Here is a 57,671-nt window from a genome sequence, read left to right on the forward strand (position 1 = left end):
CCCGGAGGACCCGGGTCTGGGTGAGGTACCCGCCGCGCGGGTCCGGGTGGGGATCGCAGGCGTGGCCAGTCATGCTGTCTCCTGATCATTTGCTGGGGCGATGCGCCACCGGCTACCGCGGCCCGTCCCGGACGACTCGATACGAGGGTTGTCGACCCGCTGCTGGGCGGCCTTCAACGTGGAGTGCTTGTACCCGATGGCGGTGCCCGCGGCGATCACGACACTCGGGGTGACCCACTGTCCCGGCTCGGCGTTGTGCCGCATCCAGCAAACCAAGAACTCGTGCGCTCCGATGGTTGCCACGGTGCAGGCGTCGCACTTGCCGGTCTCAGGTCGGGCGGGGTACCGGTGACATTCAGGGCAGTCCGGCCTGCGGGAATCCAGCTCGGTTACCGTCGCGCTGGGTTCACCCTGAACTTTCGGTTCGGGGTATCCGACCTGCACAGATGGACCCTGAACCGGTGGTTCACCCTGAACTCTGGTCAAGCGGTATCGGGCGCCGCGGTCAACCGCGATTGATGACACCCTCCCCTCACTCTCCAGCAACGCAACTGCTTGGTCGAACAGGTCGCGCCGTTCGCGCTTACCCATGCGGCTTCGGAGCACATTCCCGGCTTGCTCGCCGTCCCTGGCAAGGGTGCGGATGATGCTGTTCTTCACCCCGTCGAGGAGGCGGCTATCGACCATGTCATTGAACTCGGCTTGCCGGATGGCGCGGGCTCGGTTCTTTGCTCGCTCGGCTTGCTGGGCGTGGTTGAGGAGCCATTGCCGGGTCTGGTCGGACACCTCCATCACCGTGCCGGACAGCTCCCAATCCAGTTCGTCGACGACGCTGCGGTGGTGCATGATCGCCAGGAGCGCGGCGACCTTGCATCGGGTGAGCAGGGCGTGGCCGTCGAGGGCTTCGGCTTCCCCGCGTTGCCGGGCGAGGTGGGCGGTGATGACGGTCTGCCGGATGGTGTCGGGGCCGTAGCCGATGATCTGCGGCACCCGGTCGGCGATCGGTGCGGGGCGCGCCCATCCGGGCAGCCGTGAGTCCAGGGGTTCGGGCTCGGGCCCGGGGTCGGCCGGCATGTTCGGATCGGTGGTGGGGAACCACAGGAACCGTTGCGGGGTGCCGCCGGTGGTGTCGCCGAAGATGATGCCGCAGTGGCCGGGTTGGGCGCCGACGGATAGGCACGCACGGTAACTGTGGGCTTCGATGACGCGGCTGGTGGCTTTCTGGGCGTTGTGCTGCCCGATCTGCTCGCCCATCGCCATGGACTTGAGCTGTGCCAGCAGGATTGAGCCCTGGCGGGATGCGAGGCCGGTGAGAGTGTCGATCTCGGGTGCCGCGAAGACCGCGGCCAGCAGCGTTTCGTGATCGGCGTCGGGCTTGTCGGGTTGCTTGAATGCCGCGGCGATACCCTCACCCGAGCCGATGGGCAGTTCGGTGACCGGCGTCGGCCACGCTTCCCGTGCGACCTTGTCCGAGATGCCTTTGCCGCCCCCGGATGGGGATGCGAACGCGCACAGCAGATTTAGTGATGCGGGGCCGCCGATGAGGCCGGGCAACTGCACATGCGGCCCGACGCTGGCCGCGATGCGCAGGAGGACAGCGCCGAGCACAGCCCACGGTGCGGCGTACCGGGCACGCGCCCACTGGTATATCCGCCGCAGCGGCTCGGAGCCGGATTCCAGGAAGAACGCGCGGGTGATTTCGTCGTCGATGTTGGTCACGAGACCTTCTCTCGGGGGATGTATGCGGTTCCGCGTCCGCGGTGTTTCTCGGTGGCCCAGCGGGCCCACGGTGCGGCGCAGGCGATTTCGCGGGATGCTTCGGCGCGGGCAAGTTGGAGCAGGTCGAGGTGCAGGCCCCAGTGCAGGCCGGCGAGTAGGACGGCCTGGGCCTTGGCGGGGTCGGCGTCGTCGAGGGCGCACCATGCCGCGGTTCCCGCCGCCGGGACGGGAACCGTCGGGTTGACGCCGAGGACACCGGTCACGAACGCGACCAGCTCGGCGAAGCACACCTGTGGGCTATCGGGCACGGTGGGCCTCGCGGCAGTGTTTCCCGGCGCCAGCCGCGACGCTGATGGGGTCGACGATCCAGTGACGGCAGTGCTTGCAGCGCACCGCGGTCCGCACCTCGTCGCCGGCGGGTGGGCCGCCCCCTGTCTGGGGGCGGCCGTCCGGGGTCGCGGTGATCACTTGCTGGCCGCCCTGTACGCGGTGTGGCGGCGGATTGCGCTACCGAGCAGATGGACGATTTCTTCGGCCTCCGCGACCGTCATCCATGCCTCGGTGCCGTGCTCACCGCTCCTGTCGTTGTAGAGGCCGAGCAGGATCTCATTGGGCCGGCGGTCTCGATCGTCGATGTCCAGCCAGATACTCAGGTAGCGGGACTGGCCTGGGATTCCGGTGGTCCCGTAGATGGCCAGCTCGCTCGTCCAGCTATGAGCGCCGGGACTCGCGCACTGTCTCGATGTGCAGCCATCGAGCCCGCAGCGGATCGCGTTGTCGCTCACCGGATCACCTCGTCAGCGGCGATACGGTCGGCAGCCCGGTCAACCAGGCGTGCCGCGGCCCGCAGATGCGCAGCGGCGGCGGTAACGTCGACGACCGACCACAACGGGGTCACGTCCGGGTCGAGGTCCTGGGCCTGGTCGTGCAGCTGGCGGGCCAACAGTTCGGCTGCGCGGGCGGTCTCCAGCATCCCGACGGTCGGGCTCACGGGGGCGTCAGTGTGTGTCATCATGGGTCAGAACTCCTTGCTGTGATGGGTAGTGGTGTTCGGGACGGTCCCCGCCGGGTGTTGGCGCACTCGGGGTTCGGGGGCCGTTTCTTCATCGCCGGCCGGATACCGGTCGACCAGGTCGTGGTCGTCGAGGTGATCGCGATCGAGTTGCGCGGTATGCGGGCCACTCACGCGGCACCCGACTCGAGTCGGGTGATGTAGTCATCGAGCTGGCGAGTGGTGGACATCCGTTTGGCGCCGACCTTCACGCTGGGCAGCTCACCGCCCGCCCACAACGCGAACACCTTGGAGCGGCCGACGCCGAGCCTGCGCCCGACCTCCTGCCACCCGTGCAACTCGTTGTTTGCCCTCTGGGCGATACCTTCCATAGCCATCCTTCCCGAATGTTCTCTATGGCGACATATCCATATGTGTATGTCGGCAGTCAGAACCGTACGGTTCGTTCCTCCGGGAGTCAACAGCGTGCGAGAATGTCGTTATGGCGAACATCGGTGATGCTTGGCACGCGGCGACGTCGAAGCGGGTCGGGACCGCAGTAGCGGGCCATCGGAAACGCCTCGGGATGACGGCACAGCAGCTCGCGCAACGGTGCGCAGAACTCGGGGCGCCCATCCACCGCACGACAATCACGAAGATCGAGAATGGTCGACCTCGGTTCGACCTCGGGGAGCTGATCGTGCTGGCGGCAGCACTGAGCACAACGCCGGTCACGCTGCTCTACCCCGGCCCGTACGAAAACGAGGTCGAGGTCCTACCTGGCCGTGAGGCACCAGAGTTCCAAGCGGCACAGTGGTTCTCAGGTATTGAGTGGCACAGCTTCGCCAGCATCGGGGACAGCCGAGAGGGCTCGGCCGGGTGGCTGGCCGCCACTGAACGACTCGGGCTTTGGCGGCAGCTAGCGGAACAGAAGATGCTCCGCAACAAGGCCGTGGTTCGGATGATCAGCGACGAACGCACTGACGACGTTGCAAGCCGCGAGCTGATCGCCATGCACGACCGCGTGATCGACGATCTAGAGGCGCAGCTCGGGATAGGCAATCCTACGAGTTCAGATGTCTACGAGTACCGCGACGGGCAGCTTCGGAGATTGGACGACGACGATCCGCGCCGTCAGCCAGCAGGTGATCCTGATGCCTAGGCAGCGACTCGCGCCCGGTGAGCACGGCAAGATCACCGACACTCGCCGGGGTGACATCTACTGTGCGACAACGTATCTCCGGTTGTATTCCGGGAAGCTGCGCGAGCGGGTGGCAACGTCGCGCAAGTCGCCCGAAGATGCACGCCGGGAGCTGAAACGCCGCATTGCCGCCGAGCTGGCCGCCGGCGAGCCCACCGGCGTCGTCAACCACAAGACGACGCTCGGCGGGCTGTTCGAGGCGTGGATCTCGGGCAAGGTCACCGAGGCCGGACTGAAGCCGCAGACCGAGCAGCACTACCGGGATGCGTGGCGAGTCCACAGCGCCGACCAGATCGGCGAACTGCGAATTACCGAACTGACCACCGCCCGCGCAGATACGCACCTCAAGAACATGCCGGCGTCAGCCGGCCGGACGACACGCGTCGTGCTCGTCGGCATGTACGGCCTCGCAGCCCGCCACGATGCGGTCAAGGTGTCACCGATCCGGGAAACGCGCCTACCGAAGCACGAGCGGAAACCGGCGAGGGCGATCACCGGGATGGAGCTGGAGCAGGTACGCCAGGCCGTGAAGGTGTACGCGACGCCGACCGGCCGGGGCGGCCCGCGCCGCGGAGTGATGCTCGGCGCCTATGTCGAGTTGCTGGCCGCGACCGGCGTCCGGCCCGGCGAGGTCCTGGCAACCAGGTGGGCCGATGTCGACTTGCTCGGGGATCCGCCGACCGTCACCGTCACCGGGACGTTGATCGACCACGGCGTCATTGCGGGGATGCCGCTGCACCGACAGGATGCGCGCAAGGGTGACGCACCGGCGCACACGGTGGTGCTGCCCGCGTTCGGGGCGCGGGTGCTCGCCGAGCTGTTCGCCGTCACCGGCCCCGACGGCCCGGTGCTCGCCAACCGTGACGGAGGTTGGCTGTCGGCGTCGAACATCGCCAGCTCGTTGCGGGAAGCGCTCGCACCGCACCCGGAACTGAAGTGGGTCACGCCGCACTCGTTCCGGCGGTCGGTGGCGACGGTGGTCCGGGATGGCCTGGGCGTCGAGGCTGCGCAGCACCAGCTCGGGCACGCGCAGCTCGCCACGACCGAAGGGCACTACGTGCAGCGCCGGACGGAGGGGCCCGATACCCGGGCTGTGCTGGACCGATGGGCCAGCAACGGGAACGGCTGACCCAATTTACGGGGAAAGTACGGGATTCCGTGCGATCAAGTTTGCTAGCAAACTCGGTTAGGTCTCTGACCTGCTGTGTTGGTGCGCCCGAAGGGATTCGAACCCCTAACCTTCTGATCCGTAGTCAGATGCTCTATCCGTTGAGCTACGGGCGCTTGGTGTATTCAGTTATGTGGCGGAGGCGAGAGGATTTGAACCTCCGGTCCCCTTTAAGAGGGACAACTCATTAGCAGTGAGTCCCATTCGGCCGCTCTGGCACGCCTCCTCGACCTTGCAGAGGTTACCGGACCTCCATCACGTCACCAACAGGGGTACCAGAACCGCCGAGGCATGAGCGTACATGGCCGCGCACACGTCGACCAAACCCGATCCCGAGCGCCCGAACCCGCCGCCGGACTCCCCTATGCTGACCGAATGCCCGCGCGCCTCCGCCCGCTGATGGACGACCTGCCGGCCTATACGCCCGGCCGGACGGTGCCCGGGGCCATCAAGCTGGCCAGCAACGAGACCGTGCACGGCCCGCTGCCCAGTGTCCGCGTCGCCATCGACAAGGCCACCGACACCCTCAACCGTTACCCCGACAACGGCTACGCGGCGCTGCGGGCCCGGTTGGCCGAGCACGTCGCCGGCTGGGGATTCGGGCCCGAGCACATCGCCGCCGGCTGCGGCTCGGTCAGCCTGTGCCAGCAGCTGATCCAGATCACCGCCGGGGTCGGTGACGAGGTGGTGTTCGGCTGGCGCGCCTTCGAGGTGTATCCGCTGCAGATCCGGGTCGCCGGTGCCACACCCGTGCCGGTGCCACTACGCGACCACACCCACGACCTGGAGGCCATGGCCGCCGCGGTCACCGACCGCACCCGGCTGATCTTCGTCTGCAACCCGAACAACCCGACGTCGACGGTCGTCGACCCGGCGGCGCTCGCCGCGTTTGTCGCCGGGGTGCGCGACGACGTCGTCATCGCCATCGACGAGGCCTACGTCGAGTACATCCGCGAAGGTCTGGACCCGGGCAGCCTGGCCCTGGTCGCCCGCCATCCCAACGTGGTGGTGCTGCGCACCTTCTCCAAGGCCTACGGACTGGCCGGGGCGCGGGTGGGCTACGCCGTCGGGCATCCGGACCTGATCACCGCGCTGGGCAAGGTGTACGTGCCGTTCACCGTCAGCACGCTGGCCCAGGCCGCCGCGATCGCCTCACTGGACGCCGCCGGCGAGCTGCTGGCCCGCACCGACGCGGTGGTCGCCGAACGCACCCGGGTGACCGCCGCCCTGCGCGGCGCCGGCTATGCCGTGCCGGATTCCCAGGCCAACTTCGTGTGGTTGCCGCTGGGCCCGGAACACACCGCCGGCTTCGTGGAGCAGGCCGCCGACCGGGCCCGGGTGCTCGTGCGCCCCTACGGCACCGATGGCGTGCGCGTCTCGATCGGGGCACCCTCGGAGAACGACGCCTTCCTCGGTTTCGCCGGCGAGTGGATCGCGGGACGACGGCTGTAGGGCTCGCCCGGGCCTGACCGGCCTCGGGCCTGGGCCGGGGACTACTGTCGCCCCATGGCGCACGAGCACACCTACGAATCGTTGACCATCGATGTTCGCGATCGCGTTGCCCTGGTCACCCTGATCGGGCCGGGCAAGGGCAACGCGATGGGACCGGCGTTCTGGCGGGAGATGCCCGACGCATTCGCCGCGCTGGACGCCGACCCAGAGGTCCGGGCCATCGTGGTGACCGGATCCGGGCGCAACTTCAGCTACGGCCTCGACGTCGCCGCCATGGGCGGCACGCTGGCCGGGGTGCTCGCCGAGGGGGCCCAGGCGGGTCCCCGGATGGAGTTCCACCGGCACATCCTGGACATGCAGCGCGCGATGAACGCCGTCGCCGACTGCCGAACGCCCACCATCGCCGCGGTATCCGGCTGGTGCATCGGCGGCGGCGTCGACCTGATCGCGGCCGTTGACATCCGCTACGCCAGCGCCGACGCCAAGTTCTCCGTCCGCGAGGTGAAACTGGCGATCGTCGCCGACATGGGCAGCCTGGCCCGGCTGCCCCGGATCCTGTCCGACGGCGTCGTGCGCGAACTGGCGCTGACCGGCAAGGACATCGACGCCGTCCGCGCCGAGAAGATCGGGCTGGTCAACGACGTCTACCCGGACCAGCAGGCCTGCCTGGACGCGGCGTTCGCGACGGCACTGGAGATCGCGGCGAACCCGCCGCTGACCGTGTGCGGCGTCAAAGACGTGCTAGACCAGCAGCGCACGGCGGAGGTGGCGGCCAGCCTGCGCTACGTGGCCACCTGGAACGCGGCATTCCTGGCGTCGAAGGACCTCGGCGAGGGCATCTCCGCCATGCTGACCAAGCGCCCCCCGAACTTCACCGGGGAGTAGGGCGGTTCGGCGAGGCTCGGCGGAGGTGGCGCGAGCGCAGCGAGTGCCGGTGGAGCCGAGGGGAAGCCGGGACCGCCCCATCAACCGGGCGGTTCGGCGAGGCTCGGCGGAGGTGGCGCGAGCGCAGCGAGTGCCGGTGGAGCCGAGGGGAAGCCGGGACCGCCCCATCAACCGGGCGGCGCTCGGTATCAGCCGCCGTATTCGGGCTTGAGCACCCCGGCCAGCGCCGACAGCGGCACGTGCACCTGGACGGTGCCACCGTCCATCGACCACTGATAGGTGTTCCCGTCGTAGTTGACCGGGGAGTCGCGGGCCACCGGGTAGTCCGGCAGGTACAAAATCAGCTCGTCGGGCGTCAGGGCCCAGGCCCGGTATGCGCCGGAGTACACCTTGTCCGGGGTCCAGCGCTCCGGGATGAACGGGTACGCCGTCGGCGACGGGCCCTTCGGCGCGGCATCCAGCGCCGGAATGAGGAACGGCTCCACCAGCGGCGGCAGGGTGACCAGCGGGTCCGCCCCGTTGGCCATGATGTCGGCCAGCATCAGCCGGCGGCCCTGGGACATGTCGAAGGTGAAGGTCCGGTAGGCGTTGGCGGGGAACGGCCCGTCGGCGTGGTAGTCCTCATGGAACACCACCGAGGTGGCCGGGCCGTGGTTGAAGACCTCGAAGTTCTCCTCGCCGAAGCTGTCGGCGGCCATCTTCCCGGCGTGGTCGCGCCAGTTGTTCATCAGCGTGCGCAGGTAGTCCTTGAGCACCGGGCCCGAGGTCGGGTTGTCCAGTAGGTCAGACGGCATCGCCATCTTGATGTCACGCAGCGCCTTGCGCTCCGACGGGACCGTGGTGTGGCAGTAGGAGCCGTCCCACTGACCACCGATCTCACCGCAGAACGAGGCCGCGGACGCCGACGAGACCGGCGCCGTGGCCAGTGCGACGCCTGCCGTGACGACGGCGACGCCGAGTTTCTTGCCGATATGCACGCTGTTCAACCCCCTTCGGGCCGGTTACAAGATGCTGATGTCGCTGGCCCGCCAGCGGCCGTCCACATACTCCATGGTCATCTTCATCCGGCTGCGGTCCAGCCGGGGGTCTGGCACCTTCGCGTTGGCCACCGCCTGGTCGACGAACAGCAGCACCACGACCTTGTTCTTCTCGGCGGACTGCACCGCCGACTCCAGAACCCGGCCCTTGGCGCTGGCCTTGTTGTCCACCAGCAGCTGCTTCAGCTCGGAGCTGCCGGCGGAGTACTGGTCCTTCCACTTGCCGGTGGCACCGTCGAGCACCTTGGCGAAGTTGGCATCGAGATCACCGGAGTCGACGCTGGTCAGGATCAGGGCGTAGTCGTCGGCGGCCTTCTGCGCGGCGTCGCGCGCGGAGTTGAGCCGGTGGTTGTCGTACACCTTCCAGCCCAGCACGCCCAACCCGGCGGCCATCGCCAGGAATACCAGCGCCACGGCTGCGATGGTGACGGGTTTCTGCCACTTGCCGGAGCGACGGTCCTCGCCGCCGGTGATCCAGTCCAGCGCCTCGTCGTCGGGCACCACACCGTCGTAGATGTCGCCGTCGTCCACCGATTCCTCGGTCATCGAGATCTCGGCGACGGACACCGGCGGCTCCTCGGCGGACACCGCGTCGAGTTCGATCGCCGTCGTCTGCTCGTCGGCGTTCCCGGAATCGGACTTCTTGTTGGTCGTCACGACCATTAATCATGCTCCTGCACACTGAACACCCGCTGTCGGGCGTCGCGGCAATGGGACACCGGCGGGCGCCGGTGCCTCCATCGCCGCCATCTCATCGAGGCGGTTCCATCGGAAGGGTCGGACCACCGTACTCGGTCGGGATCGTGTAGCGCCCCTTGGGCGTCGGATCCGTCTGCGCCCCCAGGTCGGCGCCCTGCGGGGGGCCTGCGGTGTCGTCGCCGGCCGGCCGCGGTGCGTTCTTGGCGCCACGGATGAGCACGGCCGGATCGTCGTCACGGCAGTAGGTGTACATGAACGGCTCCGGGTAGTCCGCCGATGACGGAGGACGACGCGGGGTGCCGTAGTCGCAGGTGTACCGCGGGTAGATGTCGAGGTTCACCCACACGCCGTAGTCGTGCATGGTGCTACCGAGCGCGTCCAGCATCGAGCCCCGGTAGTTCGGCCACAGCGAGCTCAGTGCCGGCACCCGCAGGTACAGCAGCTGCGAGGTCGATGCCAGGCTGCCCAGCAACTCCACCATGGTGTCGGAGTTGTCGTCGAACAGGTTGTCGGCCTGGTTCAGCGTGGCCGGGGTGATCTCGGTGAGCTTGCGGTATCCGTCACGCATCTTGTTCACGCCGGTCAGTACGCCACTGATGTTGTTGGCGGCCTGGTGCATACCGGCGTTCTTGTCGGCGATCAGGTTCAGCGCCACCCGGCTGGTGCGCAGCGTCTTGGTGGTCTCCGGCAGCACCCCGTCCAGCGTGGACAGCAGGAAGGCACCACCGTCGACGATGTCGGCGAGCTTCTGCGGACCCTCGGTGCTCATCGAGAGCTCCTTGCGGATCACCTTCAGCTTCTCGGTGTCGAGCTGCTTGAAGAACCCGTCGCCGTGGGCCAACAGGTCTGCCAGGCTGACCGGCAGCTTGGCGTCGGTGCCGTTGATGACGCCGCCGTCGCGCAGCGGGGCGCCGTCGCCGTTACCGTCGAGGTTGACGTACTGCTCACCGGCGGCCGACAGGCCCGACACCCGGATACCGGTGGTGTCGGGAATGTGGACGCCGTTGTTCAATCGCAGGGTGGCGTGCACCCCGGACGGTGTGAGGGTGAGGTCGTCGACCTTGCCGACGGCCACGCCGCGCAGCGTGACGTCCTGGTCGGCCAGCAGCCCACCGGACTCGGCCAGGTCGACGCTCACCAGGTAGGTACCCACGAACGGGTTGAACCGCAACGCGTTGACCATGATCCACAGAGTGGCCAGGACCAGCACCAGGAGCAGGGCGATGGCCGACAGCCACGCCTTCTTGCCGTGCGCGTACTTGACCGTGCCGACGAGCCCGTCGGCCACCTTCCCCATCACGGTGCCGGCTCCGCGGCCGGCGCCGGGCCGGGCAGGCCGGGCGCGGGGGCATGGGCGGCGGCCGGGGCGGCCTGGGCCGGTGCCTGGGCGGCCGGGGCCGCCGGGGCTTCGACCCCGGGTCCGGGTGCCGGTCCCTGCGGCACCGGGATCATCACGCCCGGCTCCGTCGGGCTGGGTATGACGGGTACCTGCGGCACGTCCGGCCCCTTCCCCACGATCCGCTCCTGCAGACGCCACAGCGTGTATTTGAACGCCCCGACGAGTTGCTGGAAGTTGTTCCACTTGGGCCCGTGGTACCCGAGGTCGCCCGGGAACCCGGCATCCGGGATGTGGCCCAGGATCAGACGGTCCATGCTGATCCGCACCGACAGCGAGTTGCTCGGCGTCGCCTTGACCACCGGCGGCATGACCCGGTTCAGACCGTATAGATCGGTACCCGGGGCCACCGCGACGTCGTTCCAGGAGGCCGCGATGGTGTTCAGATCCGCGACCACGCTGCGGCCGCTGTTATCCGTACCGGCGATCGACGGGAACTTCTCCAGTTCCTTGGTGGTGGCACCGGCCAGCACCACCAGGTTCGCGATCTGCTGGGTCTGTCCGGAGAGCACATCGGTGGCCGGGTTCGCCTCGGCCAGGATTTCGTTGATCTCCTTGTTCTTGCCCTCGATCGACTTGGCCAGCTCGGAGGTCTTGGTCATCGCGGTCTTGATCTGCGCCGACCGTGCGTTGAGCTTTCCCAGGGTGTGATTGGTCTGGGAGATCAGGTGCCCGAACGCCTCGCCCTGGTCACCCGTCGCCTTGCCCAGACCGTTGACGATATTGGTCATGTTCTGGATCGCGCCGCCGTTGACCATCAGTGCCGCGCCACTGAGCACGGACTCAACCGTCGCCGCCGACGCGGTGCGATCGAGTTCGATGCGGTCGCCGTCCTTGAGCAGCGGGGCGCCGGCGGGCGAATTGGCGGGCGGGGTCACCGCCACGAACACGTCACCCAACGGGGTGGCCGAGCGCAGTTCGACGGTGGTGCCCACCGGCAGTTCCACGCCGTCCTGGATCCGCAGGGTGGTGACCGCTGTGTAGTTCTCCGCCTTCATCGACTCCAGGCTGCCCACGTCGGCACCGCCGAGGCGGACCTTCGCGTACGCGGGCAGGTTCAGGGCGTCCTTGAACACCGCTGTCAACAGGTAGCCGCCGCCGGCGATCCCCGGCCGCGGCAGCGGGAGGCTGTTGATGCCGTCGGAGCCGCACCCGGACAGCGCCAGGGTCAGGCCGGTGGCCAGTGCTCCGACCACCACCGCCTTACGCCGGGCGATCATTTCTGCCCCATCGCGGCCAGGCCGTCGAGCATGTAGGTCAGCCCGAAGTCGGGCCCGAAATCCTGGATGGTGCCGGTACTGCACCCCAGCTGCCGGAGTCGCAAGATGTTGCACATCTCCTTGCTCGTCTGGGTCTCGAACAGAACGCGGTCGGTCATCAACCGGATCCTCAGCGAGCCGTTCTCCCGGTCGACCGCGTTGTAGACGTTCTCCAGCACCAAGGGCGTGACGTCGAGGAACTCGGCCAGGTCGCGCTTCTTGTCGACGGTGGTCGTCAGCACGGTGTTGGTGTTCGAGACGATCGTCTTGATGTGACCGCGATTGGCCGCCAGGATGTCGCCGGCCTGCTTGAGCACGTCGTTGATCTTGCGCCCGGTGGTGCCCGTCCCCAGGTTTTCGTCGGCCAGGACCTGGGTCAGCGCGTTGACGGTGGTGCCGAACTGCCGGAGCGTGGCGTCATTGTCGGCAGCGGCACCGAACAGCGAGTTCACGTTCTGCACGATGGTGGTCATCTGCTCCTTGGTGGTGTCACCGCGGTTCACGCTCAGCCGGAAGGCGTCGGACAGCTCCGACAGCGCCGACTTGATCTTCTCGCCGTTCCCGTCGACGACGGCGGCCGAATTCGCCACCACGTCGGCCACCGGTCCGGTGCCGTCCTTGTTGCCCGACAGCGCGGTCGCCAGCTTGTCCAGCGTGCCGAGCACCTCGTCGAACTCCACCGGGACGCGGGTTTGGTCCCGGCCGATGGTGGTTCCACTCGGCAACTCTTCATCACCGTCTTTGAAAACCGGGGTCAGCTCGATCTGCCGGTCGGTGAGGATCGCGGTCTGCAGGGCGACGGCTTCGACCTTCTTCGGCACCTTCACCTCACCGTCGACGGTGAATTCGACCTCGACGTAGCCCTGCTTGGGAGTCACCTTGCTGACCCGGCCGACCGGCATGCCCAGCACGGTGATCAGGTTGTCCTCGAAAATGCCGGCGGCACTTTCGAACTGCGCGGTGTAGTGCTTGGTGGTCAGGTGACTGCGCACCTCCGAGAAGATGAACCCGCCGATCACCAGGGCCGCCACCACGATGATGCCCGCGATCACCAGCAGCCGCTTGCGTGCGCTACTCATTTGCAGTCCTTGAAGTACTGAATCATCCCGAACTGTTTCGCCCGTCCGCTGATCGCGCACATCCAGGAATCGATGAGCAGACCGTTGGACACGTTCATGTCGATCGTGTTGCCGGTACCGGTGGCATTGGCCAGGCCGCGGAGAGCCACCGGGGCGACCTGCAGAATGTTGCGCACCAGGTCGTCGTGCTGGGACAGCATGCCGGTCAGCGTGTCCAGGTCGGCCAGCAGCTTCTCCACCTGCGGCCGGTTGCCGATGACAGTGTCGTCCAGCGTCGTCATCAACTTGGTCAGGGACTGCATCATGGCGTGGAACGCCGCGCGCCGGGTGACAAACTCACCGACGAGCTGCTGGCCCTGGTTGACCATCGCGCCGATATTGGCCTGCTGGCTGCGCAGCGTGTTGGTGACGGTCTGGGTGGTGGCCAGCAGCGAACCGAGCTGATCGCGGCGGTCGGCGATGATCGACGACAGCGTGTGCACGTTCTCCATCGCCTGCGGCACCACCGGCGGCAGGGTCTTGAGCTGGGTACCCAGGATCCCCAGCGACTTGGCCAACTGCTTGGCGTCGAAATCTTGGTAGTTGTGCGTGACGTCCGCCAGCGCGGCCTGCAGGTCGTACGGCGGCTCGGTGCGGCTGATGTCGATGTTGTCGTTTTCCAGTGAACCGTCTCCGGCGGGCTCCAGCTGCAGGTAGCGGGCACCCAGGATGCTGGTGACCTTGATGACGGCCCGGGTCTCCTTGCCCAGGCGCACGTCGTCCTTGATCTTCATCCCGACATCGACGTGGTCGCCGACCAGCTTCATGCTGGTCACCCGGCCCACCTGGATACCGGCGACGGTGATCTGGTTACCAGGGCGCAGGGCACCGCCCTGGGAGAACTGCGCGGTGTAGTCCTTGTAGCCCAGGCCCATCGCGTTGATCAGCAGCATCGCCGCGATCAACACGGTGACCACACCCAGCGCGATCAGGCCGAGAACCGTGCGGTTCCGGTCTTCGAGCGTCTTCTCCCTAGCCATTCGCCATGCTCCTGCACCTCGGCGTGTACATCGCCTGGCTGCCCGGGGTGGCGGCGTTGACGATGATCGGGATCACGTCGTTGAGGCCGGGGAAGAACCCGGTCAGGTTCATGTCGCAGGCGTACACCTGCGCGAACGCGCCCTCGTTGGTCATCCGGGCAATGCCCTTGAGCATCAGCGGCAGGTTGTCTCCGGTGAACGCCAGCTGCGGCTCGATGGAGATCATGTGGCTGACGAAGCCCGGCTGGCGACTCAGCAGGTCGTCCAGCGACGGCCGGACCGCGTTGGCGGTGTTGCCGAGTTCCTTGGTCACCCGGGAGATCGATCCCATCGAGTCGACCAGCTGGGGACGACGGGCGTTGAAGTCGGTGACCACCTTGTGGGTCTGCTTGATGACCTTGTCCAGGCTCTCGTTCTGCGCGGCGAGGTTCACCACCACCTTGTCCAGGTTGGTGATTACCTCGCCGAGCGCCTGGTCCTTGCCGGCGAACGTCTCGGTGACCTGCGAGGTCTGACTGACCAGCGCGGTGATCGAGTTCTGGTCGCCCTGCAGGGATTGGATGATGCCCTTCGTCAGGTTGTCAGCGTCCTTGGTGGACAGTACGGCGAACAGCGGCTGGTATCCGTTGAGCAGGTTGCCGACGTCGAAGGACGGGTCGGTCTGTTCGACCGGGATGGTCCCGCCCGGTTCCAGCACGTTGTGCTCACCGATGCTGCCCAGGGACAGGCCGAGAAACCGCTGACCGACGATGTTCTGGTAGACGACCGAGCCGACCGTGTTGCCGTAGAGGGTCTGGTCGTCCTGGACCACGAACCGGACTTTGGCCTTGTCGCCGTCGAGGTCGACGGACTCCACGCGGCCGACCCGGACACCGGCCATCCGGACGTCGTCGCCTTCATGCAGTCCGAAGACATCGGTGAAGATCGCCGAGTACTCGTGGGTCTTGCCGGCGACATCACGGCGCAGCGTGACGAACACCAGCCAGGTCAGACCCAGGGAGATGACCATGAACAGGGCGAGCCCGATCGCCGGGCCACGGAATTTCATCGGGGCCCTCCGGTGGTTGCGGTGGTGGCGGAAGCGGGCTTGACCGCGGCGGGCTCGGCATTGCCGACGTTGACCGTCATGCCGCGCACCAACGGCCCGAGCAGGACCTGGGTCGCCGGGGTGGCGGGCCTACCGGTCATCACGGAGAGCTGGACGCGCTCCTTGGCGCTACCCACCGGCCCGACGGTTCCGCCGAAGGACGCCGGTGCGGCGACCTCTGCCGGGAAACTGCCGGCCGGCGGCTGCTCGGCCGGCGGCTGCTCGGCCGGGGCCGCGGGCGCCGGTGCGGCGGGCGGATCGACGTTGGCCGGGTTGGCGGTGAGCGGCACCGGCGGCGCCGGCGTGAAGCCCGGCGGCAGCGGCGGGTTCGGGTCCGCCAGGTTCGGGTTCGGGTTGATCAACGGTGGGCCGACGGCGACCAGGTTCCCGTTGGGTCCCAGGACGGTGCCGCTGGGCGGCGCGAGGTCGGCCGGGGGCTGGTAGTTCTGCGGCAGCAGCACCTCGGGGAGATCCGGGCGGACCGGGATCAGCGGGGCGGTGAAGCAGCTGTTGCCCTTCAGCGCGCCGTAGGTCGGGCAGTCCGCCCGCGAGTAGGTGTAGGTCGGCGCCAGCGCCAGGTTGATCCGCATGTTCGGGGTGTCGACCTCGGGGATCCACACGTCGTCGAAGAACTTGCTGGACACCACGTTCAGCTTCTGGAACGCCGGCACGAAGTTGTTCGACTGCTGGGCCAGGCTGCCGAGCACCGGGGTGAGGTCACCGGTGATCCGGACCATCTGATCACTGTGGTTGGCCAGGGCGGTCTGGGTGGTGCCCAGGGTGTTCAGGCCCGCGGAGATCATGCTGTCCAGAGCGGACTTCTGCTCGACGAAGGTCTTCATCGGCTCGATGGCCTGGTGCAGCGCGTCGACGAGTTCCGGCGCGGTGGACTTCAGCCCGTCGGCGACGTTGATCAGCGCCGACACGGTGGTGTCATTCGGGTCGGTGGCGATGATCCCGTCGAGCTCGGACAGCAGCCGGTCCAGCTGGGCACCCGAGGTCAGCAGTTTGGGCCGGCGGTTCTGGGTGGCGACCTGAACGGCTTCCAGCACACCGATGGTGCGATCCTCACGGCCGCGCCCGGTGGCGAACAGGACGTCGCGCAGCTTGCTGATCGTGGTCTGGAAGACCACGGTCGGCAGCGTGTTGTCCTGGGTGATCTGATCCCCGCTGCGGATCGCCGGGCCGCTACCGTTGTCGATCAGCTGCACGGCCGACACCGCGAAGACGTTGCTGGGGATCACCCGGGCGGTCACCGTCTTCGGGATCGCGCCGGCGTGCCGCTCCTCGAGGTTGATCATCACCTTGTTGGGCGCACCGTTCATGCCGGGCTCCACACCGGACACCGTGCCGACGATCATCCCGTGGTACTTGACGTCGGAATTCTCCGGCAGCCCGTCGCCGACGTTGTTCATGTTGGCGACGATCCGGGTGTAGTTCTCGAACCGGCCGTTGGACCGCATCATCAGCAGCACGGTCAACACCGCCAGGGCCACCAGCAGCGCCAAGCCGCAGAGGAACAGCTGCCGTGCACTCAGCCCGCGCCCGTCGACCTCATACGATTGCGACATCTATCCACCAAACCTCACGCCGGCGTCGACGCTCCAGAGCGTCATGGTGAGCAGCATGTTGACGATGACGACGACCGTGATGGCCGCGCGCATCGCGTGACCGGCGGCGACACCCACGCCCTCGGGGCCGCCACTGGCGTAGAAGCCGTAGTAGCACTGCACGGTGGACGCGATGAACACGAACACCACGCATTTGAGCACCGAGTAGACGACGTCGGTACCCGACAGCATCAGGGTGAAGTAGTGCATATAGGACCCGTTGGACCCGCCGCTGGTGATGGCGACGACGGTCTGGGTGGTCAGGTAGCTGACGGCCAGGCAGAGCACGTAGAGCGGGATGACCGCGATGACCGACGACAGCAGCCGGGTGGAGACCAGGTACGGGATCGGCCGGATGGCCAGCGCGTCGAGCGCGTCGATCTCCTCGGCGATGCGCATCGAGCCCAGCTGCGCGGTGAACCGGCAACCACCCTGGGTGGCGAACGCCAGCGCGGCGGCGATCGGGGCCAGCTCGCGGGTGTTCACCAGCGAGGAGATGACGCCGGTCGCCGGGCCCAGGCCCAGCAGGTTGAGGAAGTTGTAGCCCTCGATGCCGACCAGGGCACCCACGGTCATGCCCAGCACGACGGCGACACCCGCGGTACCACCGCCGACCACCAGCGAACCGTTACCCCAGGCGATGTCGGACAGCAGCCGGACGAATTCCTTGGTGTAGTGGCGGACCGCCAGCGGGATCCCGGCGACCGCGCGCACCAGGAACACGATCATGTGCCCGAGCTTGATGACCGGGCCGGTGACCTTGTCAACGGTCTGCGACAGGATCCGGTTGACCGGGAAATAAGTTGAAGCGGTCACGTCAGAGCCCCGTCCTCGGGAACAGCATGGTGTAGAGCTGGCTGATCGCGACGTTGACGACCATCAGCACCAGGATCGATTCCACGACCGCCGCGTTCACCGAGTTCGCGACGCCGGTCGGACCGCCCTTGGTGCTCAGGCCCTTCTGGCAGGACACGATACCCACGATCGCGCCGTAGATGACGGCCTTGATCATGGCGACGACCATGTCGTCGGTCTTGGTGAACGAGGCGAAGGTCGCGACGAAGCTACCCGGCGCGCCGTTCTGGAAATACACGTTGAACAGGTAACTGGCCAGGAAGCCGACGAACATCACCACGCCGGTCAGCGCGATACCGACCAGTATCGAGGCCGCGAACCGGGGCACCACCATGCGGCGCAGCACCGAGACGCCCATGACCTCCATGGCGTCGATCTCTTCGCGCATCTTCCGGGAACCGAGGTCGGCGGTGATGGCCGACCCCACCGCCGCGGCCATCAACACCGCCGAGACCAGCGAGGCGGCCTGGCGGATGACGACCAGGCCGCTGGCAGCACCGGCGAGCGACGTTGCGCCGACCTGCCCGGCCAGCAGGGCGAACTGAATCGACAGCGTCACGCCGATCGGCAGCGCGACCAGGATGGTCGGCAGCACCGAGGTGCCGGCCATGAACGCGCCCTGACGGACGAACTCCTGCCACTGGAATTTCCCGGTGAACAGGTCGATGAAGAACCACTGGATGGTGCGCACACCGAGGATGAACTGGTCACCGACGGTATCGACGGAGGCCATCGGGTGCCGCTTGACCCAGCCGGTGGTCCAGTCCTCGATGGCCTTGACGCCACCGTGGCCGGACGGCGCGGGCGCGGGCGGCTCGGCCGGCCGTTCGTCTTGGATCGTCATGGAGTCGGCTCTCCCTCGGCGGTCCGGCCCGGGGTCTCGAGGCCACCGGACAAACGGTCAGCGGCGCAGCGTTCGCACTGGCGGCGCAACGTCACTTTTCCTCCCATAAATCGTCCGGCGTGTCGGGTGCCCAGCAACCTATCAGCAATCCGGTCAGCACCGTCGCCACACGGTATGGCGGGCCGGCGGCAGACATCACCGTTTTGCCGATATTGCCGGTAACCTACCGCATAGTAGCTTAATCACTGTGAACCGGGTAACTCCAGCCCTTTGACAGTTTGCGGTCGGTTCGTAATATTGCACTGCTGACCGGCGGCGTTGGAAACGGGCTGGACACGGCAAAATTGGTAGTTATCGGCCCGATTCTGGGGCATGCGTACCAGTGCCGGGCGTAACATGATCCGGCTCGGCGCCGGCCCGGGCGTTCTCGGCGCCGGACCCGGCGGAAGCCCGGTGCGGGCGCCGTCCCGACGCCGGGTTGACGTCTGCACGCCCCCCGCCCCGCAAACACGGCGACCGCGCCACGCCTAGCGCCGACGGTGGAGTTGAGTCCCCCCGGAAGTGCCGCATCATCAAGGTCCGCGCCTCGCGTTGCTCGGGCGCCACCCGCCGTGAAGTCCGCTACGAACGAAGGTTGACCATGACTGTTCTGGATTCGGTGAATCGCGTGATCAGCTCGCGCATCGGCTACCTGAAGAATGTTCCGGAGATCGATCCGGCAGAAGCCGTCGTCGTCATCACCGGCGGCGCACGCGGCATCGGCGCGGCGACGGCGGAACTGTTCGTCCGCCACGGGGCCGTCGTCTGGATCGGCGACCTCGACGACGACGTGGCCAAGGAAACGGCCGAGTCGATCCCCCGTGCGGTGGCACGCCGCCTGGACGTCACCGATCGCGAGTCCTGGGACCGGCTGATCGACGAGGTGCTCGCCGAGCACGGGCGGATCGACGTGCTGGTCAACAACGCCGGAGTCATGCCGGTGGGCCCGTTCGCCGATGAACCCGAGGCGACCACCGACCTCATGCTCGACGTCAACGTCCGCGGTGTCCTCAACGGCATGCACCGGGTACTGCCGGTGATGGCGGCGGCCGGCCGCGGGCACATCGTCAACATCTCGTCGATGGCCGGGATGATCCCGCTGCCCGGCATGGTGACCTACAACACCAGCAAGTACGCCGCCCTCGGCGCATCGCTGGCCGCCCGCCGCGAGTACGACGGGACGGGTGTCACGGTCTCGGCGATCATGCCCGCCGCGGTGCGCACCGAGCTGTCCTCGGGCGCCGACCTGTCGGTGCTGCCCACCGTCGACCCCCAGGATGTCGCGGCCCAGATCTTGCGGACGCTGAGCACCCGCGCGGCCAAGACCTCCGCACCGACCTGGGTGCTGCACGGCTGGGGACTGGTCGAGTCCTTCGTACCGGAGACGATCGAACGCTTCTTCCGCACTCTCATCGGTCACGACCAGGCGATGGCCCTCGACCCGGTCGGCCGGAAGGACTACCTCGAACGCATCGAGCGCCACGCCGACCAGAACGCCGCGCCGGGGTCATACGCCCGGGCCCAGGCGCAGACCACGGCCGCAGGAGCACAGAGGGAAACCCGGTGAGCACTCGCGAACCCCGCGTCGTCGTCATCGGAGCCGGCGTCGCCGGCATCACCGCTGCCCACGTCCTCACCGGCGCCGGCTTCACCGACGTGACGGTCCTGGAGAAGGGCGCCGACGTGGGCGGGGTCTGGCACTGGAACCACTACCCGGGCCTGACCTGCGACGTACCCTCGCAGATCTACCAGTTCGGGTTCGCCCCCAAGGCCGACTGGTCCAAGCTGTGGGCCGACGGCAGCGAGATCCAGCAGTACCACCGCGACGTGGTGAACGAACTCGGCCTGGACGAACTCATCCGGTGCAACGTCGAGGTCACCTCCGCCGAGTTCGACGACACGACCGGGGAGTGGACGCTGACCACCGCCGACCACGAGACGCTCACCGCCGATTTCGTGCTGTGCGCGACGGGCGTGCTGGAGAACCCGGCCATCCCCGACATCGAGGGGATCGACTCGTTCGAAGGCCCGGTGGTGCACACCGCCCGCTGGGACGACGGGCTGCAGACCGACGGCAAGAAGATCGCCGTCCTGGGTACCGGGTCGACCGGCGTGCAGGTGGTCTCCGCGCTGCAGCCGGGCGCCGAGAAACTCACCCACTTCGTGCGTACCCCTCAGTGGGTGCTCTGGGCTCCCATGACCCTGCCACAGATCCCCGGCACCGCAATGGTGCTCGGCGGTCTGCCGGAGTTGCACAGGGCCGTTTACCAGGGCTTGCTCTGGGGTTCGGGGATACTCGCCGACGTGCTGACCCGGCCCACCTGGCGCCGGAAACTGGTGCAGCGGTACGCACAGCTGTCGCTGCGCGCCCAGGTAAGCGACGCCGGACTCCGCGCGCAGCTCACACCCGACTACCAGCCGCTGTGCAAACGCCCGGTCGTCTCCGGCAGCTACTACCGAGCACTACAGAAGCCGAACGCCGAACTCGTCACCGCGGGCATCGAGAAGGTCACCCCGAACGGGATCGTCACCGCCGACGGCGTCACGCACGAGATAGACGTGATCGTCCTGGCCACCGGCTTCCGCGCCCATGACTACATGCGGCCGATGCAGATCGCCGGCCGGGCGGGGGTCAAACTCGACGATGCCTGGGCCGCCGGACCCCGCGCCTACCGGATGATGGCGATCCCCGGATTCCCGAACCTGTTCACGATCCTGGGCCCGAACTCGCCGACCGCCTCGATCTCGCTGCAGTATTCCGCGGAACTCACCTCGAAATACATCGCGCAGTGGCTCCAACGGTGGCGCAACGGTGACGTGGACCGCATCGAGGTCACCGAGGAGGCCACCGACGACTTCTATGCCGCCGTCGACGAGGCCATGGGTCCGACGGTCTGGAACACCGGCTGCAACTCCTGGTACTTCACCGACTCCGGCAACATCGACCTGTTCCCGTTCGATCGCAAGGCGATGACCCGCATGTTGTCGAAGCCGAATCCGGCGGACTTTCACCTGACCAGGGTCGGCGTGGATTCGGTCGACGGCAAAGCCGAGGCTTAGGCTGGAGGCATAAACGACCTCAGATGGTGCGACACGCCCGCCGCACCCTGCACGCAGATGGGACACCAATGCGCACTTTGACCGACGCCGACTACCTGACGGAACTCGAATCGGCAGCAGAGAACGCACTGAACCAACACCTCGCCAGGACCACCGACTGGTACCCGCACGACTACGTGCCGTGGAACAAGGGCAGCAACTTCGCGGCGACCGGCGGCCAGGAGTGGGATCCAGCGCAATCGCAGCTCAGCGAACTCGCCAAGGCCGCGATGATCACCAACCTGCTGACCGAGGACAACCTGCCGTCGTACAGCCGTGAAGCCATGACCCACCTGTCCCTGGACAGCGCCTGGGGAACGTGGGTGAATCGGTGGACGGCCGAGGAGAACCGTCACGGAATCGTCATGCGCGACTACTTGCTGGCGACTCGCGGGGTGGATCCCGTTGCGCTGGAGCAGGCGCGAATGGAACACATGACCAACGGTTTTGCGCCCACTCCCGAAGAGGAAGAAGCGATCGGCACCCACGTGTTGATGGCGATCGTCTACCCCACGTTCCAGGAGCTGGCCACCCGGGTGAGCCACCGGAACACCGGCAAGGTCTGCAACGATCCGGTGGCGGACAAGCTGCTGCAGCGGGTGTCTGCCGACGAGAACCTGCACATGATCTTCTACCGGCAGCTTTCCGCGGCGGCGTTGGATCTGGCGCCCGATCAAACGCTCCATGCCGTCGCCTCGGTGATCGAGAATTTCCGGATGCCGGGTACCGGAATGCCGAATTTCCGCCGCTACGGCGTCATGATGGCCAAACACGGCATCTACGATCTGCGTCAGCACCTGGAGGATGTCGTGCGGCCCCCGCTGCGTCAGTGGAAGATCTTCGACCGCACCGACTTCACCGCCGCCGGCGAGAAGCGCCGCGAGGAGTTGGCGGCGCACCTGGAGAAGATGGAAGCCCAGGCGGCGCGATTCGAAGAACAACGCGACCGGTTGCTGGCCCGCGAAGCGTCCCGTGGTGTCAGCCCGGAGCTGGTGGCGGCGAAGTAGCGTCGTACCCGCTGCCGCCCACGACGCGGCCCCGGCAGACTGAGACGCCGCCCACACCGAACTAATACTGCACCGACTGGTCGGTATAGTTCTCGGTATGGCGTCGACCAGGACGAGGGGGACCGCCGATGGGCCGCACCGCGGGACGCAACTCCGAGGACACCAGGAAATCGCTGCTCGCCGCGGCCGCGCGCGTGCTGCGCGCAAAGAGCACCTCGGCGACGCTGGACGACATCGCCCGCGAGGCCGGCGTCTCCAAGGGTGGGCTGATGTACCACTTCGCCACCAAGGACGAACTGTTCCTCGCCTTGTCCCAGGCCCTCATCGATGAGTTCCACGCATGCGTCGACGCCGAGACCGACCCCGAGGACACCGCGCCCGGCGCCTACACCCGCGCCTACATCCGAGCGATGCTCACCCCGCACACCGACGACGCCGCGCTGGAGGACGTGATGCTGCTCGGCCAACTCCTCACCGTGCCCGCCGTCGCCGTCATCGCGCGCGCCGACGCCGACGCACTGGAAGCCCGGCTGCGCAACGACGGCCTCCACGACCAGGTGCGCCTGCTGGTCGTCGCCGCCGCGGACGGCGCGAACATCGCCCCCACCTGGGGTGGACGCTTTCGGCCGACCGCCGAACTCGACGTGCTCAGACAACACCTGCTGGACCTGACCCGCCGGCCCCACCCGCAACACCGATAGCGCCCGGCTTCCCGCCCCTCCAGGCGCAGCCCTTCGGATCGTCGCACTTCCCGCCCGGCCGACGAAGCACGGCCGGTTCTGCCCACGCCCCCGACAATCGAGGAAGCCTCCGACGCATGAACACGTCGCCGATCATGAGCCAGCCCACGCGGTTCGCCGTTCTGTGGCAGTTCGTCCGCCCCAAGGCCGGCATTCTCGTCTTCGCCATGCTCCTCGGAGTTCTGGTGTCCGCGGGCGAGCTGGCGAGCCCCCTGGCCACCCGATGGATTCTGGACTCCCTCGGCCACACCGGAGGTTCCCTGGTGGTGCCGGTGGCCCTTCTGATCGGTCTACTTGTGGTCAGCGCACTGGCCGGATGGTGGCAGGCGGTCATCCTGGGCAGCCTGGCCGAGAACATCGTCTACGAGGCTCGCGCCACCATGATCACCCGGTACCTGCGCGCCCGAGTGCTGCCCCTGCTCAGTCGCTCGCCGGGCGAGTGGGTCACCCGCGTCACCTCCGACTCCGTCCTGCTGCGCGAGGCGGCGTCCTCCAGCGTGATCGGCATCATCAATGACTCGGTCGCGCTCATCGGAGCTCTTGCGCTCATGTTCTTCCTCGATCCGGTTCTCACCGGCGTCACCATCGGTGTGGCCGCCGTCGTCGGCACCGGCGTCGCGCTGCTGATGCCCGCCATCTCCGGCATGCAGGAAGATGCCCAAGCCGCGCTCTCCGATCTCGGCGGCGAGCTCGACGGCACGGTCCGCGCGATCAAGACGGTCAAGGTCGCGACCGCCGAGGAGAACCAGCGCGCAACTCTGCTCGGGCACGCCCGCCGCTCACGCGATCACGGCATCCGCGTCGTTCGCCGTGAGGCACTCGTCTGGGCGGCTACCGGCGCCGGGGTCCAGGCCGCAATCATCACGGTGCTCACACTCGGCGCGTGGCGGGTGTCGCTCGGCGCCATCACCGTGTCCACGCTCGTCGCATTCCTGCTCTACATCTTCGGACTGCTCGGCCCCACATCGGAACTGGCGCACCATCTGACGACGCTGCAGGCGGGCATGGCCGCCGCCGGCCGCATCCGCGAGGTCGAGGCATTGGACACCGAGCGGTACCCGGGGGCGGGCCAGCCCGGCACCAGGCCGGAGCCGGACCAGCACGACGCACCCCCGGCGATCGCGATCGAGTCCGTCACCGCCTCTTACCTTCCCGGCGACGTGCCCGCAGTTTCCGAGCTGTCGCTGGTCTTCCCGAGCCGGGGCCACACGGCAATCGTCGGGCCCTCCGGCGCCGGGAAAACTACGGTCATGTCGCTGATTCTGTGCTTCCTGGAACCCAGCACCGGGTGCCTTCGCCTGCTGGGGGCACGCTACGACGAGCTCGGGCCCACGGCGGTTCGCGAGCACATCACCTACGTCGAGCAGGAGGCACCGCTGCTGCCGGGCACGCTTCGCCACAACCTCGGATTCGCCAACCCGGAGGTGGACGAGGCCGACATGAGGCAGGTCGCCGGCGAACTGCTGCTCGACGATCTCATCGACCGCCTTCCCCAGGGCCTCGACACCGAGATCCGGGACGCCACGATCTCCGGCGGACAGCGCCAGCGGATCGCCATCGCCCGCGCTCTGCTCGCCCGGCCCCGCATCCTCCTTCTCGACGAGGCGACAGCCCAGGTCGACGGCATCTCCGAGAGCGCCATTCACGACGCGATCCGGAAACAGGCCGCACGCGGAACCGTCATCACCATCGCGCACCGGCTTTCCACTGTCGTAGATGCCGACAACATCGTTGTCATGGACGGCGGACGGGTCACCGCGCAAGGCACCCATGACCAGCTCCTGGCGACCAGCCCGCTCTACCGGAGGCTGGTCACGACGTTCACGCTGAGCTCGCAGCGGACGACCGCCGAAGACACATCGGCACTGCTCCACAGCAGTGACGGAGGGGTTTGAACCCCCGGAGACTGCTAAACCTCTCTCCCCGTCAAGGCGGCACATCCGGTCCGGTCTCGGGCGGTGGCGGCGGTCAGCATGTGCAGTACCGGACGATTTGCACCGCACGTCAAGGCATGGTCACCAAGCGCGGATCGTTCTGAGGCTGATTTTCATCGCCGTGGAGAAGTGGTCCGCATATCGCTGCGGGGTCGATTCCAGATCTTCACGAATTCGGCGGTTGTACTTGGTCATGTACTGCGCCAGTCGCTGGGGATCGTCTGAGGCGGAGGATAGTTCGGCGGTACCGTCGACGGTGAGGACACCGTTGCCGGCGGTCCCGTCTCCGTCGAGATGAAATGACACCCTGGGATTTTCGGTGATGTTTCGCACTTTTCCCGATCGGGGCTCGCTGATCACAAACACGTCGGTTCCGTCAAAATGGAACCACACGTAGGAACTCTGCGGCTGGCCATCGCGGCGCACGGTCGTGATCCATCCGAAATCCGTGGCGTCGAGCCGGGTCGCTGATGACGGATCAATCATGCTCAGCTCCTTGTCAATTGCTTTGGGGTTCAGCGGCGACCGCCGCCCTCTGGGCGAGGACGGCGGCCGGCGCCGAGGCGAAGGCTATGCGGCCGGGATGCTTCCGTGCGGATCGATGATGAACTTGTTCGACGAGCCTTGTTCGAAGGTTTCATAGGCGGCCGGCGCGTCATCGAGACTGATGACCTTGGTATTGAGCATCGCACTCAAGTAGGGCATGCGGTCCCAGAGGATCGCCATCATCAACTCGCGGTGGTAGTGCATGATCGGCGCCTGCCCGGCCGAGATCCGAGGCGATTTGATCCACGCCTTCCCGAAATCGAGTGGGAAGACGCCCTGCTGTTCCGCCTTCGTCGGCGCGATAGGGTCGGGGCCGTAGACGCCGATGACGCCAGTTGCGCCGCCAGCGCGCGTAGCGTCGATGACCTGGTTGATGGCACCCGCCGGCTGAGGGTCACCTGCCTGTGCGCCGATGCCGTGCGCTTCGGAACCGACATAGTCGACGGCACAATCGACTTCACGCTCACCGAGGATGGCCTCGATCTGGTCTTGCAGTGGGATGTCCTGGTTCAGATCGATCGTCTCACACCCGTTGTTCTTGACCAGCTCGAGCCGTTCCCGGTGGTAGTCACCGACGATGATGCAGGACGCGCCCAACAGGCGTGCGGCCGCAGCTCCACAGCGCCCGACCGGACCGGCCCCGGCGATGTAGACCGTGGAACCGGGTTTGGCTCCTGCCTCCATCAAACCGTGGAAGGCGGTCGGCAGAATGTCCGAAAGCAGGGCAAGGTCGAGGATCTTCGCCATGGCCTGGTCCTTGTCCGGGAAACGCAGGAGGTTGAAGTCGGCGTACGGGACGAACAGGTACTCGGACTGGCCACCATTCCAGTTGCCGAGGTTGAAACCGTAAGCGCCGCAGGCGACATCTGGGTTCACGGTCTCGCATACGTCGGTCCGGCGTGCTTTGCAGTTTCGACAGCGTCCGCAGGCGACGTTGAACGGAACCGAGACCAGATCGCCCTCCTTCAAAAACTCCACATCTGTGCCCACCTCGATGACCTCACCGGTCATCTCATGGCCCATGACCATGCCCTGCGGGACGGGGAAGGATCCTCGGTAGATGTGCAGATCACTGCCACAAATATTGGTGGCGACAATTTTCAGGATCGCGCCGTGCGGGGCCTTCTTCCCGTTCGGCATGACCAGTTTTGGGTAGGCCAGAGACTCCACCCGCATGTCCCGGGGACCGTTGAACACGACCGCGCGATTAGTTTCGGACATGATGTCAACCTCCTGCAGCACAAGCGGAGCGCTGGTGTGACGGTCAGCTCGGCCTTGTGGCGAGCCGCTCTGCCAACATATGCACGGTCGCGCATGGTGTCTATGTCTCTTTGCGCCACGATGGTGCCCATCTGCGCCAAGGGCGGGTGTTCAGCGCGCCAGCTCCACGGCCAAGTAGGGCCCGGTGGCGCTGTCTGGGCACTGCGCCACCTCCGCGGGGGTGCCGGCAACGACGATGTGGCCTCCGGCGGCGCCTGCGCCCGGTCCCAGATCGATGACGTAGTCGGCCTGTGCAACCACTCTCATGTCCAGTTCGGCGGCGACCACGGTATTGCCGGCATCGACGAGCCGGTGCAGGTGTGCGAGGAGCCGGTCGGTGTCGGCGGGGTGCAGTCCGGCGGTGGGTTCGTCCAGTAGATAGAGGGCGTCGCTGCGGTGCGCGCGTTGCAGTTCGCCGGCGAGCTTGACGCGTTGCGCCTCGCCGCCGGACAGCTCTGTAGCGGGTTGTCCGAGTCTCAGATAGCCGAGCCCGACGTCGCAGAGGGCGTCCAGCGCTCGAAGAATGTCGACTTCACCGTCGAAGAACTCTCGGGCCGCCGACGTGCTGAGCTCCAGCACCTCGGCGATGTTGCGTCCGCGCCATCGGATCGCGAGAGTGTCTGCGTTGTAACGTGTTCCGTGACAGTCCGGGCATGGGCTGTAGACGCTGGGCAGGAACAGCAGCTCTACCATCACCCACCCTTCGCCTTCGCAGGTCGGGCAGCGCCCGCCGGCCACATTGAAGGAGAACCGCCCTGGTTTGTACCCGTGAGCTTGCGCCTCCGGAGTCTGGGAAAACCGTCGACGGATGTCGTCAAACACCCCGGTGTAGGTGGCGACATTGGATCGTGGGGTGCGCCCGATTGGCTTCTGATCGATGCACACGACTCTGCGTATGCCGTGGGTGTCACCGACGACCTCACCCGATGCAGCGGGCGCGGCCTCGGCGAGCAGGTCGTCGTCACCCGAGTCGTCAAAGCGTACCGGGCGGCCCAGACGATCTCCGACGATCTCGGCGAGCGCGTGCGCGACGAGGCTTGACTTCCCGGATCCGGACACCCCGGTGACCGCGGTCAGGCAGCGCAACGGGATCGCCACCGAGATGTCGTGCAGGTTGTTGCGCCGCACTCCCGCAAGTTCCAACCAATCGTCGCGATCCCGTGGTGTGCGTGCAATCCTCTGTGTGTCCTCGCCGAACAGGTAACGTTGCGTGACAGATTCAGCAACGTCGGCCAGACCTGGTGGCGGTCCGCTGTAGAGGATCTGACCACCGTCCATGCCCGCGCCCGGTCCGATGTCGACAAGCCAGTCGGCTGCGGCGATGACATCGAGCGAATGCTCCACCACGAAGACGCTGTTGCCACTGCGTTTGAGTCCCTGCAAGATGCCGCGTAGCGCCTCTCGGTCACGAGGGTGCAGACCAGCCGACGGCTCATCGAGCACGTACACGACTCCGAACAGCCGAGACGACAGCTGCGTCGCGAGCCGGACGCGCTGCAATTCTCCCCCCGATAGCGTTGGCGTGCTGCGAGCCAAGGACAGGTACCCCAGTCCAAGGTCGATGAGCGGCTGTAGTCGTTCCTGTAGATCCGATACCAATCGCTGTGCCGCGGCCCGCTTTTCGGGTGACATGTTCGGTGTTTGCCGAACATCCGGGGCCGCGGTGTGCGCGGCCCCGCCGGCAGCGACCCGCGCCTCGACCGCCAACGTCCGTGCTCGCACGTCGAGCGCCTCGCCGGAAACGTCGGGCGCCCATTGCGGGCTTAGCACCGTGGCGCAGAGTGCAGCGAGTTGATCCAGCGTGAGCCGCGACAGTGCGGCAATGTCGAGTCCCTCGAATGTCACCGAGAGTGCCTCGGGTTTGAGTCGCTTTCCGTGGCAGGCCGGGCACGGTCCGCTTCCGACGAACTGGGAGACGCGCTTTTTGACGCCGGCACTCTTGGTAGTGGCGAACGTATCCAGGACGTATCGTCGTGCACCGATGAAGGTGCCTTGGTAGCTGGGTTCCCAGTCGTCCTCGATGGCATGGCGGGTTTGCGCCGGGGTGAGGCCGGCGTACACCGGCACCGTGGGACGGTCCTCGGTGAACAGGATCCAGTCGCGATCTTTGCGCGGCAGCTTCGCCCAGGGGACGTCGACGTCGTAGCCGAGCGAGACCAGGATGTCGCGCAGGTTCTGGCCGTACCAGGCGGGCGGCCACGAGGCGATGGCGCGCTCCCGGATCGTCAGCGTCGGGTCCGGCACCATGAGCGCCTCGGTGACCTCGTACACGCGGCCCATGCCGTGACAGGTGGGACAGGCACCCTGAGGTGTGTTGGGGGAGAAGTCTTCTGCGTAGAGCATCGGCTGATCGGATGGATAGTTGCCCGCGCGCGAATACAGCATCCGGATCAGGCTCGACAGCGTGGTCACGCTACCGACCGACGAACGTGTGCTGGCACTGCCGCGCTGCTGCCGTAGCGCAACAGCCGGAGGCATCCCTTCGATCGAATCGACATCCGGAATACCCGCCTGATCGATCAGGCGGCGCGCATACGGCGCAACCGATTCCAGATACCGACGCTGCGACTCCGCGAACAGGGTGCCGAAAGCCAAAGAGGACTTTCCCGAACCCGACACGCCAGTGAACGCAACGAGGGCATCGCGCGGCACCTCCACGTCCACGTTCTGCAGATTATGCTCACGGGCACCGCGCACCCGCACTCTGTCGTGAAGGTCCGTCACCCCACGTCCTCCTGTTCCTACTGAACTGACGCTACCTTCGGGTGCCCGCGTCCTGCTGTCCGTGCGTGCCGGACCTATGACTTTCTGCGCCACCGGGGCTGTGAACCATGTGGACTCATCGCCCGTTCGCAGAGTCAAGCGTTATTCAGACCGGTCTGTCCGTGTCCGAAGGTCCGTGACGCCCTGGCGTGCCAGTTGCCGGTACTCGCCCGGCGTCACACCGGTAACCGACCGGAACGAGCGGTAGAAGTGGGCGTCGCTGACGAACCCCACCTCCCTGGCGATCGATTCGACCGAGAGGTCAGCCTGGTTCGCCAACATCCGTTGGGCCGCGTCGACCCGTAGCGTGCGCAAATGCGACATCACGGTGTGCCCGGTCCCCTCGAACAGTCGATGCAGTGTGCGGCGGGATATGTGGCAGCCGACGGCGATGCGGTCTACGTCGAGATCCGCGTCGCTGAGATGCTGCCGGAGGTAGGCCAGTACTCGTTCGCGCTGCAGCAGGATCGGCAGGTCCTGCGGACCTCGGATTCTTGCCGCGTACGCCAACAGGGAACTCGCCAGGCCAGCGGCGTGCGGTGCGAGAAAGCCGGTACCCACGGGGTCCGAGGCCTGTGTGTCGGCAAGGCTCTGAAAGAACGCCGACACCGCCGACAGCGCGCCGTCGACATCGATGGGCACCGCGAACAGATCGGTGCTGGGCCGCAATCCCGCGTCGGCGAATGCGCGCTCGGCGGGTAGATGCACTACGACCTGCTCGTACGGTTCCCGATAGTCCAGCGTGAACGGTTGCCTGCTGTCGTAGATCACCACCTGGCCCGACCGGATCTCCGCGCTGCGTCCGGCTTGCGTGACGATCCCTGTACCGCGGCGCTGGAACAGCACATACAGGTACTCCGGATCGCTCCCGCGGGAAATCAACACGCGGGACCGAGTCACCTTCTCTCCGCTCGCCCGTTTGACCGACAGGTCGAAGCCCCCATAGCTCGCGTAGTCGATCTCGCCGACGAAATCGCGAGAGTAGGGAGTCGGTGAGACGTCGACGTAAGCTTTCCGCCGCGCGGCGCGCCAATAGTCGACGGCGGCGTCCGCATCAACGGCTCTCGTGGACCACGCAGCTGTCTCGGGCCTCGTGGCGGCGTCGTGTCGGGACACTGTGCCTCCTCAACTCTGCACGTCCATTCGAATCTATTCGATAGCGGCGCGGGGAGACTACGTCTGAGGATTTACCCGGGCCGAGTGCGAGCCATGTGTCACTTTGTGACGCATGGGCCGGCATCCAGTCGCAGTCCGGAACCGTGACCAGAGCATCTGCGCTGGCAAGAGCGGTGACGGAGGGATTTGAACCCCCGGACGGGATTAACCGTCTCTCGCTTTCAAGGCGAGTGCATTAGGCCGCTCTGCCACGTCACCGCGGACCAGCGTAGCGGGCCCCCGTCAGGGGATCTGTCCGGCCGGCCGCGGGGCGCGTAGCCCGTTGGCGATCCGGCGGCAGCTCTCGCCGAGTGCCACCCGCTGGGGCCGCGACAGCTCGCGCAGGAAATAGCCCCGGATCGACTGCCCGTAGGTGACCATGGCCCCGGCGAGCGCCTCCCGGCCCCGGTCGGTGATCCCGGCCAGCACCGCCCGGCCGTCCTCGGCGCTGGGGATCCGCGCCACCAGCCCGTGGGTCTCCAGCCGGCGCACCTGCCGGGTGACCCGGCTCGGCAGCACCAGCAGCGAGTCGGCGAGTTCACCCATGCGCAGGGCTCCGGTCGGCGAGCGACCCAGCATGATCAGCAACCGCAGATCACCCAGCGGCAGCTGATGCGCCTCGACCAGTTCCCGGCTCAGTACGGCGTACAACAGCTGCGACGCGTCCAGAAACTGCTCCCAGGTACGCTGCTCGGCCCGGTCCAAGCCGGGGATATCCCCCGTCAAACGTCCGGAAACGGCACCATTCATAGTCCCCCCCCCCAAAAAAAACCAAAACTTCCTCCCCGCCGCTCACTTTACGTCCGTCGCGGCGCATCGTCCGCAACCTGGGCGATCCCGGTGCGGGGTAGCGTCAACCGCCATGCACGCCATCGTGATCGGCCCGCAGGGAGAACTGCTCTGGGACGAGGTGCCCGACGTCACTCCCGCGGCCACGGAGGTGCTGGTCCGGGTGACCGCGGCCGGCGTCAATCGCGCGGATCTGCTCCAGGCCGCCGGGCTCTACCCACCACCGCCGGGAGCGAGCAACACCCTCGGCCTGGAAGTGTCCGGCACCGTCGTCGCGCTGGGTTCCGCGGTGTCCGGCTGGTCGCTGGGCGACCCGGTCTGCGCGCTGCTGGCCGGCGGCGGCTACGCCGAGTACGTGACGGTCCCGGCCGGCCAGCTCGCGCCGATCCCCGACGGCGTGCCCCTGGTCGACGCCGCCGGGTTGCCCGAGGTCGCCGCCACCGTGTGGTCGAATCTGGTGATGACCGCGGGGCTGCACGCCGGTCAGCTGGTCCTGCTGCACGGCGGCGCCAGCGGGGTGGGCAGCCACGCGATCCAGGTCGCCAAGGCGCTCGACGCCGTCGTCGCGGTGACCGCCGGTTCCCCGGAGAAGCTGGCCACCTGCGCCGAGCTCGGAGCCGACATCACCATCAACTACCGCGAGGACGATTTCGTCGCGGTGCTGGCCGAGCGCGGCGGGGCCGATCTGATCCTCGACATCATGGGCGCGGCCTACCTGGACCGCAATATCGACGCCCTGGCCGTCGACGGCCAGCTGATCGTGATCGGCATGCAGGGCGGGGTGAAGGGTGAGCTGAACCTGGGCAAGCTGATCACCAAACGGGCCCGGGTCATCGGCACCAGCCTGCGCGGACGGTCGGCCGACGCCAAGGCCGCCGTCATGGCGTCCGTCGTCGAGCACGTGTGGCCGATGGTCGCCGACGGGCGGGTGCGGACCGTCATCGGCGAGCGGCTGCCGATCACCGAGGCCGGTACCGCGCACGCGCAGCTGGCCTCCGGTGCGGTGACCGGAAAGATCGTCCTGACCGTCTGATCCTCGCCGACTGACCGCCGCTGATCAACCCAGCGAGGCGAGCGCCCGGACCAGCTGGTCAACCTCGGCGGGTGTCGAGTAGTGCGCCAGGCCGACGGTCACCGCGCCGCCGACGTCGTTGACGCCGAACGCGTCGAGCGCCTGGGACGGCGCGTTCGCGATCGCCAGGATGCCGTTGTCGGCAAGCCGCTGCACGACCCGCTCGGCCGGCACGCTGTGCAGCGCGAAGCTGAGCACCGGAATGCGGCCCGCGGGCTCGCCGAGCACCATCACCAGCGGCAGCGAACGAAGCGACATCAGCAGGTAGTCGAGCAGCTGATCGAGGTAGTCGGCGGCCGAGGCCAGCGACTGGGCGAGCCGTTCCCGCCGCGTGCCGGTGGCCGCCTCGTCCAGATTGGCCAGGTACTCGATGCTGGCCACCAGGCCGCCCAGCAGCCCGTACTGGTGCGCGCCCAGTTCCAGGCGGTCCGGTCCGGTCGCGGCCGGGTTCAGCGACACCGGGGCGAAGGTGTCGATCAGCGACGGATCACGGAAGACCAATGCTCCGACCGGTGGGCCGCCCCAGCTGATGGCGTTCAGCGCCAGCACGTCGGCGTCCAGATCGTCGATGTCGACCAGTCGGTACGGCGCAGCGGCGGTGTGGTCGAGCACCACCAGACCGCCGACGGCGTGCATCTGCTTGGTCGCCGGGCCCAACTCCACCAGGGAACCGAGCGTCGCCGAGGCGGTGGGCAGCGCCACTACCCGGGTCGCCGGGGTGATCAGCGTTTCCCACTGCCAGGGCGGCAGTTCGCCGGTCTCGATGTCGATCTCGGCCCACTGCACCTTCGCGCCGTAGCGATCCGCGGCGCGGCACCACGGAGCGATGTTGGCGTCGTCGTCGAGCCGGGTGACCACCGCTTCGTAGCCCAGGCCCAGCCGGGACCGGGAGGCATCGGCGAGCAGGGCGAGCAGCAGTGCCCGGTCGGCGCCCAGCACCACCCCGGCCGGATCGCCGCCAACCAGGTCGGCGACGGCCCACCGGGCAGCATCCAGCAGGGCAGCGCTGCGCCGGGCCAACGGATGCGGTCCGGTGTCGAACGGCATCGAGGTGCGAAACGCGGTCGAGACGGTGGTGGCCACCGCGTCGGGGGTCAACATCGCCTTCGGCGAGTCGAAACGTATCCAGCCGTCGCCCAGCGTCGGGTGCAGACCACGCACCCGGGCGACGTCGAACACCATTGCGACCACCTTTGTGAAAGTCGGGTCCCGGATCCCCGCTCGAGCGAGGCGACCCGGCCCGCAACGCCCGTGCTGCTCGGGCACCACGCGCCGTGGCCCACCGGACGTGAGTCACTGGACAGCCATACTAGTGCAGTGAGTTTTTGGTACGGGCTGTTGGCGGCAACCGTGGTGATGGTCGTCCCCGGTGCGTTGCTGGGCCGGGCAGGCCGGTTGCCCTGGCCGGCCGCGCTGGCCGCCGGGCCGGCACTGACCTACGGCGTCGTCGCCCTGGCAATCATGCCGTTCGGAGCCCTGGGTGTGCCCTGGAACGCCGGAACGGCGCTGGTCGCACTGCTCGTCGCCACCGCGGTCGTCGCGGGTTTGCCGGTGGTCTGGTCGCGGCTGCGCGGCAACGCCGGAAATGGCACCGTGGCCGGTCCCGGCGACGGGATCCGGACCCGGCCCGCGCTGCTGGTCGCCGGCGGCGTAATGCTGGGTGCGGCCGTCGTCGCGTGGGCCGCACACCGCGGTTTGGTGAACTGGCAGTCGATTCCCAGCACCTGGGATTCGGTGTGGCACGCCAACACCATCCGGTGGATTCTGGACACCGGCGACGCGTCCTCGCTGCACATGGGCGAGCTGCGCAACACCGACACCCACGCCGAGCTGTACTACCCGTCGGTCTTCCACGCGCTGGCCGCGGTGCTGGCCCAGCTGACCGGGGCGGCGCCGACCACGGCCTACACACTCAGTGCGCTGGCGGCCGCAGTGTGGCTGTTCCCGGCCAGCGCGGCGGTGCTCACCTGGACGCTGATGCGTGCCCGTGGCGAGCGGCGCCCCGACGGCGGCGCGAACCAGTGGCCGGCCGCCGCGGCCGCCGCGACGGCCGCGGTGGTCTCGGCGTCGTTCACCGCGCTGCCCTACGTCGAGTTCAACGTCGCGGCGGTGCCGAACCTGGTCGCCTACGGCGTCGCCGTACCCACCACCGTGCTGGTCATGTCCTGCCTGGCCCACCGCGGCCGGATCCCGCTGGCGGTGCTCGCCGTCGTCGGCCTGTTCTCCCTGCACCTGACCGGCGGGGTGGTCATGGTGACGTTCCTGGTGGCCTGGTGGTGCATCGACGCCCTGTGGCATCCAGTGCGCGGGCGGCTGGCCGACCTGGGCACTCTGAGCGCCGTCGGTGCCCCCGCCCTGGTGATCATGCTCCCGCAGTTCCTCGGTGTGCTCGACCAGGCCGAGATCATCGCCGGGCACGCGTTCGTCACCGGTGTCGGCAAGAAACAGGCGCTGTTCAACGCCGTGTTCCAGCACACCCGCCATCTCAACGACTGGCCGATCCAGAACATGCTGATCGCGTGCGCGGCGCTGGGCGCGGCGGTGCTGCTGGTCCGGCGGGTGTGGTGGCCGCTGGCGGTCTGGCTGCTGCTGGTGGCTGCCACCGTGCATTCCTCCGCGCCGTTCGGCGGCCCGATCGGCGCCCTCATCCGGCCCTACGCCGACCTGTTCTACAGCGATCCGCGCCGCTTGTCGGCGGTGGTGACCATGCTGCTGGCGTCCTGGGCGGGGATCGGGCTGTACGTCCTCGTCGTCCTGGCGGTGGCCGGTGCGCGGCTGGCGGTCCGGCGATGGTCGCTGCGCGACCCGGGCCGCCGGTTCTGGATCGGCACGGCGGCGGCGCTGCTGGTGGTGTCCTCGCTGGGACTGGCCTGGCACTACTTCCCGCGCAACAGCCTGCTTATGGGCCGCAAATACGACTCGATCATGGTCAACCAGAAGGATCTCGACGCCTGGGAGTACCTGGCCGGGCTGCCCGGCGCCCGGGACTCGATGATCGCCAACGCCAACGTGGACGGCAGCGCCTGGATGTACGCGGTGGCCGGGCTGCACCCGCTGTGGACCCACTACGACTTCCCGGTGCAGCAGGGCCCGGGTCTCAACCGGTTCATCATCTGGGCCTATGCCGACGACGATCACAATCCGTGGGTGCCGATGGCGGTGGCCAACCTCGGCATCCGTTATCTGATGGTCAGCGACACGGTGGTGCAACAGTTCCACATGCCCGACGGACTAGTGTCGTTGGACACCTCCCGGTCGTGGGAGCGCATCTACAACAACGGTCACGCCCGGATCTACCAGTGGCGCGGAGGAGCACCCCCATCGTGAGCAGCAACGACGACATCGAGGTCATCGGCAGTCCGGACGCGCGCCTGCTGGCGGCGGCCGTCGACGACGACGAAACGTCGGTCACCGACCTGGTGGCGCAGCCGGCCAAGGTGATGCGGATCGGCACCATGATCAAGCAGCTGCTCGAAGAGGTGAAGGCCGCGCCGCTCGACGACGCCAGCCGAACCCGGTTGCGCGAGATCCACCGCACCTCCATCGCCGAGCTGCAGGACGGCCTGGCTCCGGAGCTGCGCGAGGAACTCGACCGGCTGGCGCTTCCGTTCGGCGAAGATGCGGTGCCCTCGGACGCCGAACTGCGGATCGCCCAGGCCCAGTTGGTCGGCTGGCTGGAAGGGCTGTTCCACGGCATCCAGACCGCGCTGTTCGCCCAGCAGATGGCCGCGCGCGCCCAGCTCGAACAGATGCGCCAGGGCTCCCTGCCGCCCGGCATCACCGGTCAGCAGAACCCCGGACCGTCGGGTCCCGGTCAGCCCGGCACCGGACAGTACCTGTAGGACCACCGTGGCCGAACCGAGCATCGAGGCCCGCGACGCCTGGGTCGAATTCCCCATCTTCGACGCCAAGTCACGGTCGCTGAAGAAAGCCTTCCTGGGCAAGGCGGGCGGCGCGATCGGGCGCAACGACTCCAACGTCGTGGTGGTCGAAGCGCTGCGGGACATCACGCTGGACCTGAAGATGGGCGACCGGGTGGGTCTGGTCGGGCACAACGGTGCCGGCAAGTCCACGCTGCTGCGGCTGCTGTCGGGCATCTACGAACCCACCCGCGGGGTGACCCGGGTGACCGGCCGGGTGGCCCCGGTGTTCGACCTCGGCGTCGGGATGGACCCGGAGATCTCCGGGTTCGAGAACATCATCATCCGCGGCCTGTTCCTCGGCCAGACCCGCAAGCAGATGCTGGCCAAGGTCGACGAGATCGCCGAGTTCACCGAACTGGGCGAATACCTGTCCATGCCGCTGCGCACCTATTCCACCGGTATGCGGGTCCGGCTGGCGATGGGCGTGGTGACCAGCATCGACCCGGAGATCCTGCTGCTCGACGAGGGCATCGGCGCCGTCGACGCGGAGTTCCTGAAGAAGGCCCGCGGGCGGCTGCAGAGCCTGGTGGAGCGGTCCGGGATCCTGGTGTTCGCCAGCCATTCCAACGAGTTCCTGGCCCGGCTGTGCACCTCGGCGAAGTGGATCGACCACGGCGCCATCCGGTTGACCGGCGGGATCGAGGAGGTGGTCGGGGCCTACGAGGGTCCCGACGCGGCCCGGCACGTCCGTGAGGTGCTCGCCGAAGGCTCCGACTCATGAGCCAGACCGTGTACGCGGTGGTGGTCACGCATCGCCGGCCGGAGCAGTTGGCGGCGTCCCTGGCGGTGCTCTCGGCGCAGGACCGCCCGGTCGACCACCTGATCGTCGTCGACAACGACGCCGCCAACGACCCCGACGGCCAGGTGCGGGCGCTGGTGGAATCCCGGCCGGTGCCGGCCACCTATCTGGGTTCGCGCCACAATCTCGGCGGTGCCGGCGGCTTCGCCCTGGGCATGCTGCACGCGCTGGCCGCCGGCGCCGACTGGATCTGGTGCGCCGACGACGACGGCCGTCCGGAGGGTCCCGGGGTGCTCGGCGCCCTGCTGGATTGCGCGCGGGCCCACGGTCTGGCCGAGGTGTCGCCGATGGTCTGCAATATCGACGACCCCGATCTGCTGGCGTTCCCGCTGCGCCGCGGGCTGGTGTGGCGGCGGCGGGTCAGTGAACTGCAGTCCGACGACGCGGGGCCTGCCGAACGGCCCGACCTGCTGCCCGGGATCGCGTCGCTGTTCAACGGCGCGCTGTTCGCCGCCGCGACCCTCGATGCCGTCGGGGTACCGGACCTGCGGCTGTTCGTCCGCGGCGACGAGGTGGAACTGCACCGGCGGCTGGTCCGCTCGGGGTTGCCCTTCGGCACCTGCCTGACCGCGAAGTACCTGCACCCGTGCGGCACCGAGGAGTTCAAACCGATCCTCGGCGGCCGGATGCACACCCAGTACCCGGACAACCCCACCAAGCGGTTCTTCACCTACCGCAATCGCGGTTACCTGCTGTCCCAGCCCGGGATGCGCAAACTGCTGCCGCAGGAATGGCTGCGGTTCGGCTGGTACTTCCTGGTAACCCGCCGCGACCCGGCCGGACTCACCGAGTGGGTCCGGTTACGCCGCCTCGGCAGGCAGGAACGCTTCGGCGAAGGGATCGATACATGACCGTCATCGACGCGGCGTCGGACTCCCGGACGTTCGCCCGGGCCTGGCGCGACCTGGTCGACGGGTTCGGCAAACACGAGCTGTGGCTGCACCTGGGCTGGCAGGACATCAAACAGCGGTACCGGCGCAGCGTGCTCGGCCCGTTCTGGATCACCATCGCCACCGCCACTACCGCGGTGGCCATGGGTGCCCTGTACTCCCAGCTGTTCCATCTGGAGCTGGCCGAGCACCTGCCCTACGTGACGCTCGGGCTGATCGTCTGGAACCTGATCAACGCCGCCATCCTGGAGGGAGCGGACGTCTTCGTCGCCAACGAGGGCCTGATCAAACAGTTGCCGACACCGTTGAGCGTGCACGTCTACCGGCTGGTGTGGCGGCAGATGATCCTGTTCGGCCACAACATCGTGATCTACGTGGTGATCGCGATGATCTACCCGAAACCGTGGTCGTGGGCGGATCTGGCCGTCATCCCGGCGCTGCTGGTGATCATGCTCAACTGCGTGTGGGTGTCGCTGTGCTTCGGGATCCTGAGCACCCGCTACCGCGATATCGCGCCCCTGCTGGCCTCCCTGGTGCAGTTGCTGTTCTTCATGACGCCGATCATCTGGAACGCCGACACCCTGTCGCGCCAGGGCGCCGACCGGTGGGGCAAGATCATCGAGCTGAACCCGCTGCTGCACTATCTGGACATCGTGCGGGCCCCGCTGCTCGGTGCACCTCAGGAACTGCGGCACTGGTACGTGGTACTGGCCCTGACGGTCATCGGCTGGGCGGTGGCGCTGCTGGCCATGCGGCAGTACCGCGCCCGGGTCTCCTACTGGGTGTAGGACAACAGACGCGAGCAGGGCCCCCGTCGCGCGACGGGGGCCCTGCTTCGTTGCCGGGAGCGCCTACTCGGCGTTCTTGATCTCCGCGTTCAGCTCGGCGTCGACGGCCTCGACGCGGGCCTCGGCAGCGGCCAGCACGTAGTACTCGGCCTCCTCCAGTGCGTAGATGGCGAACTCGATGGCATCCTCGGCGTCGCACTCGGCGTTGTCGGCGCGCCGGTCGGCGTGCTTGGCCTGGTGGGTGGCGTGCCGCTTGCCGGCGTTCTCGCGCAGCGTGTCGAAGTCACCGGAGACCTTCGCCCGCAACTTCTGCCAGCCGGCGGCCACGTCGTCGGCGTCGGCCTTGCCCTCGGCCTGCGCCTCGGCCTTGGCCGCATTCAGCTTGGCCTCGACCTCGGCCTTGCGGGCGGCGACCTTTGCCTTGTCCTTGGCCTCGGTCGCCGCCGCGGAATCCTCCAGCGACTTCGCCTGTGCGCTGAGCTTGGCGAGCTGATCAGAAAGCGCCATACTTTTATTCCTCTTCCGGTTGGTTATCCGTTATCTGGTGCCGGTTTTCCGGTGCTTTCACCGGAAAATCGGCGGTGATGGAAACTCTCCGAATATCCGGTGGACATTCGGCGCCCTTCGTCGATCGAGCGGGTCGGCTATTCGCCGGACAGGCTCTCCGCCAGCGACCGGGCCCCGCCGCGCAGCTGGAATGCCCTGATGACCTGCAGCACGCCGAAGACGATCAGGAAGATGCCGGCGACCTGGGCCAGCGCGACCATCGACAGCCCGGGCCAGGCCAGCATGACCAGACCCGCGAGGACGCCGAGCAGACCCGACAGGATCTGCCAGCCGCGCCCGGGCAGATCCCGGTCGCCGGCCGCGAGCGCGACCTCCGAAATGCCCTGGAAGACAAACCCGATGCCGATCCAGATGCCCAGCAGCCAGACGCCGTATCCCTGGTCGAAGTACCGGAACACCAGCACCGCCAGCACGATCGACAGGGCGCCGCTGATGAACCACAGCACCCGGTTTCCGGCCGAACCGCCCAGAGCGAACGCCGAAACCACCTGGGCCACGCCGGATACCGCCAGATAGATGCCGAACAGCGCGGCCCCGACCTGAGCGAAGTTGCCCGGGTGGATGACCATCAGGACGCCCAGCACAACGGCGATCACGCCCCAGGTCAGCGCGACGCCCCACAGGGCCCGCGCCAGGTCCTTCGTATCCGATATCACCGATTCACCCGCAGACACGTCTGAGTTCCCCCTTGGGATTGGTAGTTACGCCAGCGACAACGGCGGACCGGCGCAGCCCGGAAATCAATGCCCGTGCTTCGCCCCGCCACACTCAATACAGATATCAGATATTCGCGCGCGAATCGACGGTTCCCGTCGGAATGTATTTCGGCACAAGGTAAATGGTTTTCCATTGTGCCAAATAACAATCGCCGATGGCGAATTAATACCGGGTTACACTCCCCCCATGCCCGCCTCGGACAGCCATCAACGCCTCGCCGACCTCGGCGCGATGCTGGAAAACCAGATCGACGAGTTGAGCCGTCAGGTGCTCGCACGCATCCGCTCCGACATCGCGTTCTACCGGGACAACGACGTGATCACCGACGACGACCTGCTGCGGTCGGCGGCAGCAAACTTCCGGTACGTCTTCCGCTCGCTCGCCGACGACGACTTCGACACCAGCCCCTCGGAGGAGCTCGGCAGCGCCCGGGCCCTGGCCGGCGTCCCCCGCTCGGCGGTGATGGACGCCTACCGGATCGCCGCGCACAGCGCGTGGGACCAGATGATGGGCAGACCGCCCGAGAACCGACTGGACCGGGCAACGCTGCTGGCCGCGACGGCCCGGTTCTGGGAGGCCCAGGACCGTTACACCGACGCGATGACCACGGCCTACCACGACACCGCCACCCGCCTGGTGCTGGAGAACGCCGCGGAGGCGGCCGCCCTCACCGAGGCGCTGCTGAAGGGCCAGCCGCTCGGCGACTACAGCGTGTGGGACGTCGCGTCGCTGTTGCAGCTGCCGACCCGGGGACCGTTCGCGGTGATCGCGGCCGCGCCGCCACGAGTGGGCCGCCAGCCGCTGCCCGGAATCGACCCGATGTTGCGCAGTCTGGAAGTGTCGTCGGCCTGGCGCCTGCAGGCCGACCTGCTCATCGGCATCGTGGCGCTGCCGTCGGCGACCCTGCTCGAGCAGGTGGTGCAGCTGCTGGAGCGGGCCACCTCGACCAACGTCGGGGTGAGCCCGCTGTTCTACCGGTTGCCCGACACCGCGACCTACCTGCGCTACGCCCGGGTCGCGATGGCCGCGCCGACCGGATCGGGCGCTCGAGTGTGCGTCTTCCAGGATTCGCTGCTGGCAGTGGCCGCGGTGAGCTCACCGGAGGTGAACCGGAAGATCACCGAAGTCACCCTGGGTTCGTTCCGCACCCTGCCGGTCGAGGAACGCCGCACCCTGCAGGAGACGTTCTCCGCCTGGGCGGACAACGCCGGATCGATCCCGGCCACGGCCGCCGCGCTGTTCTGCCACCCCAATACCGTGCGGAATCGATTGCACCGCATCGAGGAGCACACCGGCCGCTCCCTGACCTCGCCGCGCGACCTCGCCGAACTGTGCCTGGCCTTCGAGACCGCCGCGCACCTGCCCGAGGACCCCGCCGACGGTGACACCGGAACGGACCCGGCTTGATCGACCCGGGCGGGCTCGCGGGACCGCTGCGCTGCTGATCCTGGGCGTGGGCCTGACGGCCGCCGGGCAGCTGCTGCCGGCGCGCACCCGCAGCGGCACCCGGCTGGTCGCCGCCCTAGCCGGCATGCGGGCCCAACTGGCGCAGCTGGAGCCGGCCCGCGTCGAGGCGAACGCGCAGCCGGTGCTGTTCGGGCGCGGGCTTCCCTACGCGCACAGCCTGGGTGAGCTTCGAATGTGGCTGCACCGCTGGGACGGCGGCCCGCAGTCCACCGATTGGTACCGCCCGGCGGGCAACCGTCCGCTCGCCGCCGGACTGCCCGTGCTCGCCGCTCTGCTCGACGGCATCGCCGCCGACAACTGATCAGCCCAGCCGGGCCAGGCCCGCGTCCAGCGCGGCCTGCGCGCCGCGCCAGGTTTCCTCGACGATCGTCGCCACCGGCAGGATCTCGGCGATCCGGGCCGACACCTGTCCGCAGTTGCCGACGCTGGCGCCGAAATCGCCCTCGAAGTACAGCTCGGTGATCCGGCCCAGCAGCGGCGGTGCCTCGGTAGCGCCGGCCAGCTCGGCCGCCATCCCGCGGTGCAGTACCCGCATGGTCGGGTTGCCGGGCAGCGAGATCAGCCGAGTGCCGTCGTCGGTGGCGGCCAGCACCGCGTCCTTGTAGTTGCCGTGCACCCGGGACTCGACGCTGCTGAGCATCCGGGTGCCCATCTGCACACCCTCGGCGCCGAGCACCACCGCCGCTGCGGCCGACCGCCCATCGCAGATGCCGCCCGCGGCGATCAGCGGGATGTCGAACCGTTCGGCCACCGCCGGCAGCAGCACCATGGTGGAGGCGCCGTGGCGGCTCTTGAACCCGCCGCCCTCGACGCCCTCGACCACCAGCGCGTCGACCCCTGCCGCGACCGCCTTCTCCGCGGCCCGCACCGAGCCGACGACATGCACGACGACCATGCCGGCGTCGTGCAGCCGGTCGGTGAACACCGCGGGGTCCCCGGCCGAGCTGAACACGTATCGCACACCCGCCCCGGCCAGGATGTCGACAATCGACGGGTCGTTCTTCCAGCCCTGGATCATCAGGTTCGCCGCCACCGGGCGGTCGGTCAACTCGCGCACCCGCAGCAGGTCGGCGCGGCCCCCGGGGCTGATCGTCTCGATGACGCCGAGCCCACCGGCCGCCGACACCGCGGCGGCCAACTCCGCCCGCGCGATGTAGGTCATCGGCGCCTGGACCACGGGATATTCGACCCCGAGCAGCTCCTGGATCCGGTTGGGCACCGGGATCAGCCCGGGACGGAGCCCGCGTCGGGCTCCGGGCCGAACGCGAACCGCCGACCGCTGACCGTCGTCGGGCGGATCCGCACGTAGCGCAACTTGACCGTCGCCAGCCACGGGTACAGGCCGGCGCGGTCGGCCTCCTCGATTTCCTCGCTGCCGTAGAGCACTTCGGCCTTGCCGCGCACGATCACACTCCACCCGGTGGCGACGCCGTGGTCGTCGGCCTCGAACACCACCTGCGGGCTGGTGCTGGCGCCGAACAGCTTCGTGCCCTCGGCGGTGCGGAACAGCAGGGTGCGGTTCTGCACGACGAAGTTGACCGGGAAGATTTCTGGCTGCCCGGCGACGACGGCGACGAACCGGCCCAGTGCGGCGCCGGCCAGCAGGTCCCAACTCTCGTCGTCGGACAGTACGGTGATCGGCTGCTCATCGGGATTGGTCACGGGTGCCATCTTGGCCTGTGTCGGGGCTCCGCGCCAGGGAACAACGGCCTCGATTGCCGGAACCGGCTCCGCGGCAGTGCCATCAGCGCCTTCCGCGCGCAGCCGGGCCAGCTCGGCGGCCAGGTTCTCCCGGGCGGTTTCCTCCCAGCGCCGCCGGCCGGTCACGGTGAAAAACAGTGACCGGGCGGCCAGCAGCGTTTCGATCACCACCGCCCGGCCGGTGCGGAACACCAGATCGGGAATGTGCAAATACTCGGCGCGGATAGCGGCCGAGTTGGCCCGGTACCGTTCCGGGTCCACCGCCAGTGACGACAGGTCGGCGTCGGAGAGCACGGCACCGTTGCGGTCCTCGGGGCCCGGGTCGTGGCGCACGGTCATCCGGATCAGCCGGGCCACCTCGGCGACCAGCGCCGGCGGCAGCCCGAGGGCGGCCAGTTCCGTCTCGGCCTTGACCGCGGACTGTTCCTCGTCGTCGGGGGCGCCGTTGTAGACCGCGTCGTGATACCAGGCGGCCAGCCGCACCGCGTCGGGGTCCTCGGCGTCCTCCGCGAGCTCGTCGACGCGGGCCAGAACTTCCTGCAGGTGCTGCACCGAGTGATACCGCCGAGAGGGGCCCGACCAGGCCGCCACCAGCTCGCGACCGGTCGCCAGCACCACGTCCCCGGTCGCCCCCAGCCGCGCCAGCAGCTCGCGCCATGCCTGCTCGAGATCCACCACGGCTCCATCCTGCCCCAACCGCGCCGTACCATACCGCCGATGCCCCACGAACCCGCCGCCTCGCAGAGCCCGCCGCCCGACCGGCTGACGCTGGGCACCCAGGTGTTCCGGTTCGTGGTCACCGGCGGGTTGTCGGCGATCGTCGACTTCGGGCTGTACGTGCTGCTATACAAGGCGGCCGGCGTGCAGCCGGATCTGGCCAAATCCATCAGCTTCATCGCCGGCACCACCACCGCCTACCTGCTCAACCGCCGCTGGACGTTCCAGGCGCCGCCCAGCACTGCCCGGCTGATCGCGGTCTGGGTGCTGTACCTGACCACGTTCGCCGTCCAGGTGGGCCTCAACCACCTGTGTCTGCGGCTGCTCGGCGATTCCATGCTCGGGGTGGCGACGGCCTTCGTCATCGCCCAGGGCACGGCCACCGTGATCAACTTCGTGGTCCAGCGTGCGGTCATCTTCCGCCTGCACTGAATTGAGGATCACCGGAGGAATGCGGCCCCGCGGGCGAACTCGGCTAACCTTTGCTGTGTTATGTCTAGCCAGCTTCCTCTGACCCGCCGCGCGCTGACCGGGTTCGGCCGCACCGCCCCGTCGGTGGCCAACGTGTTGTCCACCCCCGACGTCGAGGTGATCGCCGAGGCGGTCCGCCGGGTCGCCGACGCCGACTCCGCCAGCCCCGCACACCTGCGCCGCGGCATTCTCGGCCGCGGCCTGGGCCGGTCCTACGGTGACCAGGCCTGCAACGGCGGCGGCATCGTCGTCGATATGACGGCGCTGAACCAGATCCACTCGATCGACGCGCAGAACGCCATCGCCGATGTGGACGCCGGCGTCAGCCTCGATCAGCTGATGAAGGCTGCGCTGCCGTTCGGGCTGTGGGTCCCGGTGCTGCCGGGCACCCGGCAGGTCACCGTGGGCGGCGCGATCGCCTCCGATATCCACGGCAAGAACCACCACAGCGCCGGCAGCTTCGGCAACCACGTGCTGTCGCTGGATTTGCTGATGGCCGACGCCGAGGTGCACACGCTCACCCCGGACGGCCCCGATGCCGAGTTGTTCTGGGCGACGGTGGCTGGCAACGGGCTGACCGGCATCGTGGTCCGCGCGCGCATCGCGATGACCCGGACCGAGACGGCCTACTTCGTCGCCGACGGCATCGCCACCGCGGACCTCGACGAGACCATCGCGGTGCACCAGGACGGCAGCGAGGACCGCTACACCTACTCCAGCGCCTGGTTCGACCTGATCAGCGGCCCGCCGAAGCTGGGCCGCGCGGCCGTCAGCCGGGGCAACCTGGCCCGGCTCGACCAGCTGCCGCCCAAGCTGGCCAAGGACCCGCTGAAGTTCACCGCGCCGCAGCTGCCGGCGATCCCGAACCTGTTCCCGATCAACTTCATGAACAAGGCGTCGTTGGCGCTGATCGGCGAGACGTTCTACCGGATGAGCGGGAACTACTCGAACAAGGTCGTCAACCTGACCCAGTTCTACCACATGCTCGACATCACTACCGGGTGGCAATATGCCTACGGCCCAAAGGGTTTCGCACAACACCAGTTCCTGGTTCCGCCGGACGCCCTGGAGGAGTTCAAGTCGATCATCCGGTGGATGCAGACCCAGCGCCAGTACTCCGCGCTCAACGTGTTCAAGCTGTTCGGCCCGGGCAACCGCGCCCCGCTGAGCTTCCCGATGAAGGGCTGGAACGTCGCCCTGGACTTCCCGAACAAGCCGGGTGTCAACGAGTTCCTCAACGAACTCGACAACCGGGCAATGGAATTCGGCGGCCGGGTGTACACCGCCAAGGACTCCCGGGTCAGCGCCGAGCGGTTCCACCAGATGTATCCGCGCATCGGCGAGTGGATTGCGCTGCGGCGCAAGGCCGATCCGAACGGCGTGTTCGCCTCCGATATGGCGCGCCGGCTCGAACTGCTCTGACGATCCCCCGACGCGACGCCAGCCGACCACCAGGAACGCCCGACCCCCGAAGGACAGACCTTGATCGACGCCACCGGTAATCCCCAGACCATCCTGCTGCTCGGCGGCACCTCCGAGATCGGGCTGGCCATCGTGGCGCGCTACCTGCGCAATGCGCGCGCCCGGGTGATCCTCGCCGACCTGCCGGGCGCCCCCAAGCGCGACGCCGCGATCGCCGCGATGACCGCCGCCGGCGCCAAGGATGTCCGCTACCTGGACTTCGACGCCCTGGACACCGCCTCGCACCCGGGCGTCATCGACGCCGCGTGGGCCGACGGTGACGTCGATGTGGCGATCGTCGCGTTCGGAGTGCTCGGCGACGCCGAGGAACTGTGGCAGAACCAGGCCAAGGCGGTGGCGGCCGTCGGCATCAACTACACCGCCGCGGTGTCGGTCGGTGTGCTGATCGGGCAGAAGATGAAGGCCCAGGGCTTCGGGCAGATCATCGCGATGAGTTCGGTGGCCGGGGAGCGGGTCCGCCGGTCCAACTTCGTCTACGGCTCCACCAAGGCCGGGCTGGACGGCTTCTACCTCGGGCTGGGCGAGGCCCTGGCCCCCGACGGCGTCCGCGTGCTGGTGATCCGGCCGGGACAGGTGCGCACCAGCACCACCCTGGAGCACTGGGCCGCCACCGGCGCGAAGGAAGCGCCGTTCACCGTCGACGCCGACGAGGTCGCCGAGCTGGCGGTGACCTCCGCCCGGGCCGGCAAGACGCTGGTGTGGGCGCCCGGACAGGTGCGCTACCTGATGTCGGTGCTGCGCCATATCCCGCGGCCCGTCTTCCGCAAGCTGCCCCTCTAGAGATGGTGACCGCGACCGCCGGGGCCGGGGTGGACCCGTCGGCTGCCCGCAGGCCCGCGGTGGCCACCGGGCTGGCCGCCGCCGGTGCAATGGCGGCCGCCGCCGGCATCGCCGTCGTCGTCTCGGTGGTCGCGCTGGCCGCGATCGGCCGGGTGGAATGGCCGGCGTACCCGTCGTCGAACCAGCTGCACGCACTGATCACCGTCGCCCAGTTCGGTTGTCTGGCAGCGCTGGTCGGGGCGGGCTGGTGGTACCGCCGCGGTAGCCACCGGGCGGCCTGGTGCACGGCGGTGACCGCGGTGTCGGCGTTCTCGGTGGGCACCCTCGGCATGGCGCTGGGCGCGACCAATCTGTACCTGTTCGGGGTGTCGGTGGATCAGCAGTTCCGCACCGAGTACCTCACCCGGCTCACCGACAGCCCGACGCTGCGCGATATGACCTACACCGGGCTGCCGCCGTTTTATCCCCCGGGCTGGTTCTGGCTGGGCGGCCGGGCGGCGGCGCTGACGTCCACCCCCGGCTGGGAGATGTACAAGCCGTGGGCGATCACCTCGATCACCATGGCGGTCGCGGTCGCGTTCGCGCTGTGGGCTCGGCTCATCCGCTTCGAATACGCCCTGGTGGTCACCGCGGCGACGGCGGCGGTCACCCTGGCCTATGCCTCCACCGAGCCCTACAGCGCGATCATCACCGTGCTGCTGCCGCCGGTACTCGTGCTGACCTGGTCGAGCCTGAGGACGACGGCGCCCGGCGGCCGGGCCGGGATCGTCGGCGCCGGGATCTTCCTCGGCGTCACCGCCACCTTCTACACGCTGCTGTTCGGGCTGGCGGCGCTGACCGTGACGGTGATGGCCGTGGTGCTGGCCGTCGCCCGGCGCAGCATCGGCCCGCTGCGGCGGCTGGCGGTGATCGCGGTGATCGCCGCGCCGCTGGCCGCGATCGGCTGGGGGCCGTTTCTGCTGCGCGCGGCGCATTCGCCCATGTCGGACACCGGCAGCGCCCAGCACTATCTGCCCGCCGACGGCGCCATCCTGAACTTCCCGATGCTGCAGTTCACCCTGCTCGGCGCGCTGTGCTTGCTGGGCACCGGCTGGCTGATCCTGCGGATCGGCACCTCGGTGCGGGCCCAGGCGCTGGCGATCGGGGTGTCCTGCATCTACCTGTGGTCGCTGCTGTCAATGCTGACCACACTGGCCGGCACCACCCTGCTGTCCTTCCGGCTGCAACCCACGCTGACCGTCCTGCTGGCCGCCGCCGGCGCCTTCGGCTTCATCGAACTGGCCACCGCGATCGCGACCCGGTGGAGCCGGCGGCTGCTGCCGGTGGCGGCGGTGATCGGCTTCGTCGGCGCGATGGCGTTCTCCCAGGACATCTCCGAGGTGCTGCGCCCCGACCTGGCGGTGGCCTACAGCGACACCGACGGCGCCGGGCAGCGCGCCGACCGCCGCCCGCCGGGTGCCGAGCGCTACTTCGCCGAGATCGACGCCGCGATCACCGCGGCCACCGGAGTGCCGCGCGACGAGACCGTCGTGCTGACCGCCGACTACGGCTTCCTGGCGTTCTACCCGTACTTCGGTTTCCAGGGTCTGACCTCGCACTACGCCAACCCGCTGGCCGAGTTCGACAAGCGCGCGGCGGCCATCAAGGGCTGGTCGGAACTCAAAGCCGGCCCGCACACCACCCTGTCCGACGCCTTCGTCGCCGAGCTCGACAAGCTGCCCTGGGCGCCGCCGACGGTGTTCCTGCTGCGCCGCGGCAACACCGGCACCTACACCCTGCGGCTGGCCGAGGACGTCTACCCCAACCAGCCCAACGTGCGCCGCTACACCGTCGAACTGGATTCCGCCCTGTTCGCCGGGCCGCATTTCGCCGTCAAGGACATCGGCCCGTTCGTGCTGGCCATCCGGACGGCTCAATGACCAGCGAATTACCATCTACCTCCGTGGCCACCACTCCCAGGAATGACTACCGCACCGCGCGGATCATCGCGGTGGTCGCCGGACTGCTCGGCACCCTGCTGGCGCTGGCCACCCCGCTACTGCCGGTCAACCAGACCACCGCGACGCTGAACTGGCCCCAGCACGGCGAATTGAACTCCGTCACCGCCCCGCTGATCTCCTATGTCCCCACCGAGCTGGACATCACCGTGCCGTGCGAGCTGGCCGCCGGGCTGACCGGCAACCGCACGGTGCTGCTGTCCACGGTGCCCAAGCAGGCCGCCAAGGCCGTCGACCGCGGTCTGCTCATCCAGCGCAACAACGACAACCTCTCGGTCATCGTGCGCAACACGCCCGTCGTCGCCGCGAAGATGGCGGCGGTGCTGTCGCCGTCGTGCCGGGAGCTGACCTTCTCCGCCCGCACAGACGCGGTCACCGCCGAGTTCGTCGGGCTGACCGAGGTGGACTCGATCGACCCGTCCGGCGCCGACCCGGCCAAGCCCCTGCGCGGCCAGCTGCCCGGCGGCTACGACTTCCGGCCGCAGATCATCGGGGTGTACACAGACCTCGACGGGCCGGCCCCGGCCGGCCTGAGCTTCTCCGCGCAGGTCGACACCCGCTACAGCAGCGCCCCGACCACGCTCAAGCTCATCGCGATGATCCTCGGCCTGCTGTGCACGGCGGTGGCCCTGGGCGCCCTGCATGTGCTGGACACCGCCGACGGGGTGCGGCACCGGCGATTCCTGCCGGGGCGCTGGTGGTCGATCACCGGGCTGGACGCGCTGGTGACCGCGGTGCTGGTGTGGTGGCATTTCGTCGGCGCCAACACCTCCGACGACGGCTACATCCTGACCATGTCCCGGGTCTCCGAGCACGCCGGATACATGGCCAACTACTACCGCTGGTTCGGCACCCCGGAGGCCCCGTTCGGCTGGTACTACGACCTGCTGACCATGTGGGCGCACGTGACCACCGCCAGCGTCTGGATGCGGCTACCGACCCTGCTGATGGCACTGGCCTGCTGGTGGGTGATCAGTCGCGAGGTGATCCCGCGCCTGGGCCGGGCCGTCAAGGTGTCCACGGCCGCCCACTGGACCGCGGCGGGCATGTTCCTGGCGTTCTGGCTGCCGCTGAACAACGGCCTGCGGCCCGAGCCGATCATCGCCGTCGGGATCCTGCTCACCTGGTGCTCGGTGGAACGCGCCGTGGCCACCAGCCGGTTGCTGCCGGTCGCGGCCGCCCTGATCATCGGTGCGCTGACCCTGTTCTCCGGTCCCACCGGCATCGCCTCGATCGGCGCGCTGATGGTGGCGATCGGCCCGCTGCGCACCATCCTGCACCGGCGCTCGGCCCGGTTCGGGCTGGCGCCGCTGCTGGCGCCGCTGGCCGCGGCGGCGACGGTCACCGCGATCCTGATCTTCCGGGACCAGACGCTGATCGGCGAACTGCAGGCCAGTTCCTTCAAGTCGCTGGTCGGGCCCAGCCTGAGCTGGTTCGACGAGCACACCCGCTACGAGCGGCTGTTTATGGCCACCCCGGACGGGTCGATCGCCCGCCGGTTCGCGGTGCTGGCACTGCTGGCGTCCCTCGGCGTGACCGTCGCCATGATGCTGCGCAAGAACCACATCCCGGGCACCGCGGCCGGCCCGGCGCGGCGCATCGTCGGCATCACCGTCATCTCGTTCCTGGCGCTGATGCTCACCCCCACCAAGTGGACGCACCACTTCGGCGTGTTCGCCGGGCTGGCCGGGTCGATCGGTGCGCTGGCCGCCGTCGCGGTGACCGCGCACGTGATGACCTCACGGCGCAACCGGACCACCTTCGGGGCGATGGTGCTGTTCGTGCTGGCGCTGTCGTTCGCCAGCGTCAACGGCTGGTGGTACGTGTCGAACTTCGGGGTGCCGTGGGCCAACGAGTTCCCGGCCTGGCACTTCGGGTTCACCACCATCCTGCTGGGCTTCTCCCTGCTGGCCCTGCTGCTGGCGGCCTACTTCAACTTTTCCGCCCGCGCCGACAAACCGTGGCGGCCGACCCGCGCCGGCAAACTGCTGCACTCGCCGTTGGCGATCGCGGCCTGGGCGATGGTGCTGTTCGAGGTGTTCTCGCTGACGCTGGCCATGGTCAACCAGTACCCGGCCTGGTCGGTGGGCCGGTCCAATCTGGCCGCGCTGACGGGGCAGACCTGCGGGCTGGCCACCGACGTGATGGTCGAGCAGGATCCCAACGAGGGACTGCTGGCACCGGTCAACGGGCCGACAGGAACCGCGCTGGGCGCCACCACCGCCATCGGCTTCACCCCCAACGGGATCCCGTCGGACATGTCGCCGGACGCCGTCGTCGGCCAGCCCGGCATCGGCCTGCAGAACGACACCGACGCCAACCCGGTCACCGGCAGCGAGCCGTCGACCGGCGGCGGCACCACCGTGACCACCGGCGTCAACGGGTCGCGCGCCCAACTGCCCTACCGGCTGGATCCGCAGCGGGTGCCGGTGCTGGGCTCCTGGTCCTCGGGGGCTCAGCAACCGTCGACGCTGCGCTCGAGCTGGTACCGGCTCGGCGCCCGTGACGCCGACCACCCGCTGCTGGTGGTCTCCGCGGCCGGCCGGTTCGGGCCCGGCGAGGTGGTGGTGGAGTGGGCCGGCGACGACGGCAACCCGGCCGGCCGGCTGGGCTTCGCCGACGTCGGCGCGGCGCCGGCCTGGCGCAATCTGCGCGCACCGATGGCCGCGATCCCCGCCTCGGCCACCCAGATCCGGCTGGTCGCCAAGGACAACGACCTGGCGCCGCAGCACTGGATCGCGGTCACCCCGCCGCGAGTGCCGTCGCTGGAGACCTTGCAGGAGGTCGTCGGCTCGAACGATCCGGTGATGCTGGACTGGCTGGTGGGCCTGGCGTTCCCGTGCCAGCGGCCGTTCGGGCACCAGAACGGCGTCATCGAGGTGCCCAAGTGGCGGATCCTGCCCGACCGGTTCGGCGCCGAGGCCAACTCTCCGGTGATGGACTACCTCGGCGGCGGGCCGCTGGGCCTGACCGAGCTGCTGTTCCAAGCGGTCACCGTGCCGACCTACCTGCGCGACGACTGGTTCCGGGACTGGGGTTCGCTGCAACGCCTGGAGCAGTACTACCCGAGCGCCCAGCCGGCGGAGCTGGAGCTGGGCACCGCGGTGCGCAGCGGCTGGTGGACCCCGGGCCCGCTGCGCAAGTCCTGAACCCCGGGCGGTTCGGCGAGGCTCGGCGGAGTGGACGCGAGCTCAGCGAGTGGCCGCGGAGCCGAGGGGAAGCCGGGACCGCCCCATCAAACCGGGCAATTCCGTCCGGCGAGGGGACAGTTACTGCACGAACGCTCTATGGCGTCCGCTTCGGGTCGAGCCGTCCCGGCCTTTTGTGTTCCTGGTTGGCCACTCGTGCACCAATTGGCCGCTCGCAGCCGATTCGCCCGGGTCACCGATGGGTATCAACTGAAGCGCCGCGCCGCACGCGTCGTCGGTGCGCCCAGGCCCGTCGAATAGCATGAGCCCTCGTGCCCGACCACCGACTTCCGCGTTCCGCCCGGGCGGGCGCAGCCAAGACTGCCCGGCTTGACGGCGGTAGTTCCCCGAGGAACCAGCCGGGCGCCGTCCGAACCGCCCGGCTGATCGCCCTGCTCGCCGGGTTCGCCGGTGTACTGCTGTGCGCGCTGGCCCCGCTGCTGCCGGTCAAGCAGACCACCGCCACCATTCTGTGGCCGCAGACGCCCGATGTCGTCGGCAACATCACCGCCCCCCTGGTCTCCGGCGCACCGTTGTCGCTGGACGCCACCATCCCGTGCACGGCCGTCGCGACCCTGCCCGCCGCCGGCGGCCTGGTGCTGTCCACCAACCCGCCGGGCGGCATCGACGCCGGCCGCAACGGCCTGTTCATCCGGGCCACCGCCACCGACGTGTCGGTCGCCATCCGGGACACCGTCGCCGCGGTCGCGCCGCGCGCCCAGGTCAACAGCGGCGCCTGCACCGCCATCCACGTGTGGGCCGACCTCGGCGGCGTCGGTGCGGACTTCGTCGGCATCCCGGGCGCCACCGGCACCCTGCCCATGGACAAGAAGCCGCAGGTCACCGGGATTTTCACCGAGCTGAAGGTGCCGCCGCAGCCCGGCCTGAGCGCCCGCGTCGACGTCGACACCCGGTTCATCACCCACCCCACCGTGCTCAAACTCGCGGTGCTGGTGGCCGGAGTGCTGTGCGTGCTGCTGTCCATCGCCGCGCTGGCGTTCATCGACGCCGCCACCACCCGGCGCATCCCGCGTGCCTGGAGCCGATTGTGGCGGGTCGGCCCGTGGCACGCTCTGGCCGATATCGGCGTGATCGGCACCCTCGTGCTGTGGCACCTGATCGGCCCGATCTCCGCCGACGACGGCTACAACACCACCATCGCCCGGATCTCCGGCGAGGCGGGCTACACCGCGAACTACTACCGCTACTTCGGTGCCACCGAAGCGCCGTTCGACTGGTACCAGTCACTGCTGGCGGAGCTCACCCACGTCAGCACCACCGGGGTGTGGCTGCGGCTGCCCGCCACCCTCGCCGGCATCGCCACCTGGCTGATCCTGAGCCGGTTCGCCTTCGCCCGCCTCGGCGCCCGGCTGGCCGGCAACCGGATCGCCGTACTGACCGGGGCCGCGGTGTTCCTGGCGGCCTGGCTGCCGTTCAACAACGGTCTGCGCCCCGAGCCGCTGATCGCCTTCGGCACGCTGGCGATCTGGGCCCTGGTCGAATACGCCATCGGCACCCGCCGGCTGGCGCCGGCCGCGCTAGCGGTCATCGTCGCGGTGTTCAGCATGACCACCGCACCCCAGGGCCTGGTGGCACTGGCGCCGCTGCTGGTCGGCGCCCGCAAACTGTTCGCCGTCGCGAAGTCCCGGCGCGCCGAGGCGGGACTGTGGCCGCAGCTAGCGCCGCTGGCCGGCGCCCTGTCGCTGATCTTCGTGCTGATCTTCCGGGACCAGACGCTGGCCACCGTCGCCGAATCGGCCCGCATCAAGTACGTCATCGGGCCCACCATCGCCTGGTACCAAGACTTCCTGCGCTACTACTTCCTGACCGTCGAGGAGAGCGTCGACGGGTCGATGACCCGACGCTTCGCGGTGCTGGTGATGATGCTGTGCCTGTTCGGCACGCTGACCGTGCTGCTGCGCCGCGGCGGAGTGCCCGGCGGCGCCAGCGGCCCGATCTGGCGGCTGATCGGCTCCACCGCCATCGGCCTGCTGCTGCTCACGTTCACCCCCACCAAGTGGGCCGTGCAGTTCGGTGTGTTCGCCGGCCTCGCCGGGGCGCTCGGCGCGGTGACCGCGTTCGCGTTCGCCCGCGTCGGCCTGCACTCGCGCCGCAACCTGGCGCTGTATGTCACCGCGCTGCTGTTCGTGCTGGCCTGGGCGACGTCGGGGATCAACGGCTGGTTCTACACCGGCAACTACGGCGTCCCCTGGTTCGACAAGCAGCCGGTGCTCGCCGGGCACCCGGTCACCACCATGCTCCTGGTCGCCGCCATCGCCACCGGCCTGCTGGCCGGCTGGCTGCACTTCCGCATCGACTACGCCGGGCACACCGAGGTGGCCAACACCCGTCGTAACCGGGTGCTGGCCTCGACGCCGCTGCTGGTGGTGTCGCTGCTGATGGTGATCCTGGAAGTCGGGTCGATGGCCAAGGCGTATGCCCAGCGCGACCCGGTGTACACCACCGCCGGCGCCAACATCGCCGCCGTGCGTTCCGGGGATGCCTGCGGCATGGCCGACGCGGTGCTGGTCGAATCCGACGTGAACGCCGGCATGCTCACACCGGTGCCGGGCCAGCGCTTCGGAAAGTACGGCCCGCTGGGCGGGGAGAACCCCGTCGGCTTCACTCCCAACGGGGTCAACGACACCCTGGAGCCGGCCGAACCCGTCGTCGGCAACCCGGGAACCGTCAACTCCGCCGGTCCACCGGACAAGCCCAACGTGGGTGTGGCCTACGCCGCCGGCACCGGCGGCGGGTACGGGCCCGTCGGCGTCAACGGCTCCAATGTGTTCCTGCCGTTCGGGCTGGATCCCGCCCGCACCCCGGTGATGGGCAGCTACGGCGAGAACTCCGCGCACGCGACGGCCACCTCGGCCTGGTACCAGCTGCCCCCGCGCACCCCGGACCGGCCGCTGGTCACCCTGGCCGCCGCCGGGTCCATCTGGTCCTTCGACGAAGAGGGCGCCTTCAACTACGGCCAGTCGCTGAAGCTGCAGTGGGGTCACGACGACGGCAACGGCCACTTCACCGTGCTGCGCCCGCTGGTGCACCCCGGCAACGTCTCCGGCCCCGACCTGGTCGAGCCGATCGACGTCATCCCGCAGAAGGCGTGGCGCAACCTGCGCTTCCCGCTGGCCTGGGCGCCGCCGGAGGCCAACGTCGCCCGGATCGTGGCCGACGACCCGAACCTGTCGGAGGACCAGTGGTTCGCCTTCACCCCACCGCGGGTGCCGATCCTGCAGACCGCGAGTGAGTTCCTCGGCGCCTCGACGCCGGTGCTGATGGACATCGCGACCGCCGCCAACTTCCCCTGCCAGCGGCCGTTCGCCGAGCACCTCGGGATCGCCGAACTCCCCGAATACCGGATCCTGCCGAACTTCAAGCAGATCGTGGTGTCGAGCAACCAGTGGCAGTCCGCGCAGGCCGGCGGGCCGTTCCTGTTCATCCAGGCGCTGCTGAGCACGGCCACCGTCCCGACCTACCTGCGCGATGACTGGTATCGCGACTGGGGGTCCATCGAGCGCTATATCCGCGTCGTGCCCGCGTCTGCGGCGCCCGATGCCGTCATCGACACCGGCGTCCAGCGCGTCTTCGGCTGGTACCGCCCCGGACCGATCAGGGCACTGCCATGACCACGACCATCCCGTCCCCGCCCGCCCCGGCGGCCGCCCCCGAACCGGTGCCGGCGCTCCCGCGCGACGTCACCGTGGCCCGCTGGACGGCGCTGATCGCCGGGCTGATCGGGTTCGTGCTGTCGGTGTCGATCCCCTTGCTGCCGGTGGTGCAGACCACCGCGACGCTGAACTGGCCGCAGAGCGGCACCTACGGCAACGTCACCGCGCCGCTGATCTCCCAGGCGCCGGTGACGCTGACGGCGTCCATCCCGTGCTCGGTGATCGGTGAGCTGCCGCCGTCGGGCGGTCTGGTGCTGGGCACCGCGCCCGCCAAGGGCAAGCAGGCCACCCTCAACGCGCTGATGGTGACGGCGACGGCCACCGACGTGAACATCACCGACCGCAACGTCCCGGTGGCCAGCGTGCCGCGGCGGACGGTGCTCGGCAGCGCCGACAAGCCCGGCTGCTCCCGCATCGACATCACCTCGTCGGAGGCCGGGACATTCGCCGAGTTCGTCGGACTGACCGATCCCAAGAACGGCGGCCCGCTGCGCACCGGTTACCCGGACCCGAACCTGCGCCCAGCGATCGTCGGGGTGTTCACCGACCTGACCGGCCCGGCCGCCGACGGCATGAGCTTCTCGGCGACCATCGACACCCGGTTCTCCACCACCCCGACCACGCTGAAGCTGGTCGCGATCATTCTGGCGGTGCTGGCCACCAGCATCGCGATCCTCGCGCTGTGGCGCCTCGACCGGCTCGACGGCCGGGGCATGCGGCGGCTGATCCCGGGCCGCTGGCGCACCTTCACCCTGGTCGACGCCGTGGTGATCACCGGGTTCGTGATCTGGTACATCGCCGGGGCGAACTCCAGCGACGACGGCTACATCCTGGGCATGGCGCGGGTCGCCGACCACGCCGGCTACATGTCGAATTACTTCCGCTGGTTCGGCAGCCCGGAGGACCCGTTCGGCTGGTACTACAACCTGCTGGCGCTGATGACTCACGTCAGCGACGCCAGCCTGTGGATCCGGCTGCCGGATCTGGTGTGTTCACTGGTCTGCTGGCTGCTGCTGTCGCGTGAGGTGCTGCCCCGGCTCGGTCCCGCGGTGCATCAGTCGCGGCCCGCGCTGTGGGCGGCGGGGATGGTGCTGCTGGCGGCCTGGATGCCATTCAACAACGGCCTGCGCCCGGAAGGCCAGATCGCCACCGGCGCGCTGATCACCTACGTGCTGATCGAGCGGGCCATCGGCTCGGGCCGGCTGACCCCGGCCGCGCTGGCGATCGTCACCGCGGCGTTCACCCTGGGCATCCAGCCGACCGGGTTGATCGCCGTCGCCGCGCTGGTCGCCGGTGGCCGCCCCATCCTGCGGATCCTGGCCCGTCGGCGACGGGTGGTCGGCACCTGGCCGCTGCTGGCGCCGTTGCTGGCCGCGGGCACGGTGGTGCTGGCGGTGGTGTTCGCCGACCAGACGCTGGCCACCGTGCTGGAGGCCACCCGGATCCGCACCGCGATCGGACCGAGCCAGGAGTGGTACACCGAGAACCTGCGCTACTACTACCTGATCCTGCAGACCGTCGACGGGTCGATATCGCGGCGGTTCGGGTTCTTCATCACCGCGCTGTCGCTGTTCACCACGATGTTTTTGATGCTGCGCCGCGGTCGGGTGCCCGGGGTGGCGCGCGGGCCGGTGTGGCGGCTGATCGGCATCATCTTCGCCACCATCTTCTTCCTGATGTTCACCCCCACCAAATGGGTGCACCACTTCGGGCTGTTCGCCGCCGTCGGCGCGGCGATGGCCGCGGTGGCCACCGTGCTGGTGTCGCGGGTGGTGCTGCGCTCGGCGCGCAACCGGATGACGTTC

51 protein-coding genes and 3 tRNA genes (2 of these 54 cut by a window edge) are annotated in these 57,671 nt (G+C 68.5%); 24 read left to right on the top strand and 30 right to left on the bottom strand.

All coding sequences use genetic code 11. The features are described 5' to 3' along the window. The 7 genes from G6N16_RS01895 to G6N16_RS01925 all read right to left on the bottom strand — a co-directional run. On the bottom strand, positions 1-73 hold the start of the coding sequence (locus G6N16_RS01895; protein WP_083033237.1) for a hypothetical protein. 224 nt of this gene lie to the left of the window's left edge; only the first 73 of its 297 coding nucleotides appear in the window; its start codon is at positions 71-73; the stop codon falls past the left edge of the window. Then, complete coding sequence (locus G6N16_RS01900; protein WP_179961171.1) at positions 70-1,719, bottom strand: hypothetical protein; 1,650 nt, start codon at positions 1,717-1,719, stop codon at positions 70-72. Before G6N16_RS01900 ends, G6N16_RS01895 begins: the two co-directional genes overlap by 4 nt. Next, a complete protein-coding gene (locus G6N16_RS01905) occupies positions 1,716-2,027 on the bottom strand; it encodes a DUF2742 domain-containing protein (protein WP_163787735.1) in 312 nt (103 codons plus the stop codon). Before G6N16_RS01905 ends, G6N16_RS01900 begins: the two co-directional genes overlap by 4 nt. Before the next feature lie 156 nt (positions 2,028-2,183). Next, the gene (locus tag G6N16_RS01910; protein ID WP_083032450.1) at positions 2,184-2,504 is read right to left on the bottom strand and encodes a hypothetical protein; all 321 of its coding nucleotides are present in this window, start codon (positions 2,502-2,504) and stop codon (positions 2,184-2,186) included. Next, the gene (locus G6N16_RS01915) at positions 2,501-2,734 is read right to left on the bottom strand and encodes a hypothetical protein (protein WP_133052974.1); all 234 of its coding nucleotides are present in this window, start codon (positions 2,732-2,734) and stop codon (positions 2,501-2,503) included. The genes G6N16_RS01910 and G6N16_RS01915 overlap by 4 nt, the downstream gene beginning before the upstream one ends. Positions 2,735-2,737: 3 nt before the next feature. Beyond that, positions 2,738-2,905, bottom strand: coding sequence for a hypothetical protein (locus G6N16_RS01920; protein ID WP_163787736.1), 168 nt, complete (start codon positions 2,903-2,905; stop codon positions 2,738-2,740). Continuing rightward, complete coding sequence (locus tag G6N16_RS01925; RefSeq protein WP_133052975.1) at positions 2,902-3,102, bottom strand: MerR family transcriptional regulator; 201 nt, start codon at positions 3,100-3,102, stop codon at positions 2,902-2,904. Before G6N16_RS01925 ends, G6N16_RS01920 begins: the two co-directional genes overlap by 4 nt. 110 nt (positions 3,103-3,212) lie before the next feature. Between G6N16_RS01925 and G6N16_RS01930 the strand changes: the two genes are divergently transcribed. Both G6N16_RS01930 and G6N16_RS01935 read left to right on the top strand, forming a co-directional pair. Further along, positions 3,213-3,872 (top strand): helix-turn-helix domain-containing protein, encoded by a 660-nt coding sequence (locus G6N16_RS01930; protein WP_083032455.1) that lies wholly within the window; start codon positions 3,213-3,215, stop codon positions 3,870-3,872. Continuing rightward, on the top strand, positions 3,865-5,040 hold the full coding sequence (locus G6N16_RS01935) for a tyrosine-type recombinase/integrase (protein ID WP_083032494.1): 1,176 nt from the start codon (positions 3,865-3,867) through the stop codon (positions 5,038-5,040). Before G6N16_RS01930 ends, G6N16_RS01935 begins: the two co-directional genes overlap by 8 nt. A gap of 79 nt (positions 5,041-5,119) precedes the next feature. Here G6N16_RS01935 and G6N16_RS01940 read toward each other — a convergent pair. Next, positions 5,120-5,195 (bottom strand) — tRNA-Arg (locus G6N16_RS01940). Positions 5,196-5,213: 18 nt separating this feature from the next. Continuing rightward, positions 5,214-5,305, bottom strand: a tRNA-Ser gene (locus tag G6N16_RS01945). A 149-nt stretch (positions 5,306-5,454) separates the two neighbouring features. Here G6N16_RS01945 and G6N16_RS01950 point away from each other — a divergent pair. Beyond that, complete coding sequence (locus G6N16_RS01950) at positions 5,455-6,531, top strand: pyridoxal phosphate-dependent aminotransferase (protein WP_083032456.1); 1,077 nt, start codon at positions 5,455-5,457, stop codon at positions 6,529-6,531. 54 nt (positions 6,532-6,585) lie between these two features. Further along, complete coding sequence (locus G6N16_RS01955; RefSeq protein WP_083032458.1) at positions 6,586-7,416, top strand: crotonase/enoyl-CoA hydratase family protein; 831 nt, start codon at positions 6,586-6,588, stop codon at positions 7,414-7,416. Between the two features lie 188 nt (positions 7,417-7,604). Here G6N16_RS01955 and G6N16_RS01960 read toward each other — a convergent pair whose 3' ends face one another. The 10 genes from G6N16_RS01960 to G6N16_RS02005 all read right to left on the bottom strand — a co-directional run bounded on the left by G6N16_RS01960 (position 7,605) and on the right by G6N16_RS02005 (position 18,301). After that, positions 7,605-8,387, bottom strand: coding sequence for a mannan-binding protein (locus G6N16_RS01960; protein ID WP_179961233.1), 783 nt, complete (start codon positions 8,385-8,387; stop codon positions 7,605-7,607). Positions 8,388-8,417: 30 nt separating this feature from the next. Next, a complete protein-coding gene (locus tag G6N16_RS01965) occupies positions 8,418-9,116 on the bottom strand; it encodes an Rv1363c family protein (RefSeq protein ID WP_083032461.1) in 699 nt (232 codons plus the stop codon). An 88-nt stretch (positions 9,117-9,204) separates the two neighbouring features. Next, positions 9,205-10,452, bottom strand: coding sequence for an MlaD family protein (locus tag G6N16_RS01970; RefSeq protein ID WP_083032462.1), 1,248 nt, complete (start codon positions 10,450-10,452; stop codon positions 9,205-9,207). Next, positions 10,449-11,768: an MlaD family protein gene (locus tag G6N16_RS01975; RefSeq protein ID WP_083032464.1), complete on the bottom strand. Its 1,320-nt coding sequence runs from the start codon at positions 11,766-11,768 to the stop codon at positions 10,449-10,451. Before G6N16_RS01975 ends, G6N16_RS01970 begins: the two co-directional genes overlap by 4 nt. Further along, a complete protein-coding gene (locus G6N16_RS01980; RefSeq protein WP_083032465.1) occupies positions 11,765-12,886 on the bottom strand; it encodes an MCE family protein in 1,122 nt (373 codons plus the stop codon). Before G6N16_RS01980 ends, G6N16_RS01975 begins: the two co-directional genes overlap by 4 nt. After that, the gene (locus G6N16_RS01985) at positions 12,883-13,905 is read right to left on the bottom strand and encodes an MCE family protein (protein WP_083032467.1); all 1,023 of its coding nucleotides are present in this window, start codon (positions 13,903-13,905) and stop codon (positions 12,883-12,885) included. The genes G6N16_RS01980 and G6N16_RS01985 overlap by 4 nt, the downstream gene beginning before the upstream one ends. Then, on the bottom strand, positions 13,898-14,953 hold the full coding sequence (locus tag G6N16_RS01990; protein WP_083032468.1) for an MlaD family protein: 1,056 nt from the start codon (positions 14,951-14,953) through the stop codon (positions 13,898-13,900). The genes G6N16_RS01985 and G6N16_RS01990 overlap by 8 nt, the downstream gene beginning before the upstream one ends. Beyond that, positions 14,950-16,563, bottom strand: a complete 1,614-nt coding sequence (locus tag G6N16_RS01995) for an MlaD family protein (RefSeq protein ID WP_083032470.1) — start codon at positions 16,561-16,563, stop codon at positions 14,950-14,952. The genes G6N16_RS01990 and G6N16_RS01995 overlap by 4 nt, the downstream gene beginning before the upstream one ends. Then, the gene (locus tag G6N16_RS02000; RefSeq protein ID WP_083032471.1) at positions 16,564-17,418 is read right to left on the bottom strand and encodes an ABC transporter permease; all 855 of its coding nucleotides are present in this window, start codon (positions 17,416-17,418) and stop codon (positions 16,564-16,566) included. A gap of 1 nt (position 17,419) precedes the next feature. After that, a complete protein-coding gene (locus tag G6N16_RS02005; protein WP_083032473.1) occupies positions 17,420-18,301 on the bottom strand; it encodes an MlaE family ABC transporter permease in 882 nt (293 codons plus the stop codon). Between the two features lie 691 nt (positions 18,302-18,992). Between G6N16_RS02005 and G6N16_RS02010 the strand changes: the two genes are divergently transcribed. The 5 genes from G6N16_RS02010 to G6N16_RS02030 all read left to right on the top strand — a co-directional run bounded on the left by G6N16_RS02010 (position 18,993) and on the right by G6N16_RS02030 (position 25,081). Beyond that, on the top strand, positions 18,993-19,907 hold the full coding sequence (locus G6N16_RS02010) for an SDR family oxidoreductase (RefSeq protein WP_163787951.1): 915 nt from the start codon (positions 18,993-18,995) through the stop codon (positions 19,905-19,907). Further along, complete coding sequence (locus G6N16_RS02015; RefSeq protein ID WP_083032476.1) at positions 19,904-21,400, top strand: flavin-containing monooxygenase; 1,497 nt, start codon at positions 19,904-19,906, stop codon at positions 21,398-21,400. The genes G6N16_RS02010 and G6N16_RS02015 overlap by 4 nt, the downstream gene beginning before the upstream one ends. A 68-nt stretch (positions 21,401-21,468) precedes the next feature. Further along, positions 21,469-22,446 (top strand): acyl-ACP desaturase, encoded by a 978-nt coding sequence (locus G6N16_RS02020; RefSeq protein WP_083032478.1) that lies wholly within the window; start codon positions 21,469-21,471, stop codon positions 22,444-22,446. Positions 22,447-22,574: 128 nt separating this feature from the next. Next, complete coding sequence (locus G6N16_RS02025) at positions 22,575-23,147, top strand: TetR/AcrR family transcriptional regulator (protein ID WP_083032479.1); 573 nt, start codon at positions 22,575-22,577, stop codon at positions 23,145-23,147. Between the two features lie 116 nt (positions 23,148-23,263). Next, positions 23,264-25,081 (top strand): ABC transporter ATP-binding protein, encoded by a 1,818-nt coding sequence (locus tag G6N16_RS02030; RefSeq protein ID WP_083032481.1) that lies wholly within the window; start codon positions 23,264-23,266, stop codon positions 25,079-25,081. Between the two features lie 120 nt (positions 25,082-25,201). Here the strand turns inward: G6N16_RS02030 and G6N16_RS02035 are convergent, their stop codons facing one another. The 6 genes from G6N16_RS02035 to G6N16_RS02060 all read right to left on the bottom strand — a co-directional run bounded on the left by G6N16_RS02035 (position 25,202) and on the right by G6N16_RS02060 (position 31,594). After that, positions 25,202-25,606, bottom strand: a complete 405-nt coding sequence (locus tag G6N16_RS02035) for a pyridoxamine 5'-phosphate oxidase family protein (protein ID WP_083032482.1) — start codon at positions 25,604-25,606, stop codon at positions 25,202-25,204. 84 nt (positions 25,607-25,690) lie between these two features. Next, on the bottom strand, positions 25,691-26,887 hold the full coding sequence (locus G6N16_RS02040) for an alcohol dehydrogenase catalytic domain-containing protein (RefSeq protein ID WP_083032496.1): 1,197 nt from the start codon (positions 26,885-26,887) through the stop codon (positions 25,691-25,693). A gap of 150 nt (positions 26,888-27,037) precedes the next feature. Further along, positions 27,038-29,650 (bottom strand): excinuclease ABC subunit UvrA, encoded by a 2,613-nt coding sequence (locus G6N16_RS02045; protein ID WP_083032484.1) that lies wholly within the window; start codon positions 29,648-29,650, stop codon positions 27,038-27,040. Positions 29,651-29,791: 141 nt separating this feature from the next. Then, positions 29,792-30,805, bottom strand: coding sequence for a helix-turn-helix domain-containing protein (locus tag G6N16_RS02050; RefSeq protein WP_083032485.1), 1,014 nt, complete (start codon positions 30,803-30,805; stop codon positions 29,792-29,794). A 171-nt stretch (positions 30,806-30,976) separates the two neighbouring features. Continuing rightward, positions 30,977-31,063, bottom strand: a tRNA-Ser gene (locus G6N16_RS02055). A gap of 24 nt (positions 31,064-31,087) precedes the next feature. Continuing rightward, complete coding sequence (locus G6N16_RS02060) at positions 31,088-31,594, bottom strand: MarR family winged helix-turn-helix transcriptional regulator (RefSeq protein WP_083032487.1); 507 nt, start codon at positions 31,592-31,594, stop codon at positions 31,088-31,090. A gap of 112 nt (positions 31,595-31,706) precedes the next feature. Here G6N16_RS02060 and G6N16_RS02065 point away from each other — a divergent pair, with 112 nt between their 5' ends. Continuing rightward, positions 31,707-32,666 carry an NAD(P)H-quinone oxidoreductase gene (locus tag G6N16_RS02065; RefSeq protein ID WP_083032488.1) on the top strand — a complete coding sequence of 320 codons (960 nt, stop codon included), beginning with the start codon at positions 31,707-31,709 and terminating at the stop codon, positions 32,664-32,666. A 24-nt stretch (positions 32,667-32,690) separates the two neighbouring features. Here G6N16_RS02065 and G6N16_RS02070 read toward each other — a convergent pair whose 3' ends face one another. Then, positions 32,691-33,887 (bottom strand): cysteine desulfurase-like protein, encoded by a 1,197-nt coding sequence (locus tag G6N16_RS02070; protein WP_083032490.1) that lies wholly within the window; start codon positions 33,885-33,887, stop codon positions 32,691-32,693. Positions 33,888-34,022: 135 nt separating this feature from the next. Here G6N16_RS02070 and G6N16_RS02075 point away from each other — a divergent pair, with 135 nt between their 5' ends. Genes G6N16_RS02075 through wzm form a run of 5 tightly spaced genes read left to right on the top strand, consistent with a single transcriptional unit; the run spans position 34,023 to position 39,105 of the window. Further along, positions 34,023-36,032, top strand: coding sequence for a DUF6541 family protein (locus G6N16_RS02075; RefSeq protein ID WP_083032491.1), 2,010 nt, complete (start codon positions 34,023-34,025; stop codon positions 36,030-36,032). Further along, positions 36,005-36,547: a bacterial proteasome activator family protein gene (locus tag G6N16_RS02080; RefSeq protein WP_110810924.1), complete on the top strand. Its 543-nt coding sequence runs from the start codon at positions 36,005-36,007 to the stop codon at positions 36,545-36,547. The genes G6N16_RS02075 and G6N16_RS02080 overlap by 28 nt, the downstream gene beginning before the upstream one ends. A 7-nt stretch (positions 36,548-36,554) precedes the next feature. Continuing rightward, positions 36,555-37,349: a galactan export ABC transporter ATP-binding subunit Wzt/RfbE gene (gene wzt, locus G6N16_RS02085; protein ID WP_083032493.1), complete on the top strand. Its 795-nt coding sequence runs from the start codon at positions 36,555-36,557 to the stop codon at positions 37,347-37,349. Further along, the gene (glfT1, locus tag G6N16_RS02090; protein ID WP_083033389.1) at positions 37,346-38,278 is read left to right on the top strand and encodes a galactofuranosyltransferase GlfT1; all 933 of its coding nucleotides are present in this window, start codon (positions 37,346-37,348) and stop codon (positions 38,276-38,278) included. Before wzt ends, glfT1 begins: the two co-directional genes overlap by 4 nt. Then, entirely contained in the window at positions 38,275-39,105 is an 831-nt protein-coding gene (wzm, locus tag G6N16_RS02095) for a galactan export ABC transporter permease subunit Wzm/RfbD (protein ID WP_083033387.1), read from the top strand. The genes glfT1 and wzm overlap by 4 nt, the downstream gene beginning before the upstream one ends. A gap of 63 nt (positions 39,106-39,168) precedes the next feature. Here the strand turns inward: wzm and G6N16_RS02100 are convergent, their stop codons facing one another. After that, positions 39,169-39,612: a hypothetical protein gene (locus tag G6N16_RS02100; protein WP_083033386.1), complete on the bottom strand. Its 444-nt coding sequence runs from the start codon at positions 39,610-39,612 to the stop codon at positions 39,169-39,171. Positions 39,613-39,749: 137 nt separating this feature from the next. After that, positions 39,750-40,346 carry an HdeD family acid-resistance protein gene (locus G6N16_RS02105; protein ID WP_234806015.1) on the bottom strand — a complete coding sequence of 199 codons (597 nt, stop codon included), beginning with the start codon at positions 40,344-40,346 and terminating at the stop codon, positions 39,750-39,752. 229 nt (positions 40,347-40,575) lie between these two features. On the opposite strand from G6N16_RS02105, the gene G6N16_RS02110 reads away from it, so the two are divergent. Together G6N16_RS02110 and G6N16_RS02115 are read left to right on the top strand one after the other, a co-directional pair. After that, positions 40,576-41,796 (top strand): PucR family transcriptional regulator, encoded by a 1,221-nt coding sequence (locus G6N16_RS02110; protein WP_083033384.1) that lies wholly within the window; start codon positions 40,576-40,578, stop codon positions 41,794-41,796. Then, positions 41,771-42,157: a hypothetical protein gene (locus G6N16_RS02115; protein ID WP_133053009.1), complete on the top strand. Its 387-nt coding sequence runs from the start codon at positions 41,771-41,773 to the stop codon at positions 42,155-42,157. Before G6N16_RS02110 ends, G6N16_RS02115 begins: the two co-directional genes overlap by 26 nt. On the opposite strand, the gene G6N16_RS02120 is transcribed toward G6N16_RS02115, so the two are convergent. Next, positions 42,158-43,075: an NAD(P)H-dependent flavin oxidoreductase gene (locus G6N16_RS02120; RefSeq protein ID WP_083033381.1), complete on the bottom strand. Its 918-nt coding sequence runs from the start codon at positions 43,073-43,075 to the stop codon at positions 42,158-42,160. 5 nt (positions 43,076-43,080) lie between these two features. After that, positions 43,081-43,527, bottom strand: a complete 447-nt coding sequence (locus G6N16_RS02125) for a pyridoxamine 5'-phosphate oxidase family protein (RefSeq protein WP_083033390.1) — start codon at positions 43,525-43,527, stop codon at positions 43,081-43,083. 747 nt (positions 43,528-44,274) lie between these two features. Here G6N16_RS02125 and G6N16_RS02135 point away from each other — a divergent pair. The 7 genes from G6N16_RS02135 to G6N16_RS02165 all read left to right on the top strand — a co-directional run. After that, entirely contained in the window at positions 44,275-44,706 is a 432-nt protein-coding gene (locus tag G6N16_RS02135; protein ID WP_083033379.1) for a GtrA family protein, read from the top strand. 60 nt (positions 44,707-44,766) lie between these two features. After that, positions 44,767-46,167, top strand: a complete 1,401-nt coding sequence (locus G6N16_RS02140) for a decaprenylphosphoryl-beta-D-ribose oxidase (RefSeq protein ID WP_163787737.1) — start codon at positions 44,767-44,769, stop codon at positions 46,165-46,167. Positions 46,168-46,227: 60 nt separating this feature from the next. Further along, positions 46,228-47,007 carry a decaprenylphospho-beta-D-erythro-pentofuranosid-2-ulose 2-reductase gene (locus tag G6N16_RS02145; RefSeq protein WP_083033375.1) on the top strand — a complete coding sequence of 260 codons (780 nt, stop codon included), beginning with the start codon at positions 46,228-46,230 and terminating at the stop codon, positions 47,005-47,007. An 89-nt stretch (positions 47,008-47,096) separates the two neighbouring features. Further along, a complete protein-coding gene (locus G6N16_RS02150) occupies positions 47,097-48,926 on the top strand; it encodes a galactan 5-O-arabinofuranosyltransferase (protein ID WP_234806017.1) in 1,830 nt (609 codons plus the stop codon). Then, entirely contained in the window at positions 48,923-52,153 is a 3,231-nt protein-coding gene (locus G6N16_RS02155; RefSeq protein ID WP_083033371.1) for an arabinosyltransferase domain-containing protein, read from the top strand. Before G6N16_RS02150 ends, G6N16_RS02155 begins: the two co-directional genes overlap by 4 nt. Before the next feature lie 422 nt (positions 52,154-52,575). After that, on the top strand, positions 52,576-55,824 hold the full coding sequence (locus G6N16_RS02160; RefSeq protein ID WP_234806016.1) for an arabinosyltransferase domain-containing protein: 3,249 nt from the start codon (positions 52,576-52,578) through the stop codon (positions 55,822-55,824). Beyond that, positions 55,821-57,671, top strand: the 5' portion of a protein-coding gene (locus tag G6N16_RS02165; protein ID WP_163787738.1) for an arabinosyltransferase domain-containing protein. The gene runs 1,401 nt beyond the window's last position; only the first 1,851 of its 3,252 coding nucleotides appear in the window; its start codon is at positions 55,821-55,823; its stop codon lies beyond the right edge, outside the window. Before G6N16_RS02160 ends, G6N16_RS02165 begins: the two co-directional genes overlap by 4 nt.

The organism is Mycolicibacterium insubricum, assembly GCF_010731615.1.
Lineage (GTDB): Bacteria > Actinomycetota > Actinomycetes > Mycobacteriales > Mycobacteriaceae > Mycobacterium > Mycobacterium insubricum.

Excerpts from the sequence above, each read along its gene's own strand:
- wzm (WP_083033387.1), top strand. The coding sequence starts at position 38,275 with ATGACCGTCATCGACGCGGCGTCGGACTCCCGGACGTTCGCCCGGGCC.
- G6N16_RS02135 (WP_083033379.1), top strand. The coding sequence starts at position 44,275 with ATGCCCCACGAACCCGCCGCCTCGCAGAGCCCGCCGCCCGACCGGCTG.
- G6N16_RS02065 (WP_083032488.1), top strand. The coding sequence starts at position 31,707 with ATGCACGCCATCGTGATCGGCCCGCAGGGAGAACTGCTCTGGGACGAG.
- G6N16_RS01915 (WP_133052974.1), bottom strand. The coding sequence starts at position 2,734 with ATGATGACACACACTGACGCCCCCGTGAGCCCGACCGTCGGGATGCTG.
- G6N16_RS02040 (WP_083032496.1), bottom strand. The coding sequence starts at position 26,887 with ATGTCCGAAACTAATCGCGCGGTCGTGTTCAACGGTCCCCGGGACATG.
- G6N16_RS02110 (WP_083033384.1), top strand. The coding sequence starts at position 40,576 with ATGCCCGCCTCGGACAGCCATCAACGCCTCGCCGACCTCGGCGCGATG.
- G6N16_RS02020 (WP_083032478.1), top strand. The coding sequence starts at position 21,469 with ATGCGCACTTTGACCGACGCCGACTACCTGACGGAACTCGAATCGGCA.
- G6N16_RS02030 (WP_083032481.1), top strand. The coding sequence starts at position 23,264 with ATGAACACGTCGCCGATCATGAGCCAGCCCACGCGGTTCGCCGTTCTG.
- G6N16_RS01985 (WP_083032467.1), bottom strand. The coding sequence starts at position 13,905 with ATGGCTAGGGAGAAGACGCTCGAAGACCGGAACCGCACGGTTCTCGGC.
- G6N16_RS02070 (WP_083032490.1), bottom strand. The coding sequence starts at position 33,887 with ATGGTGTTCGACGTCGCCCGGGTGCGTGGTCTGCACCCGACGCTGGGC.
- G6N16_RS02005 (WP_083032473.1), bottom strand. The coding sequence starts at position 18,301 with ATGACGATCCAAGACGAACGGCCGGCCGAGCCGCCCGCGCCCGCGCCG.
- G6N16_RS02060 (WP_083032487.1), bottom strand. The coding sequence starts at position 31,594 with ATGAATGGTGCCGTTTCCGGACGTTTGACGGGGGATATCCCCGGCTTG.
- G6N16_RS02025 (WP_083032479.1), top strand. The coding sequence starts at position 22,575 with ATGGGCCGCACCGCGGGACGCAACTCCGAGGACACCAGGAAATCGCTG.
- G6N16_RS01925 (WP_133052975.1), bottom strand. The coding sequence starts at position 3,102 with ATGGAAGGTATCGCCCAGAGGGCAAACAACGAGTTGCACGGGTGGCAG.
- G6N16_RS01965 (WP_083032461.1), bottom strand. The coding sequence starts at position 9,116 with ATGGTCGTGACGACCAACAAGAAGTCCGATTCCGGGAACGCCGACGAG.
- G6N16_RS02155 (WP_083033371.1), top strand. The coding sequence starts at position 48,923 with ATGACCAGCGAATTACCATCTACCTCCGTGGCCACCACTCCCAGGAAT.
- G6N16_RS02035 (WP_083032482.1), bottom strand. The coding sequence starts at position 25,606 with ATGATTGATCCGTCATCAGCGACCCGGCTCGACGCCACGGATTTCGGA.
- G6N16_RS01995 (WP_083032470.1), bottom strand. The coding sequence starts at position 16,563 with ATGTCGCAATCGTATGAGGTCGACGGGCGCGGGCTGAGTGCACGGCAG.
- G6N16_RS02140 (WP_163787737.1), top strand. The coding sequence starts at position 44,767 with ATGTCTAGCCAGCTTCCTCTGACCCGCCGCGCGCTGACCGGGTTCGGC.
- G6N16_RS01955 (WP_083032458.1), top strand. The coding sequence starts at position 6,586 with ATGGCGCACGAGCACACCTACGAATCGTTGACCATCGATGTTCGCGAT.
- G6N16_RS02100 (WP_083033386.1), bottom strand. The coding sequence starts at position 39,612 with ATGGCGCTTTCTGATCAGCTCGCCAAGCTCAGCGCACAGGCGAAGTCG.
- G6N16_RS01980 (WP_083032465.1), bottom strand. The coding sequence starts at position 12,886 with ATGAGTAGCGCACGCAAGCGGCTGCTGGTGATCGCGGGCATCATCGTG.
- G6N16_RS02125 (WP_083033390.1), bottom strand. The coding sequence starts at position 43,527 with ATGGCACCCGTGACCAATCCCGATGAGCAGCCGATCACCGTACTGTCC.
- G6N16_RS02150 (WP_234806017.1), top strand. The coding sequence starts at position 47,097 with ATGGCGGCCGCCGCCGGCATCGCCGTCGTCGTCTCGGTGGTCGCGCTG.
- G6N16_RS01975 (WP_083032464.1), bottom strand. The coding sequence starts at position 11,768 with ATGATCGCCCGGCGTAAGGCGGTGGTGGTCGGAGCACTGGCCACCGGC.
- glfT1 (WP_083033389.1), top strand. The coding sequence starts at position 37,346 with ATGAGCCAGACCGTGTACGCGGTGGTGGTCACGCATCGCCGGCCGGAG.
- G6N16_RS01935 (WP_083032494.1), top strand. The coding sequence starts at position 3,865 with ATGCCTAGGCAGCGACTCGCGCCCGGTGAGCACGGCAAGATCACCGAC.
- G6N16_RS01990 (WP_083032468.1), bottom strand. The coding sequence starts at position 14,953 with ATGAAATTCCGTGGCCCGGCGATCGGGCTCGCCCTGTTCATGGTCATC.
- G6N16_RS01930 (WP_083032455.1), top strand. The coding sequence starts at position 3,213 with ATGGCGAACATCGGTGATGCTTGGCACGCGGCGACGTCGAAGCGGGTC.
- G6N16_RS01950 (WP_083032456.1), top strand. The coding sequence starts at position 5,455 with ATGCCCGCGCGCCTCCGCCCGCTGATGGACGACCTGCCGGCCTATACG.